Below are 48,429 nucleotides of genomic sequence, written 5' to 3' on the forward strand. Positions count from 1 at the left end.
TGGTCGGGAAGGCGGGATTCGAACCCGCGACCTCAGCGTCCCGAACGCTGCGCGCTAACCAAGCTGCGCTACTTCCCGTGGGGTCCGAGCGTACTCCCGCCGGCACGCGGCCACCGGAGCCGCCCGGTTGGTTCTCTGGACGCAAGGCGCCGGTATGCGGCTCGTGGTGTCCAGAGAACGCCGGGTCGGCGCCGGGCCCCCCGCCCGACGCCGGCGCGGGCTACACCGTCGCCGGCCGGTACGACTCGTCCTGGTAGGTGCCGCCGTCGAGCAGGGCCTGGATCGCCTTGCGCAGCCGGATGGGGTCGAGGGGCTTGACGACCCAGCCGTCGGCGCCCGCCCGCCGGGCCAGGAAGACGTCGGGCCGGCGGTCGAGCAGCATCAGCACGGGGACGTGGGCGATGCGCCCGGCTCCCTCCTCGAGGCGCAGCTCCATGCACGCCGCCATCCCGCCCATGTTGCCGATCTGGAGGTCGACGATCACCAGCTCGGGGTCGTACTCGTGGACGGCCCACAGCACCGAGGAACCGGCGGTGACCTCGTGGACCTCCACGTCGGGTTGGGTGGACAGCACGGCGGCGACCTCGGCGCGGACCCACGCCTCGTCGCTGGCGACCACGACGTCGAGCACGGCCGAAGGGTAACCCGGGGCCGCCGCGGGTAGCATCTTCTCCCACCGCAGAGGCGCGTCCGCAGCCGGCGCAACTCGGCGGCCCTGTCAGGAGGACCACGTTGCTCGAGATCAACACCGAGCAGGCCGACGGATACACCATCGTCCGTCCGGTCGGCGAGTTGGACGCCTTCACGGTCAGCCAGTTCCGTCAAGCGCTTGCCGAGCTGGCGAGCAACCCCCGCCTGCTCATCGACATGTCCGGCGTTCCCTTCGTGGATTCCGCCGGTCTCGGCGCCCTCATCGGCGGCATCCGCCGCGCACGCGAGCTGGGCGGCGAGGTGGCGGTGTCGTGCAACCGTCCGACCCTGACCCGCCTGCTGCGCACCACCGGCTTCGACCGCATCGTCACCGTGGCGGAGACGGTCGAGGAGGCCGCCGCCGCCCTCCAGCAGCCCACCGACGCGTAGGGCCCCGGCATGCCGGCGTCAGCCGGGTGCCGCGAACAGGTGCCGGCCCAGCAGGCGGAGGCCGTCGACGTCGTGCACGTCGTCGTCCAGCATCGGGACCCGCACGACGGGCGCCGGCGCCACCTCGGCGGTGAGGACGGAGACGTGCGCCTCCTCCCTCTCGGCCACCTGCCGGAAGTCGGCCAGGTTGGCGTAGAGGGGTGCCAGGCCGGTCCCGGCCAGCGACGCCGCCCGCAGCCGCAGGGCGTTGGAGCCGCCCTCGACGGTGACCTCGCCGAAGCGGGGGTGGAGGCGGTTGACGACCAGGGCGTCCACGTCGATGCCGGACTCGCCCAGGCGCCGGGCGAAGAAGCGGGCCTCCCCGACGGCGTCGCCCCGGGCCGAGGCGACGAGCAGGAAGGCCGCCGTTTCGCCCGCCAGCAGCTCCTGGACCCTCTGGGCCCGCTCCCGGAAGCCCTGCTCCATGCCCTCGAAGGCTCGGAAGAAGGCCACCGCGTCGGAGACGACCTCGGCACCGACCACCCGGCTCACCGTGCGCAGGAAGGCCGAGGTCGCCACGTTCACCGCCTTGAGGTAGGCCCGGCCCGGGGTGACGAGCAGGCGGAACACCCGGTTGTCGAGGAAGCGGGTGAGGCGGCGGGGGGCGTCGAGGAAGTCCAGCGCGTTGCGGGTGGGCGGGGTGTCGACCACGATCACGTCGAAGCGGCCCTCGTCGTGGAGCTCGTGGAGCTTCTCCATCGCCATGTATTCCTGGGTGCCCGACAGGGCCCCCGCGATGTTGCGGTAGAGCCGGTTGCGGAGGATGCCCTCGGCCTGCTCGGGCGTGGCCGCGTAGCGGTGGACCAGGTCGTCGAACGTCGACTTGGTGTCGAGCATGGCCGCCCACAGCTCGCCCGCCCAGTCGCCCTCCACCCGGCCCGCCCGGTTGGTGAGCTCGGCCAGCCCCAGGGCGTCGGCCAGGCGCTTGGCCGGGTCGATGGTGACGACGCACGCCCGCCGTCCACGCACGGCGGCCTCGACCGCCAGCGCGGCGGCCGTCGTGGTCTTCCCGACGCCGCCGGTGCCGCAGCACACGACGATGGACCGGTCGACCAGGTGGTCGAGGGTGGCGGTCACGACGGCAGCGCCCCCACCGCGTCGGCCAGGGCGTCGGCCAGGCGGTCGACCTCGGCGGGGCCCACGTCGGTCGTGAACAGGAGTGGCAGCCGCAGCTGGGGCAGGGGCAGCGCGGTGGCGAGCCGCTCGACCTGATCGCCCTGGAGCGCCGTGCGGTGGGCCCGGAAGCCGGCCGCCGCCGCCAGCGCCTCCGCCTCTCCCGGGCGGAGGGTGACGCCCGCCTCCGCCGCCGCGGCCGTGGGGTCGGCGTCGAGGCCCTCGAGCGGCGGGTACAGCCCGTTGACCACCACGGGCGCCAGGCTGACGCCGACCCGGTCCTCCAGGGCGTAGGCGGTGTCCACGGCCTCGTTCACCGGGGTCTCCTCGGGGAGGGTGACGAGGAGCACCTGGCAGCGGTCGGCGTCGCCCAGGAGGTCGGCCACGTCCTCCGCCTGCGCCCGGATGGGGCCGACGCTGACGGCGTCCAGCAGCCCCGAGGCGCTGGAGAGGAAGGTGACGGCGTGGCCCGCCGCCGGGGCGTCGACGACGATCACGTCGGCCACGCTCCTGCGCTCCAGCTGCTTGACCTTGCCCAGCACCAGGATGTCCTTGATCCCGGGGACGGCGGTGGCCACCACGTCGATGGCGCCGGTGGCGACCAGCCGCTTGGAGATGCGGGCCATGCCGTGGCCCTCCAGGTACTCGATGAGGGCGTCGTCGGGCGTGAGGGTGCGGGCCCGGACCTCGCCGCCACCGCCGCCCCCCCCGCCCCCGGGAGTCAGCACCACCTCGTCGTAGGTGAGCGGACCGGGGCGGCCGAAGGCGCCGGCCAGGCCGCCGGTGCCGTCGACGTCCACGAGGAGGGTGTCGAGACCGGCGTTCGCCGCCATGCGGGCGAGGGCGGCGCTGACGGTGGTTTTGCCCACGCCGCCCTTCCCGGCGACGATGAACACCCGGGTCTGTCGGCAGAACCCGGCAGCGTCCATCTCGAATGCGCAGACTACCCAGCCCCCTCGGCGCCTCGATCGCCCCCGCCCTCGCCCTCGTCCTCCTCGGCGCGGCCCTGCTGGCGGCCGCCCCGGCCGGCGCCGCCGCCCAGGCCGAGGGCGGCCGCCACGTCGACGTCATCGAGGTGATCGGCCTGGTCGACGCCGTGCAGGTCGACTTCGTGGAGGATGCCCTGCGCCGGGCCGAGGAGGGCGGCGCCGAGGCGCTCGTGATCCAGGTCGACAGCAGCGGCGGCATCGCCGATCGGGACGACCTCGACGCCCTGCTGTTCCGGATGGCCCACTCGACGGTGCCGGTGGCGGTGTGGGTGGGCCCGAGCGGCGGCCAGGCCCTGGGCCAGGGCTTCGAGCTGGTGGAGGCGGCGGGCATCGCCGGGATCGCCTCCAGGGGCCGGCTCGGCCCCCGCGACCGGCCGGTGCCGGCGGCCCGGGCCGCCGAGCGGGGCCTGGTCGAGATCGTCGCTCCCACGCTGGGCGACTTCATCGTCGAGCTGGACGGGCGGGAGGTGGGCGGCACCACGCTGGAGACGGCCAGGGTCGTCCGGGAGGACGGCTCCCAGCCCCGCCGCCAGCCCACCGTCGACGTGCGCTTCGCCAAGCTCGGCCTCATGGCCCGGTTGCTCCACACGGCGGCCAGCCCGTCGGTCGCCTACCTGCTGTTCGCGGCGGGTCTCGGGCTCATCGTGCTCGAGCTGTTCACCGCCGGCATCGGCGTGGCCGCCTTCACCGGCGCCGTCTGCCTGGTGCTCGCCAGCTACGGGCTGGCCGCCCTGCCCAGCCGGCCCTACGCCGTCGCCCTCCTCGCCCTGTCCTTCCTGGCCTACGCCGTCGACGTCCAGGCCGGGACACCCCGGACGTGGACGGCGGTCGGCACCGTGCTGCTCGCCGTCGGGAGCGTGCGGCTGTACGAGGACGGGCTGGCGCCGTCGTGGGTCGTCCTGGTGACGGTGGTGGGCGGCACGGCCCTGCTCATGGTCGCCGGGCTCCCCGCCATGCTGCGGGCCCGCTTCTCCACGCCCACCATCGGGAGGGAGTCCATGGTGGGCGAGACGGGAGCGGCGGTGGCGGCCGTCGACCCCGAGGGGACGGTCGAGGTGCGGGGCGCCACCTGGCGGGCGCGGACCAACCGGGCGACCCCGATCGAGGCCGGCGACGCCGTCCGGGTGGTGGCGATCGACGGGCTGCTGCTGGAGGTGGAACCGGCCGAGGGCGGCGCAAAGGACTACCGCAAGCACTGAAACCGCAGGTCAGGTGATCGCGGGCCCGGAAACTGCCCCTTGTTCGGACGCGGTGAGGGCGGTAGGGTCGCCTGTCCGAAAGGGGGAGCTTCGTGAGCGTACAGGTCGAGGAGCTCTGGCAGGTGAGGGCTTCATGTCGCGGTCCGCAGGCCGCCATCTTCTTCCCGCCGTCCCATTTCGAGCGTAAGGAGGACAAGGAGGCGCGCGAGAGGCGGGCCAAGGCGATCTGCCAGTCCTGCCCGGTCCGCAAACCGTGCCTCGAGTACGCGTTGACCATCAAGGAGCCGCACGGCATCTGGGGCGGGCTCAACGAGATGGAGCGAAAGCCGCTGCTCGGGAAGTAGCGGCATCGCCTTCGCAAGCGGAGCTTGCTCGGCGAGTCTGGTGGTGCTGCGGGTGGCCGGCGGAGCCGGCCACCCTTCGCGCTGAACCCCTTTTGCCGCCGCCGGCTGCGCCGGCGGCGGTGGCGCCCAGCCGGGGTGGCCGCCTCCGGCGGCGGCCGGCGGCCGGGCGCCGGGAAACCCCCCCCGAGCCCCCCGGTGCGCCAGCGTCGGCGGCCCGGGGACGGCCGCCCGGGACGTGTCCGGCGCCGGGGGACGCCGGCCTCCGGCCTCGGGCGACGCCGGGGTCAGAGCTTGGGGAGCCTGGGGCCGGGGATCCTGAGGTCGGCTCGGCGCCTGGTGACGCCGGTCGTGTCGAGGTGGGCGAGCAGCGGGAGCATGAACTTGCGGGTGGTGCCGAGGGCGTCGCGCACCTGGGCGACGGTGACGCCGCCGGGGTGCTCGGCCAGCAGGCGGGCCACGATGCGGGCCGCGTCGTCGAGGGCGGACGGCGCGAACCACACGCCGTCCTGCTGGATCACCAGACCGCGCCGGGCCAGCTCCCGCAGCTCGTCCCGGTCCACGCCGTCGGGGGGCGGCGGCGAGAACGGGGCCGCCTCCAGGGCGGCGACGAAGGGGTGGCCCTGGAGGGGGTCGGCGCCCCGGCCGGCGGCGAGGGCCCGCCCGGCGTCCACGTCGACGCCCTCCAGGGTCTCCAGCACGGCCCGGTCCCGTTCGTCGAGGGTGGCGACGTCGAGGCCCAGGGGGCCGGCGTCGTCCACCGCCTTGCGCACCCGCTCCTCGGCCGCCGCGAGGGCGGGCGGGTCGACCACCCACCGCCCGACCGTCGGCGCCCGGCGCTCGCCCGTCAGCCGTTCGAGCAGCCCCGCCTCCACCCAGCCGCGCTCGGCCACGACCCGGTCCACCGACCGCGACGGGCGGGCCTTGTAGGCGGGCAGCACGGGCGCCACGTCCAGCACCTCGCCGCCGCCGACCGTCTCCCCGCGGCCGCTCTCCCGCAGGACGAGGCGGTCGCCGGGCAGGAGCGGCAGCTCCACCGGCAGGTGGAGCCGCACCGCTCCCGTCGAGCCGGGCGCCAGCTTCTCGCCGCCCAGCACCCGCAGGCGCACGGGGTACTCGCCCGACCCGATGTAGGCCTGGTAGGCGCCCCGGCGGGACACGTCGTGGTCGAGGGCGCCGAGGACGGTGAACGAGCAGTCGAGCACCCGGGTGGGCGCCCAGTGCTCGGGGCGCACGACGGCGTTGCCGCGCTCGGCCTGCTCGTGGTGGACGCCGGCCAGGTTCACGGCCAGGCGCCGGCCCGGGCCGGCCGTCGTGAGCGCCGCCTTGTGGCTCTGGAGGCCCCGCACCCGGGCGCGGCGACCACTGGGGAGCAGCACCACCTCGTCGTCCACGGCCAGGGGCCCGCCGGCCAGCGTGCCGGTCACCACCGTGCCCGAGCCCTTGGCCGCGAACGCCCGGTCGACCCACAGCCGCGGCCGTCCCCGGTCGGCGGCCGTCGGCGTGGTGGCGAGGAGGCCGTCGAGGGCGGCCCGCAGCTCGGCCACGCCGGTGCCGGCCAGGGCGTCCACGTCCACCACGTCGGCGTCCTCCAGGAACGTGCCCTTCACGTGGTCGGCCAGGTCGAGGTGGGCCAGCTCGCGCCACTCGTCGTCGACCAGGCCGACCTTGGTGAGGGCCACGATGCCGCGGTCGATCCCCAGCAGCTCGAGGATCCGCAGGTGCTCCTCGGACTGCGGCTTCCAGCCCTCGGTGGCGGCGACCACGAACAGGCAGGCGTCCACCGCCCCCACGCCGGCCAGCATGTTCTTGAGGAACCGCACGTGGCCGGGCACGTCGACGAAGGCCATCTCGCGGCCGCTGGGCAGCGTGGTCCAGGCGAAGCCCAGGTCGATGGTGAGGCCGCGCGCCTTCTCCTCGGCGAAGCGGTCGGGGTCCATCCCGGTGAGGGTCAGGACCAGGGTGGACTTGCCGTGGTCGACGTGGCCGGCGGTGGCGACGACGTGCACGTCAGCGGGGCAGCGCGGCGAGCGCCTTGGCCAGCACCTGGTCGTCGGCCGGATCGACGGTGCGCAGGTCGAGGATCGTGCGGTCCTCGGCGACGCGGGCGACGACGGGCGGGTCGCCGGCCCGCAGCACGTCGGCGGCCGCCGCGCCCGCCACGGCCACGCCGGCCGACGGGATAGCCAGGCCCGGCACCGACCCGCCGCCGGGCACCGACTCGCACTCCACCACCTCGACGCCGTCGAGGCCGGTGGCCAGCGCCTCGGCCCGCGCCCGCAGGGCGGCCACCGGCACGGTCGCCATGCGCCAGAACGGGATGGCGTCGCCGTCGCGGCGGAGGTAGGCGAGCGCCGTCTCCTGGAGGGCGGACAGGACCAGCCCCCCGGCCCGGAAGGCGCGGGCCAGCGGGTGGCGGGCGCACCGGTCCACCAGGTCGGCGTGGCCGGCGATGACGCCCGCCTGCGGGCCGCCCAGCAGCTTGTCGCCCGAGAAGGTGACGAGGGCGGCGCCGGCGGCGAGGGTCTGGCGGGCGGCCGGTTCGGCGGCGACCCACGGCGGCGGCCCGGCGGCCAGCCACGGCGTGGCCGCGTCGAGCAGGCCCGACCCGATGTCGGCGACCACCGGCACCCCGAGGCCGGACAACGACGCCACCGACACGTCCTCGGTGAACCCCACGATCCGGTAGTTGGACTGGTGGACCTTGAGGATCAACGCCGGGTCGGTGCGCTCCACGGCCTCGGCGTAGTCCCCCCGGCGGGTCCGGTTGGTGGTCCCCACCTCGACCAGGCGGGCGCCCGACTGCTCGAGCACCTCGGGGACGCGGAAGCCGCCGCCGATCTCCACCAGCTCGCCGCGGCTGACGACCACGGCCCGGTCGACGGCCAGCGCCGCCAGCACCAGCACCACGGCGGCCGCCCCGTTGTTGACGACGAGGGCGTCCTCGGCGCCGCAGGCCCGGGCCAGGAGGGCGCCGGCGTGGTGGCGGCGCGACCCCCGTGTCCCGGTGGCCAGGTCGAACTCCAGGTTGGCGTAGCGGGCGTCGGTGCGGTGCGAGACGGGCGCCCGGCCCAGGTTGGTGTGGAGCAGCACGCCGGTGGCGTTGACGACGGGCTGGAGGAGCGCGCGGGCGGTGGCCTCGGCGACGGCGCGGGCCGAGCCGGGGTCGCCGCCGGCGATGGCCCGGCGGGCGGCGTCGACCAGGAGGGGGTGGGGTAGGCCGACGTCGGCGATGTCCCTGGCCAGGGCGTCGACGGACGGTGGTCGCACGCAGCGCAGCCTACGGCTGGCGTCGTGCGAGGATGGTGCGGATGGCCGGTGGTGTGGCACGTGGCGTGGGGCGGGCCGTCGCTCTCTTCCTGGTCTGCGCGCTGGTCGTGCCCGTCGCCGTGGGCGGCACCATCCTGGCCACCTTCTTCTTCGCTCCCCTCCCCGCCGCGCTCCCCGACCCCCGGCCCACGGTGGCCAGCCGGATCAGCCGCGTCTTCGCCATCGACGGGGCCGGCAACCGCATGGAGATCGGCGCCTTCCGCGAGTTCGAGCAGAACACCCCGGTCAAGCCCGAGGACATCCCCCAGGTCCTGAAGGACGCCGTCATCTCGGCCGAGGACAGGAACTTCTACAGGCACGGCGGCATCGATCCGCGGGGCAGCCTGCGGGCCCTGTGGGCCGACATCCGCAAGCAGCGCCTGGAGCAGGGCGGCTCCACCATCACCCAGCAGTACGTCAAGAACGCCTACGTGGGCCAGGAGCGCACCATCATCCGCAAGGTCCGGGAGGCGATCCTCGCCAGCCAGCTCGACCGCCAGGTCGACAAGGACGAGATCCTCTTCCAGTACCTCTCGAACATCTACCTGGGCGAGGGGATCTACGGCGTGGGCGCGGCGTCGGAGAGCTACTTCCGCAAGCCGGTCAGCCAGCTCACGCTCTCCGAGGCGGCCATGATCGCCGGGCTCATCCCCGCCCCCAGCCGGTACGAGCCCCGCGGCAACCCGGCGCTGGCCGACTCCAAGCGCACCCTCGTCCTCGCGACGATGGCGGAGGAGGGCTACATCACGCCGGCCGAGCGGGACGAGGCGGCGGCCCAGAAGGTGTGGCTGGCCGTCCAGGGCCCGCCGCCGGGCCCGGCGACCCTCGTGCACCCGTCGCAGCAGCAGAACACCGTCTTCCCGTTCTTCGTGGACTACGTCCGCCGGTACCTCGAGCTCCGGTACGGGCCGGCCAAGGTGTTCCGGGGCGGCCTCGAGATCACCGTCACCATGGACCCCGAGCTCCAGGCCCACGCCGAGGCCACCGTGGCCGACGCCCTCAGCGGCACCGCCGCCCCGCTGGAGATGTCGATGGTGGCGGTGGAGCCGCCCACCGGCTACGTCAAGGCGCTGGTCGGCGGACGGGACTTCGCCACCTCGCAGGTCAACCTGGCTCTCGGTGGCTGTCCCCGCAAGCCCACCGACGAGAAGATCAGGATCGAGGTGGAGGCCAGCTGCTGGAGCGCCCCGTCGGTCGGTGGCGGCGGCCTGGGGCGCCAGCCCGGGTCGTCGTTCAAGCCCTTCGTGCTGGCCGCCGCCCTGTCCCGCGGCTTCGAGCCGACCAAGGTGTACCCGGCGCCCCGGGTGTTCAACATCCCGGGCTGCCGGGTGACGGCGACCAACAAGTGCACCATCGGCAACGCCGAGGGCGGCGGGGGGGGCAGCGCCACCATCGAGTCGGCCACGGTGCGCTCGATCAACACCGTCTACGCCCAGCTGGTCCGCGACGTCGGCTGCAGGGAGACGGGGGAGATGGCCCGGGCCCTCGGCGTGACGTCCGCCTGGTACAGCCCCACGTTCCACACCTGCAGCGGCACCTACGCCCTGGGCGTCATCGACGTGTCCCCGCTGGAGATGGCGTCGTCGTTCGGCGTGTTCGCCTCCCGGGGCGAGCGGGCGCCGCCCGTGCCCGTGCTGGAGGTGGCCGAGCGCACGATCGACGGCGAGCGCCGGGTCATCGAGGACAACACCCGGCCCCAGCGGGAGCGGGTGCTGGACGAGATCATCGCCGACGCCGTCAACGACATCCTCGACGAGACGATCCCCAACGGCACCGCCCGGGCGGCCGACATCGGCCGGCCGGCGGCGGGCAAGACGGGGACGGGCCAGAACTACACCAACGCCTGGTTCGTGGGCTACACGCCCACCCTGTCGACGTCGGTCTGGATGGGGTACAGCAACGACCAGAAGACGCCGCTGCGGGGCATCAAGGGCGTCGACCGGGTGTTCGGCGGCACCATCCCGGCGCGCACGTGGCAGCGGTTCATGAAGACGGCGCTGGACGACGTGCCCGTCACCAAGTTCTCCGAGGCCCCGCCCATCAAGAACCTGGCCGAGGCCCTCCGCCGCGACGCCCGCGGTGGCTTCGATCCGGGTGACCAGCGCAAGCTGCCCGACCCCGACCCCGGTGGGCAGTGGCTCGTGGAGCCGCCGCCGCCGAAGCCGGCCCCGCCCACGACCCTGCCGCCCGTCCCCGTCCCGGTCCCGGGCGACGCCGACGCCGTGGTCGCCCCCGCGGTCGTCCCCGGTCCGCCAGCTGCCCCCACGACGACGGCAGCGCCGCCCGCCACCACCCCGACGACCCGCCGCTGAGCCCGCTCGGGCGGCAGGCCCCGGCGCCGGGGCGGAGCCGGCCGGAACCGGGGGGCGGGAGCCGCGCCGGGGAAGTGGGCGGAGCGGGCGGAGCGGCGGCACCACGGCTTCTGGCGGCACGAACGGGCGCATACCGCCCCCGTCTGCCGCCGAAACCGGCCCGCCGACCGGTGTGGCCGCGGGCGGTCGTGGCCGGGTGCCGAGCTCTGGCGGCAGGAACGGGCGCATACCGCCCCGATCTGCCGCCGAAACCGGCCCGGGGGCGGGGTCAGCGCCTGGCGCCGGGCCCGCTCACCTCGTCGGGCGACGGGCACTTGAGGACCTTTTCGCAGACCGCGCTGACCAGGGGGGCGAAGAACACGTCCTCGGTGGCGAAGCCGAGGGGCGAGTACGTGCGGGTGGCGACCGCCACCACCTCGCCCTCGGAGTTCACCAGTGGCCCGCCCTGGAAGGCGGGGCCGACCGCCGCGTCGTGCTGGATCCCGGCCCCCGAGACGTCGGCCACGAAGCCCTGGCTGATCGACCCGCCGGCCGCCCCCAGGCCGGAGATGGCGAAGAGGCGCTCGCCCGTCTTCACCGGCGGATCGCCGGCCATCGCCAGCTTGGGCACACTCCCCTTGCCCACGACGAGCAGGGCCAGGTCGCGGTCCTCCTGCCACGTCCACAGCTGGGCGGGCACCTCGGCGTCGCCCTGGCGGACCGTGATCTTGGGCGCCGGCTGGCGGGTGGCGGCCCGGACCGTGGTGTAGGAGGTGACGGCGAGCGTCTGCTCCGAGTCCGACGCCAGGGCGAAGGCGGTCCCGACCGACGGCTGCCCCTGCTCGTCCTGGGTGGTGACGAAGAACAGCGACGCCCGGACCTTCTCGACCAGGGCCTCGAGGGTCCCGCCCTCGGCCTGGATGCGGCGCAGCGGCTCGAGCTCCTTCTCGATCTCGGCCACGGAGTTCTCGCGGAGGGCGTCGATGGTCTCGGTCGCCGTCTTGAAGCGGTTGTCGAAGCCCTCCAGGAAGGTGGCGACCCGCTCCTCGGTCTTGTCACGCTTGTACTCGTAGTAGGAGTAGAAGGCGACCCCGCTGGCGGCGCTGCCGATGGCGAAGGCCAGGATGAGCGTCGCCATCCCGAGCACCGTCCGGGGCCCGAGCATGCCGCGCCATGCGGGTCGGTCGCCGTTCGGACGCGTCCTCATCTGGCCGGAACGCTAGTGCCAGCGGGCCCCCGCAAAGCAGGACCGCCCGCCCCTCGGCGGGGCGGGCGGTCCGGTGGCGGGTGCCGCACCGGGGTGCGGCAGGTGCTCAGGCCGCGGCCATGTCGACGATCGGCTGGTTGAGCCGAATGCCGCCCGTGGACCCGTGGAACTGGGCCCGGAAGGCGAACACGCCGCCGTCCTTGGCGACGAGCCAGTAGCCGTCGCCGTCGGGGTCGGTGGCCATTCCGACCATGGGCTGGTTCAGGGTGATCGCCCCGGTGGAGCCGGCGAAGGTGGCATCGAAGGCGAACACGCCGCCGTCGCTGGCCACCATGAAGTAGCCGCGACCGTCCCGATCGTGGGCTGCACCGACGATGGGCCGGTTGAGCCGGGTGGCGCCCAGCGAGCCCGAGAAAGCGGCGTCGAAGGCGAACACGCCGCCGTCGGAGGCGAAGAGCCAGTACCCCGAGCCGTCCGGGTCGGCGGCCGCCGCCACGATGGGCTGGTTGAGCTTGATGGCGCCGGTGGAGCCCTTGAAGACGGCGCCCGGCCCGAAGGCGAACACGCCGCCGTCGCTGGCGATCAGGTAGTACCCGTTGCCGCCCGGAGCCGCGATCATGTCGACGATCGGCTGGTTGAGGCGGATGGCGCCGGTCGAGCCGAAGAACGGGGCGTCGAAGGCGAACACGCCGCCGTCGCTGGCGACCTCCCAGTACCCCCTCCCGTCGGGGTCTGCGGCCATGCCGACAATGGGCCGGTTGAGGGTGATGTTGCCGGTGGAGCCCGAGAAGGGAGCGTTGAAGGCGAAGATGCCACCGTCCGCCGCGCTCAGCCAGTAGCCACGGGGCTGGGGTCCACCGGGGATCGTCGTCGTCGTGGTCGGACAGTCGCCGTAGCCGTACCCGGTACCGGCGTGGTACCCGAACTGCCCGCACGCCAGGTGGGCGGCGTTGTCGAAGCCGGAACCGATGATCGGACCGCTGACGAGAGCCGAGACGAGCAGGCCGACGGCCAGAAGGCCGCCGACCGCGGACTGGAGCGGGTTCCGCCTGACGATCCGAACCATGAGCCTCCTAAATCGGTGCCGCTATGACAGGACTGCGTGATTCTTCCTGTTTCGCCCTGGGAAGTCAACTGGGACAACCCGACATTCCGGTATCGCTAGGCGCACCGGTGCGGGGACGTCGGCCGCTCAGTCGGTTTTGGGCCTTCGGTCACTACCCGGGGCCAACCGTCCGTTCCTGCTCTTTCGCCGGGCGCCCAAACCGGCCAGAGCGACGAATGCGACCGTTGCGATCGACACCGCGTACGACGCGCGGACGACGGACCAGTGGCCGAAGCGGACGTCCATCGGCGCGGCGCCGACCTCGAACCCCGTGACGCCACCTGCCAGCCGCACGGGCTCGCGGTCGCCCGCCCGCCAGCTGGCGTCGAACTGCTCGCCGAGGACCACCCACCCCGGCTGACCGGCCGACAGGCGGTACCGGACCGGCGACCGGCGCTCCCCGGCGGCCTGGGCAACGGTGCCCGCCGGGAGGGTCGGGACGGCAGGGCTCCGAACCCGCCCGGGGGCCTCGCGACGCACCCGGACGGCGGTGCCCGAGAGGTCGGCGACCTCCGACAGCCCCGCGTACTCCCCCCAGTCCGCCACCCTCACGCCCACCGGGACGCGAGCGGGGGCGACGACCGGGACGGTGCTGCGGTACACGGCGATCTCGTCGCGGTCGAGCACCTTCTCGAGGTCGCGCTGGGCGTCGAGCCACCGGTACTGCTCCCAGTCCGCCGTCTTGGCCACGACGACGAAACGCACCCCGTGTGGCGCCACGAGCTGGCCGAACGAGGTCAAGCTTCGCCCCTGCGAATACAGGAACTCCAGGTACGCCGAGCGTATGGATCGGGACGCCGTGCGGATGCCCGGAAGCTCCACGTTGTCGCCGGCGATGACGTCACGCCGGAACGCGAACGGGGCCGGGTTGGCGACGATGCGTTCGGTAAAGGGAAACGAGAGATATTGGTGCCAGGGAAGGAACAGGATCCGCTCTGCGCCGTCGCCCATGATCCAGTCCGCTTCCGCCCACGACGCCGGGTACCTGCTCACCTCGACGCGACCGCCGAAGCCCCAGAACATGGTCGGCGCCGTGGCCACTGGAAGGACGAGCAGGGCGCCCGTCCACAGGAGCCGCCCGGCCGGGCGGCGGGTGCCGGCGACCAGCGCCTCGGCGCCCAGCCCGAACAGCACGGCGTAGGCGAGGGCCAGCAGGGCGGCGAACTTCTGCGGCTCGCGCGTGACCTCGAAGCCCGGCAGGTTGTCGAAGAGCCAGCGGTAGGCGGCGCCCGCCGGCCCCTGGTCGCCTAGGGCGAAGAGGAGGCCAAGGGCCCCCGACCCGGCGGCCACCGCGACCAGGCGCCTGGTTGGCCCGCCGGTGCGCCAGCCCCGGGCCGCCCCCGTCCCGGCGACCACCACGACGGCGGCCCAGAACAGCGGCCACCCCGGCACGTCGTCCTTCGGCAGCGGGATCTCCTGGCGCCAGAACCCGTGGAGCCCGGCGACGTTGCCGACGAGGGCGACGGGGCCGTCGCCGGTGGTGCGGTAGGCGGCCAGGTCGGCGGCGCCCACCTCCACCGGCGGCGGCCGGCCGATGGCGGGCAGCACCAGGTAGGCGTTGGCGACCACAACCACCGCCGCCAGTCCGGCCAGCCAGGCGGCGGTCCGGCGCGACGGCCGGGTGGCGATCATCACCGCGCAGACGGCGGCCACCAGCCAGGCGAAGTGGGGGGCGAGGGCGACCAGCAGAGTGATCCACAGCACGGGGCGCAGGCGGGCGGCCACCCCGTCTGCCTCCTCGGCGCGCAGCAGCGACCGGACGGCGAGGGGCAAGAGGGAGTAGGCGAGCAGGAAGGCGACGTGCCCGGCGAAGACCCGGTCGAACACGAACGGGTTCACGGCGTACAGCAGCCCGGTGGCGACCCGCCGCGTGCGCGGCCCCTCGACCAGTGCACCAGCCGACAGCCCGGCGCCGAACAGCCCGGCGGCGATCGGGAGCCATCCGAGCACGGAGTGTCCGATCAGCTCGCCGAGCGCCCAGGCGGCCAGCGAGAACGGGAGCGCGGCGGTGAGGCCGCCGTCGAGCCCCCACAGGGTGGGCGGTGGCGGCACGTGGGGCCCCCGGTTCCAGTCGAGGAGGAACAGCCATCCGTCCTGGAGCAAGGGCGCGCAAACGGCCAGCGCCGCCGCGGCCGCCACCGCCACCCGCGCCACCGCCGCCCACTGGGACGTTTCGTCCCCCTCGCCCACCCGGCTAGAGTCGAGCGAATCGGTCATTTGGGGAGTAGTTCGCAGCAGGAGCGGCCGGTGACGGGTCCAATCCGGGCAAGGCTACGGGGCGCCAGCGCGTCATCCCTGGCCGGCGGCGGTGGCCTGGTGCTCTTCGTCACCCTCACCGTGGTCAACGGGTCGAACTTCCTGTTCCACGCCGTGATCAGCCGCCGGCTGGAGCCGGCACTCTACGGCGGGCTCAGCGCCCTGCTCACCATCCTGCTCGTGCTCACCGTGCCGGTGAGCGCCCTCCAGCTGGCCATCACCCGCCGTGTGGCCGCCCGGCGGGAGGCGGGGCAAGGACCGGGCAGCGTGGTGATCGGACCGCTCCTCGGCGACGCCGTGCTGTGGGGAGTGGCCCTGAGCGGGGCGCTGGTGCTCGCCTCGCCGGTGGTGCAGTCGTTCCTCCACCTCCCGACGCTGTCGTCGGCGGTGATGCTCGGCGTTTACGTGCTGCCCGCGGCCATCGCCCTCATTCCCCGGGCCGTCCTGCTCGGCCAGCTACGGTTCCGGCTCGTGGCCGGCGGGCTGCTGGCCGGGGCGGCGACCCGCCTGGTGCTGGGCGTGGTGCTCGTCGAGCGGGGCGCCGGGATCGACGGTGCCATGGCCGCCACCGTCCTCGGCGAGGTGGCGACCGCCGCCGTGCTGCTCCCCGCCCTGCGGGCGGTGTTGAGCGGCCGCGACGACGTCACGCCGCTGCGGGTGCGGTGGGCCGACGCCACCGGTGCCGTGCTGGCCTTCACCGGCTTCTGGGTGCTCACCGGCATCGACACTCTGCTGGCCCGCCACTACTTCCCGCGCGTCGAGTCGGGGCTCTACGCGGCGGCGGCAACAGGGGCCCGCACGGCGATGTTCTTCTCGGCCGCGGTGTCGCTGGTCGCGTTCCCCCGCTTCGCCCAGGGCGGGGGCGGCACCCGGTCCCGGGCCGCCCTGGTGCAAGCCCTCGGCGCGGTGCTGCTCCTCGGCTTCTCAGTGGCGGCGACCAACGTGGTGGCCCCCGACCTCGTCGTCGGCGTGCTGTTCGGCACTGCCTACGAGGGCTCGTCGGCGGTGATCGGGATGCTGGCGCTGTCCTCCGCCACCCTGGGCGTCGTCAACGTGGGCATGTACTACCTGCTGGCCACCGACGGGGTGCGAGCCGCGTCATGGGTGTGGGCCGGGGTGGGGGCGGCCGTCGTCGCCGCCACCGTGGGGGACCTGTCGCCGTCGTCGCTGGCGGCGGTGATGTTGGCCAGCACCGTCGGCGTGGCGTTGCTCATGCTGCGGGCGGTGTTCGCCGCCCGACCCGCCGAGGACCGGTCGGCGGCGCTGGTCAGCGAGGAGCTGTGGACCCTCGCCGAGCCCGAAGTCGACGTCACCGTGGTGGTCCCCTATTTCAACCCCGGGCCCGCCTTGCGACCCAACCTCGAGGGCCTCCTGGCGGTGCTCGAGCGGTGCGGGACGACGTACGAGGTCGTGGCCGTCTCCGACGGTTCGACCGACGGGAGCGAGCGCACGATCCAGGACCTCCGTGGCCCCTGCGTGCGGCTCGTTTCGCTGCCCACCAACCGGGGCAAGGGCGAGGCGCTCCGCATCGGGCTGGCCATGGGCCGCGGCCGCTACGTCGGGTTCATCGACGCCGACGGGGACGTCGACCCGGCCGTGCTCGAGCCCTTCCTCGCCCTGGTGCACACCTACCAGCCCGACGTCGTCCTCGGCAGCAAGCGCCACCCCCTGTCCGACGTGTCGTATCCGCGGCTGCGACGCGTCTACTCGTGGGGCTACCAGCAGATCATCCGGGTGCTCTTCCGGCTCAACATTCGCGACAGCCAGACGGGCGTGAAGCTGATCAGGCGCGAGGTCCTGGCCGGCGCCCTCCCCCGCATGGCAGAGAAGCGATTCGCCTTCGACCTGGAGCTGTTCGTGGTGGCACGCCACCTCGGCTACAGGCGGTTCTTCGAGGCGCCGGTGAGCATCGACCACCAGTTCGAGAGCACGATCTCGTTCCGGTCGGTGCGGGGGATGCTCGTCGACACCCTCGCCATCTTCTACCGGCTGCGCCTGCTCCGGTTCTACGACCGCCCAGGCCGCCGCGAACTCGCCGCCGACACGGCCGCCGCCATCCAGAGCGCCGTGGGCAGCGACCGGCTCTCCGGCGGCGTGTGGGCACCGTCGCCGTGGACGTGAGGCTCAGTCAACCAGCTCGGCGGTGACGAAGAAGCTTCGGGCGAGCACGCCGTCGCCGAGGACGCGCCCGGCGACCTGCTCGACGCGGTCCAGCACGGCCGCCGCCCGCTCGCCGGAGCGCTCGTAGAGCGCATGCGGGAGGCGCGTGCCGGAATCGACGGCCCACGGCAGGAAGCCCGCGTCGGTGAGCATCCGGCGGGTCATCCCGACGGTGGCGAGCGACAGGGGTTGCGAGCGGTACCCGGCGTACCCCCACCGGGCGACCGACCGCCGATTGGCGATCTCCACCACCAGGCGGGCGCCCGGCCGCAGCACACGCCGGAACTCGGCGAGCGCCGCCGGCCAGTCGCCCACGTACTTGAGGACGCGGATGCACACGGCGTCGTCGAACGAGCGGTCGGCGAAGGGCAGCAATGCGCCCACGCGGGCGAGGATGCGTGGTGCGCCGGGAACCCGCCGGTGGGCCCGCTCGAGCATCTGGGGGGTGACGTCGATGCCCACGACCTCGGCGCCCCGTCCGACGAGGGCCTCGGCCACCCGACCCGTCCCCATGCCGGCGTCGAGCACCCGGCGGCCGCACACGTCGCCCAGGCGCCCGGTCACGACCGCCAGTTCGAGCTCGTTGATGGCACGCAGCCCGGTCGACCCGGTGAACACCGCGTCGTAGGTCGGCGCCAGCTGGCCGAAGCGGCCCCGGGCGTCGAAGCGCTCAGCCTGCACCGGCCAGCACCTCCTCGTACAGGGCCGAAGCCACGCGTGCGGCGTTGCCCCAGTTCCAACGCCGGTCGACGGCGCGGACGGCGTCCTCCGATAGGGCCGCCCACCGGGCCGGCTCCAGGGCGGCGACGATCGCCCTCGCCACCGCGCCGGAGTCGCGCGGCGGCACCACGATGGTGCCCCGCCGAGCTTCGACCACCGGCAGCATGCAGCGGACCGCCGACACCACGACCGGGAGCCCGACGCTCATCGCTTCGGTGACCGTCAGAGGCGGGGCCATGGCCGTCGTATGGTCGAACTTGAACGGGAACACGCCGACGGTGGCCATGGCGAACTCCACCCGCAGGTCGACCACGGGCTCGGTCACGATGTCGATGGCATGACGGGCGGTCGACCGGGCAACCAGGTCGGCGAGCTCGGGGAGCTGGGGCGAGGGGAGCAGCATGAGCCGCAGGCGGGCGCCCGGATGCTGGCGCAGAACCTCCGGCATGGCATCGATAAGGGTGTCGGCGCCCCGCGCCGACTCGGCCCGCCCGGCGAAGGCCACCACCGGGCGCTCGAAGGAGGGGGTCGCCCGCAGGTTGTCGACGCCCGGGCCGATCTCGGCCAGACGCACCGGCACGCCGGACGCACGGGAGAGCCGACGCGCCAGGTGGGCGTCGTGGGCGAGCAGCGCTCGGACGGGCCCGCCCGGACCGAGTGCTCGCCTCATCGCCCAGGCGGGCAGGACGCCGTTGACCAGGACGCGGGCCTGCGCAGCGGGCGTGCACCGCAGCTCCGACCAGGACGAGCCGAGCAACTCGTGCCGGCTCGGCGGCGTGGTCCACCCGTACACCGATGCGACCACGGGTGGCCTCAGAACCGGTCCTCGGGCGAAGAGCGGCGTCAGGATGCCGCCGTGGAGATGAACAACGTCGGGCCGGTACCGGTCCACGGCGGCGCGCACGGCGGCGGCGCGGGTGGCGGGGAAGAAGGTCATGGACCCACCCACCTCGAACGTGGCGTCGAAGGCGGGCGCTTCCGTGCGGAGCCGGTTGGTGCACAGCCCGTGCTCGCCGGTGACGCGCCGGGCGAGCTCGGTGGCCGTCCGGGACATCCCCTCGTGCGTGGCGTAGGCGGCCGCGACGTGGAGGACGCGGTTCATGCCAGCGGTTCCCGGCGTACGCGGCTCGCACGGCGACGGCCCGGAAGCTCCTCCGTGGCGATCTTGGGCACGTCAGCGCTCCTCCAGCTGTGGCGGCGTCTCCACGAACCGGGGAAGCCCGTAGCGACGTAGCACGGTGAGAGCGTTCGACCGTCGGGCGATCCTCCGGAAGGCCCGTCGCCTGGCGCCACGGTCCCGGTCGACCGCGCGCCGGCGTTCGAGGCTGGCGGGAACGTTGCGGACGTTCCACCAGATGCCCTTGACGAGCCGGCGCGCCAGCCGCGGGCGCCGAAGCAGCACCGCGGCTGCCGCGGCCACGCCGAGCGTCTTGAGCACGTGAAGCGCGACGAGGGCGGGGAGCCACCCCGTGGGCGCGCACGCGAGGAACATCGTGAGCCCGTTGCGCTCTCGCAGGACCACGCGTGTCTCCGTCGTCGTGACGACGTCGCCCCTTATGTAGCCGCCGGGGATGGAACCGCCGCCCCGGTGCCATCCCGTCCCCGCCGCGCAGATCGAGACCTCGTAGCCGGCGATCAGGGCCCGCCAGCAGAGTTCGGCGTCCTCCATGAACAAGAAGTACCGGGGGTCGAAGCCACCGACGCGTGTGAAGACCGAGGTCGTCGTCGCCAGCGCGCACCCGTGCACGTACAGGGGACTGCCCGGCTCCTGGAGGCCGCGCGGCATCCCGAGGATGTCCACGGTCGCACCGAACTCGCGATCGGACTCGTCGAGGCGAAGGAGTGGCCCGACCACGCCCGGCCGCTCGACGAGCGCTGCGGTCAGGGCCTCCACGCAGCCGTCGTCGAGCACCACGTCGGGGTTCAGGAAGAGCAGGGCGTCCGCCGTCGCATCGAGGGCCCCCTCGTTGGCCGCGGTGCCATATCCGTCGTTAGATCCCCGAGCGATGAAGCGCACCGAGGGGTGGCCCTGCCGTGCGAGCTCAAGGGACCCGTCCTGGGAGTCGTTGTCTACAACGATGATCTCGTGGAGCCCCGGCTGCCGTTCGAGCGACTCGAGGCAGCGAATGAGATCCGACCCCCCGTTGTAGTTGACGACCACGGCCGACATGCTCACGAACGCTGCGTCCTCCATCTCCTCTTCGAGGTCGACGGCATCGGGAAAGTCGAGCGAACGAGCAGGGCGCCCTGGCAGAATCCGCATCGGTCCCCATGGAGGGCTCGTTGGCAGGGAGAGTAGCGCCGCTCCGGGGAACGCCCCTGAGATCCCAATGCACCAGCACGAGGAACGTTCCCGTCCGCCGCACGGCCACCATGGGAACGACGGCAGAGGAGTGAGCGGGTGACGGATCCCAAGGAGGTCGGGTATTATGGCCTCGACCGGTCCGAGCTCTACGACTTCGCCCGGCGGGCTGGCGTTCGCGTCACGGGACCGGCGCTCAACGTTGGGTGCGCTGGAGGTGCGGACGCTCCGCACCTCCGGGGGCTCGGGGCGACCAGGCTCCATGGGGTCGAGCCCGTGGCGAGCGCGGCACGAACCGCCGCCAAACGGTACGACGCGGTCGATTGCTGCCCCGTCGATGCGTGGACGTGGGACCGGACCCGCTACGACCTCATCGTGCTCGCCGACGTCCTCGAGCATCTGGCCGACCCGGGGAGCCTCCTTCGCCGCGCTGGCGAGTGGCTCTCGCCCGAGGGAACGCTGCTCCTCTCGGTGCCGAACGTGCGCCACGTCTCGGTGCTCTGGAGCCTCGTCGTCCGTGGGGACTGGCGCTACCGCGAGGAGGGGATCCTCGACGACACGCACCTGCGCTTCTTCACCTCGAAGAGCTTCCGGCGCCTTCTCGTCGACGCCGGCTACCGGCCCGTCGCCATGGACCGGTTCGGGTTGCACCGGGCGGGGCGGAGCGTCTCACGCGTCGTGCCGAGCGCAGGCGAGCTGCTGCTGTCCCAGATTTTCGCCGTCGCCCGCCCCGCGGCGGCGGTGGTGGTCGGTCCACCCGAGCGGTGAGGATCCTCGTCTACAACTGGAAGGACCTCGCGCATCCTGCGGCGGGGGGAGCCGAGGTCTACGTCGAGACGATTGCTCGGCACTGGGCGGAGTGGGGCCACGATGTGACGCTCTTCTGTGCCCGAGCGCCCGGTCAGGCGGCGGACGAGCGCCTCGAGGGGGTGCGGCATGTCCGCCGAGGCGGTCGCCTCGGCGTGTACCGCGAGGCCCACCGCTACTTCGCGAGCGAAGACCACGAGGTGTTCGACGTCGTTGTGGACGTCGTCAACACGCGGCCGTTCCTCACGCCGGACTTCGTCGGCGCCACGCCCGTCTTGACGCTCGCCTTCCAGGTCGCGCGCGAGGTCTGGTCGTACGAGGTCCCACGGGCCGCCGCCGTCGTCGGCCGGCACTGGCTCGAGCCGAGATGGCTGCGTCGGTACGCCGAGGTACCCACGCTCACCATCTCCGAGTCCAGCCGACGCTCGCTTGAGGAGTACGGGCTGAGGGACGTCTCCGTCGTACCGGTTGGGCTCGAGCTGGCGGCGGTCGTCCCCGAGCCCACGAAGGAGCGGCTTCCCACGGCGGTGTTCGTCGGGCGCCTAGCCCCCAACAAGCGGCCCGACCACGCGTTGCGGGCGTTCTGCGAGGCGCGCCGGAACATGGATGCCGGGCGGATGTGGATCGTCGGCACAGGACCGATGGAGGCGTCGCTGCGCCGGAGGTTCGCCGGCGACGAGGTCACCTTCCACGGGCGGATCGGCGACGCGGAGAAGCTGGACCTCATGGCGCGGGCGCATGCACTCCTCGTCACGTCCGTGCGTGAGGGTTGGGGCCTCGTCGTGACAGAGGCTGCCGCGGTGGGGACTCCGTCGATCGGCTACGACGTTCCCGGATTGCGCGACTCGCTCAGCGCCTCGGGAGGTGTGATCGTCCGGCCCGGCATCGAGGCCCTCGCCCGGGCGGTGGCCGACGTTCTTCCCCGGTGGGGCGCGGGATCTGGACCGACCGTCCGCCCCGGAGGCGTCGCTCCTTGGAGCGAGGTGGCCACCGAGGTGCTGGATCACCTCGAGCGGGCGCGGGGCTCCCGTCGCCGGTGACGGAGGTACGGCAGGGTGCGTGCCGCGCACGAGGGGAGGCTGCGGGCGCCCACTCGCAGGCGTCGCACGGCCCGGCCGATCGCCAACCGACCTCCCACCAGGGCCGCGGCGGCCGACAGGGCGAGCGCCGGCTCGAGCAGGCGGTTCGGCGCGTAGGCGACCGTTAGGGTGACCTGCGGCCCCGGTGCGAGCTGCCAGGCGTTGGCGTACCCGTTGGCCCGGAAGTGCTCGGCCTCGAGCGGCGGGTCGGTGCGGGCGGTCCAGGCCGGGGCGTACGACTCGGTGAGGACGACCGTTCTAGGTGAAGGTGACGCGGGGACCTCGACGGTGTAGGCGGCCGGGCCGTCCCGCCTCCACGTCAACGGCCCCTCCGCGCCGCCGGTGGTCTGGGCGGGAACGACGACCACGTCGAAGGGCGTGGTCGTCCCGACCTGCACGTCGCGGTACTCCACCGTCGTCGGCTCGGCGGCACCGCCGTCGGCGTACAGGAGCAACTGTAGCGACCTCGTGCCGGGCTCGGGGAGAAAGACGTGGTCCAACGACTGCCACTGGTCGCCGCCCTCGAGCGCGGGAAAGGCCGCACACCGGTCCGGTCCGACCTGGTAGAGGCAGATCCGCGCCCGGTGCCCCGCCACCGTCCGGTAGTCCAGCGACACGCGCGTGCGCGCCTCCGGCGCGGCACCGCCGACGGGGAGCGCGATGCAGCCGATGTGCTCACGCGCGCGTAGTCGCACGGCGGGGGGTCGCTCGTCGATCGACGACGCCTCGATGCCGACTTCGGCGAGCGATCGCTCGTCGGCGGCGTTGCAGTCGCCGACAGGGCCGGGTGTGAGCGGTGCGGTCGGGGTGCCTCCGGCGACTCGGACGACGTGGTGGCCCGGCGGCAGGTCGACGCGTCGCGGCTTCGTCGGCGGGATCGTCCATGTGTCGCGCGCCGGGTGGGCCGTGGCGACCACGCCGCGGTACTCGGTGACGGTGGTCATACCGCCCACGGCGTCACCGTCGGCGTAGACGAAGATCTCGAGGCGCCCCTCGGCGGGGTCAGCTACGACCACCTCGTCGAACGCAGTCCACTCCTCAGATGCGCCGAGCGCAGCGACGGGCTCGCAGCGTCCCGTCCGGGTGCGGTAGAGGCACACTCTCGCCGGACGTCCGGACTCGGTGCGGTACTCGAGCCGCACCCGGTACACCGACGTCTCCCCGGTAGGGGGCGGCGGCACCTCCAGCACCGAGCACGCCGCGTGCTCGCGCGCTTGAAGCCGGATCGCCGGAAGATCGCCGGCCAGCACCTCGCCACGGATGCCGACCGCCTCCATGCCGCGACCGTCGCTCGCGTGGCAGTCCCCGACATCGGAGAAGCGCCCCGTCGAGACGGCGGTCGCCGCCGTGTCGAAGACGGAGACGGTGTCATTCGGGCGGACGATCGCATGGGCTCGCCCGCCGTCGAAACGGAGAACCCGCCCGCCAGCGGTCACCGCCCAGTGGTCGCCGGCGGGGAGGTTCAGCAGCTTAGAGGGGACCGCAAGCACGGGGACGCCATCGATCCTCACCGGCGCCGCATCGTGCAGCTCGAGGCCTGTGGGCGGTTCGCCCACCGTTCGAACCTCGATCGACTGGCCGCTCACGAGGCGACGGTCGACCACATGGGGGCCGCCGTGCGAGCTGAATCCCATCGTCCGGTCAGGGGCTTCGAGCACGCCTCCGCGACGGGGTGCGGCGGCCGCCGCACGGGTCACCGTGCCGGGCGGCGAAGCACCGATCAGCGCGCTCACGTCGTCGTCCGCAGACCCGACCGCTGTTGCGGCCAGATGGAACGTCCCCTCGCCGCCGCTCCGCGACCAGACGTCGGCCACGGTGCTGGACAGAGTCAGGTCGAGGTCCGCTACGCGTTCGAGTCCACGGTCGAGCAGCTCGGGGTCCAGCAGGGAGCGGCCCGGGAAGCGCCGGTCGATGTCCTTGCGCACGAGGACGTCCCCCACGCCGAGGGCGTCCAGCAGACGCGGCACCTCGCCGACGTCACCGGCGAGCAGGGCCTGCTCGGTGCGGGCGACGAGTTCGCCGAACGCCGCCGGGTCGCCGAAGTAGGACTCGGAGAGGGGCTGCACGGCAGGCCGCCCGAGGAGATACCGCGGGATCACGTCCGCTCCGTAGTAGCCCCACGTCGTCGGCATCATGTAGAAGTCGTCAAGCGGGAGCACGAGCACCTTGCCCCTCCGTGGCGAGCCATCGAGATGGCGGGCGATGTCCTTCCAGTCCTCGGGAACCGAGACGAGACTGGAGGGGAACGGTCCCCGTGCCGCGGTGACGACCTCGCCCGTCCACAGCGGCGCCGGGTAGGCGAGCGCCGCCCCGACCATCCCGAAAGCGAGAACACGCCCGACGGGTCGCTGGCGGTCGCCCGTCCACGCGCCGTGCAGGGCGAGCGCGCAGAGCGCCACGAAGATGAGGAGCAACATCGGGCCGACCTTCCCGAGCGGCTCCCGGAACAGGTACATCGCCGGAACTCGGTCGTACAGGAAGGCGTTGAGCCCGCCGATCGGCGGATGGAGCCCCTTGCCGACGAAGACGAGCGGCAGGGCGAGCACGATGAGGCTGGTTGCCTGCCGCCTGGTCCGTGGAGCGAGGACGAGGGCCGAAGCGGCGAGAACGGGGAGCGCGAACCGGAGCGCGCCCCACGGCAGCCGGTCCAGACGTTCGGCGTAGGGAAAGAGATCGGGGAGATCCCACGCCCACGTCCCGCTCAGCGTGGCTACGTTGGAAAGGCTGTTCCTCGCGTGCGTCCAGCTCCAGCCGGCGACCGAGGTCTCTGCCGCGATCGAGGAGCGACTCGCGAGCAACGTCACCGAGAACGGCAGGAGCCACCACAGGTTGAGCACGGCCACCCACGGCGTGGCCCGGACGACGAGGCGGCCCGCTCGGTGCAGGGCGGCGCGGCCCCACAGGAGGCCTGAGGCGGCGACGCACAGGAGGACCCACAGCATGGCGGAGGCCAGGAGCGGCGGGTTCAGCGCCAGGTAGGACGCCGTGATCGAGCACACGCCGAGGAGGAACGGTCGCGAGACCCGTTCCCCCGGGGGTGGCTGGTCGGCGGCCCTTGCCTCCCGGAACAGCACGCCGCCCAGCAACGCCATGACCAGCACCGCCCACAGGCTCAGGACGTTCGGAAGCCGCTGGAGGACGAACACGTTAAAGAAAGACAGGAGCCCGGCGGCGGCGGCGACGACGGGCGCAGAGGAGAAGGCGAAGGCGAAGTAGACGACGCACGCCACTCCGGAGGCGGCGACCATCGAGACGAAGAGCCGCTGGGCCGCCTCGGGGCCGAGGCCCAGGGCGTCGCCTAGAGCGAGCATCGCGAGCTCCGGCAGGCGCGCGACGTCGTAGGACGGCCCGCCGGCGGAGCTGAGTTGATGGCCCCATATCGAGAACGCCTCGGCGATCGAGGACCGCCGCTCGAACGGCGGCATGTCCCCCGTTGCCCAGAAGTGCCCAGGCTCGAACCACGACGCGACGACGCCCAGCGTGAGCAAAGACGGTATGCAGTACGCGAGCACCCGGCGTCGCCCGGTCCTAGCCGGCGGCACCTCGGGCGGTGTCGACGACCGCAGCCGCGGGGTGTGCCCGGTCGGAACGAGGATCGAGCCGTTGAGGCGCCGGTGCCTCAACCGGCGCCGGGCGCGGACGCGTGCGGGCGATCGCCGGCTGCGGAGGGTCGAGGCGGTACTGCCTCGGCTCATGGCGAGGAGGATGTCCTTACCGGAGGCGGTTGAAGGGATGGTCGCTGGACGGAACGGGGTGGCGCAGGGGCGGTACGACGCATTCGTCCGGCTCGGTCACTCGCGGAGGTTAGCCTTTCACGCGATGACCCCTCGGCACGCCGCCCGGGACGGACGGCACGGGAGGCGGCGCTGACCGCGATCGGGGTCTCCGTCGTCGTGCCCACCCGGACCTCGATACGGACCATCGAGGCCTGCCTCGCGAGCATCCGGGCGCAGACGGAGGAGGTCGAGATCATCGTCGTGGACAACTCCTCGGACGACGGGACGAGAGAGGCGGCCGAGAGCGTCGCCGACACCGTGATCACGGCGGGGCCCGAACGCAGCGCGCAGCGGAACCTCGGTGCGGCTGCCTCGTCGGGCCGCTACGTGGTCTTCATCGACAGCGACATGGTGCTTGACCCGGAAATCGCCGCCGAGGTCGCCGTCGAGTTCGAGCGTTCCCCCCGTGCCGGCGCGCTGGTCCTCCCCGAGGTTTCGTTCGGGAGCGGCTTTTGGGCGCGGTGCAAGATCCTGGAAAAGGAGCTGTACCTGGGAGACCCCCGCGTGGAGGCGGCGCGGGCGTTCCGCCGTGAGGCCTTTGACCACGCAGGTGGGTACGACACGACGCTGACGGGGCCCGAGGACTGGGACCTCCCCGACCGACTGCGCGCCGCTGGATGGGAGATCGGGCGGATCCGGGCCGTCGTCCGCCACGACGAGGGCCGATTGCGCCTGGCCGAGACCTTCCGCAAGAAGCGCTACTACGGCCGCACGGTGGTGCCATATCTGGCTCGGCACGGTCGCGTCGGAGCGCATAAGGCGGCGAGGACGGCGCTGCTCCGCCGACCGGGGCGCTTCGTCCGCCGGCCGGCGACGTCGTTCGGCCTGCTCGGGCTAAAGGCCGTCGAGCTGGGCGGGTTGGTCGTCGGGATGACGGAGGCCCGGCGCGGCCCGGTTGAGAGAGGCGCCGGCCCCGGACCCGAGGACCCCGGTCCCGCTGGTCCTGCGACTACCGCTTGACGGCCAGGACGCGGATCTCCCGGTAGCGGGGGACGGCCAGTGCCGGCGACGCCAGGTCGCGGACGCGCGGCGCGAGGCGGCCCAGAGCCCGGCTCGCCCCCGGGACCCGCAGGGCGAGCTGGCCGATCGGGAAGCGGATGGGTCCGACCTCCACCGCCCTGCACTCCAGGCCGGCCGCTTCGAGGACGGCCGTCAGCTGGCCGGCGCTGACGTACTCGCGGACGTGGGTAGGGTCGAGCACCCATGATCCGGACTGGTTGCGGTACGGGTACCACGCCCACGGCAGACGCAGCGGGGTCTCCAGGTAGAGAACGCCGCCCGACACCATGGTTCGCGCGATCTCCACGGCCGCGCCGAGGTCGTTGTCTACGTGCTCGATGACGTGGCGGGAGATCGCAAGGGCCACCGAGCCGGGCCGAAGTGGCAGGCGCATCGCGTTGCCCAGCACCACCGCGAAGCCCCTCCGGCGGGCGATGGCGGCCCGGGTGCTCGAGAGCTCCAGCCCCAGCGGCGCCCGTTCGTCCCGCTGGTCCCGCTGGTCCCGCTCGACTGTGAAGAACGCGGCGAGGGTGCCTCCCTCGCCGCAGCCGAGGTCGATCACGGCGCCATCGAGGTGCCGTGACAGGGCAACGGCCCGGCCGAGCAGTTGGGGGATCCGGCTCGTCACCTCGAACTGCGAGTGTGTGGCGGCGTACCGCTCCAGGGAAGCCTGCCGACTCGACGGGGCGGCGGTGACCGGGCGCTGGTGGGCCAAGGGGCCACCTCTCGCGGGCAGGGTGCAGGACGGCCGCCGATGGTAGCCGCCCGACGGCGGCGCCCGGCCCGGTGACGGCGCGGGCGCCGGCGGCGCGCACGGATGCCCGCACCCAACCGGTGGAAGCGCTCGTCGACGCCGGACCGGCGCCCTACCGCGCCAGCGAGCTGGCATCGGCGGCGTCCGTCGCCGTGCCGGTCCTGGTCGCCGTGGTGGTCAGCCAGACGTGGTTCCGGCCCGGACGGTTCATCGCCGGCGGCGACATCCCCCCGTTCGTGCGTGTACCGCTGGCGAACGAGCTCGGGTGGGCGTGGAACCACGCTACGACGGGTGCGGGCTCCACGTCGTTCGACGTCGTCCGCGCGCCGGAGGTGCTGCTGATTCGCGTCGTGACGGCGCTCGGTGGGAGCGAGGTGGTCGCACAGCGCCTGCTCTACGCGCTGCTGCTCGGCCTGGTCGCCTTCGGCGCCGCCCTGTTCACCCGCCGGTTCACCTCGACCTCGCCCGCCGTGGCGTTGGCGGCCGTGTTTTCCGTCCTCAACGCGTTCGTCCTCACGCAGGTCCCCAACCCCTTGGCCCTCGCCGCCCTCGGCCTCATGGGGATCTCGGGCTCGCTCGTCGTCAAGGCCGCCCAGGGCGGCCGCGTGAGCGCCGCCGGGTTCGCGGCCGTCACGGTCGGCTTCTCCTACGTGCTGAGCAACCCACCGCTGTTCGCCGTGGCTGTCGCCTGGTTGGTCGCCCTCGCCGTCCTGGGAACGGCGTTGGGAGGTCCGGGCGGGACCGGCCGGGTCGTACGGCTGTTCCTCTCCGCGCTGCCATGGGCGGTCGCCCTCAATGCCTGGTGGCTCGCCCCTGCGATCTTGACCTTCGTCGGCGGCGGGGCCTCCGAGGTCGGCACTGTGACCGACGTGCGGGCGTGGGCGTGGACGCATGCTCGCTCGAGCATCGGGAACGTCCTCACCCTGAACGCCGGATGGGCATGGGACCACCCTGAGTACACGCCGTACGCAGCGGTCCTCGACCGCCCGCCGTGGGCATGGCTGCGGTACGTGCCGGTGATCGCCGTCTTTGCCGCGCCGCTCGTCGCGAGCGGGGTGGTGCGGCGGGCGTCGGTGGTCCTGCTCTCCATGGTCCTCGGCATCGTCGTGGTGGCAAAGGGCCTGCACCCACCGCTGTCGGAGCTGAACCTGTGGGCCTACGACCATCTTCCTGCGATGTGGCTGCTTCGCGAACCATCGACGAAGGCCGGCGCGCCGCTCGTGCTCGTGTACGCGGCCCTTGTCGCCGTCGCAGCCGCGGGCCTGATCGCAAGGTTGCGCCCGCTGCGAGGTCGTGCCCGCACGGCCGGCGCGGCGGTCGCCGTGGTGGCCGCCGTGGCGCTCGTCGCCTTTCCGCATCCGCTCTGGACGGGAGGCGCCGTCCCGAACGGGGGCGGAGCCGCCCGTTCGAGTCACGTCGCCATCCCGGATGGTTGGCGGGAGGCCGCCTCCTTCCTCGACGCGTCACCGGCACGGGGCAAGGCATTGGTCCTCCCCCTGGCGGACTACTACCAGCGGCAGACCACGTGGGGGTACTACGGCGTCGACGCCATACCAGGATTGCTCGTCCGCCGAACCACGATCCAGCCCCTGCCGGAGAGCTACTTCCGTCCCGACGCGGGGTTCCTCGGCGTGGTCCAGGACGTGGAGCGGGCGCTTCTCGAGCGCCGTACGGAGGCCGTTCTCCCGTTGCTGCGCGCCCTCGGGGTGAGCCACGTCGTCGTCCGCCGCGACGTCGAGCCTCGTGGGGTGCGACGTCCCACGGCCGACCCCGACGCGCTCGCGGAGGCGCTGTCCAGGATGGAGCAGGTGCGGCTCGGGGGCTCGTTCGGCGTCGCCGACGTGTATGAGGTCGCCGGCGTGGGCGCCGAGACCGTGCAGATCCGGGACGGATCTGGGGTTCCGGACCGTGCCGCGGCAACGTCCTGGGCGCGCCACGGCCCGGCGCGTTATGTCGTCGACGTTCGCGCCGACGGGCGTCCGTTCACGCTCGTGCTAGCCGAGACGTTCGACGCCGGTTGGCGGCTCCGGGGACTCCCGCGCGGCGCGTCGGCGTCCCACGTGGAGGTCGACGGCTACGCCAACGGCTGGCACGTGCGCGCCGCGCCGGGCGATCTGCGCCTCGTCGTGGAACACCGCCCATCGCAGGTCGCCCGCCTCACCGTCGTGGCCTCCACGGCGGCTGCCGTGCTGGCCCTGGCGATGGCGGCCATCGGCTCGCCCCGCATGCTCGGGCGCGACCGCGTCGCCGGGCCACATCCGACTCGGCGCCGCGACCGTGAGGAAGCCACGCCGTGAGCGCAGCAACCGACGAGCACGCCCCGTCCGTCTCGTCCGGTCGCCTCTCGGTATCGCTGGTCCTGGCCGCCGCCGGGGTCGCCTCTTCTGTCGCCGGGCGTTCGTCGCCCGTCTGGCTGGTCGGCACCGCGGCGTTCTGGCTGGCGGCCATAGTGGCCTTCGCGTCGACCTGGGCCCCGTGGCTGCTCGGCCGCTGTTTTGTGACTCTCCTGATCACCGCACTGGTGACGTCGGTCGCTGCGACGGTGGCATGGTCACTCGTGCCTGTGGCGATGGTGCTCTGGGTGGCGGTGGCGTGGTCGTCCAAGATGCCCTGGACGTGGCTGCTCGTCGCCGGCGTCGGTACAGTCGGGGCGGCTGCGACGGCGACAGCGGTGGGCCTCCCGGCCTTGGCAGAGGACCTGGCCCTGACCGGCTACGCCCTCGCCTTCATGGGTTGTGGCCTCGCCTTGGCCCCCGGCTCCGACCTCCGAACGCCCACGCGTGCCCGACCGACATCGACCGACGTCGCGGGTGCCCGGACGGACGGGGACTGCGAGTGAAGCAAGCTCCCACGCCCCTCGTGGGGGGATTTCGCTCGGTGTCGCCGCTGGCCGCCAACGGAGCGGCACCGGCGTAGCATCGCGTCGTGGCCCCGGTGCTGTTCGCGCTGTTCCTGGTGGTCCCCTTCGTGGAGCTGTTCGTGATCCTCCAGGTGGGCCAGGCCATCGGTGCTTTGAACACGGTCGCCGCGCTGGTCCTGGTCAGCGTGGTCGGCGCCTGGCTGGTGAAGCGGGAGGGGCTGGGCGTCGTGCGCCGGGTGCAGGAGCGGGTCGCCCGGGGCGCCGTGCCGGGCCGCGAGCTGGTCGACGGGGCGCTGATCCTCTTCGCCGGCGCCCTCCTGCTGACGCCGGGGTTCGTCACCGACCTGGTCGCTATCCTCCTCCTCCTGCCCCCCGTCCGCGCCGCCGTGCGGGCGTCGGCCACCCGCTATCTCCGCCGGCGGGCCGACATCCGGACGTTCGGTCCCGGCCGCCACTTCTGATCGGGATCGGGCCCGGCCCACCGGTGGCATGACGCCGCGCCCGCGCCGCGCGAGGCTCGCGGGCAGGGAAGGAGCCCGCGCCGTCGAACTGTGAGGGCACCTGCATGTCCGAGCGAAACACCGGAAACCGTCCACTTGTCACGCTGCCCGAGGCGGCGGCCTACCTGAACGTCCCCACGGACATCGTGCGGGGGCTCCTCGACGCGCAGTTCCTCGAGGCCACCGACGAGGGCCCGGACGGGCCGCTGCTGGCGCTGGTCGACGTCAAGGCGTTCCTGGCCCGCAACGCCGAGAACGGCGCCGGCAACCTCGTCGTCACCGAGCCCGACAGCGCCGACCCCGAGGCCCTCCTCGCCGCCCTCGACGGCCGCTCCGAGGAGATGGCCCGGCGGGCGTTCGACATCTTCGGTGCCGTGTTCCCCGAGGCCCAGGGCTGGTCGCTGCGCCAGCAGGCCCGGTTCGTGGAGCAGGCCAAGGGCCGGTTCGAGGCCATCCTGGCCGTCACCGGGCAGGGCGCCGAGGTGGACGAGGCCCTCGTCGACGACCTCCAGGACGTCGGCGCCGCCGCCGCCTGGGACGGGTCGCCGCTGCCCCAGCTGCTGGTGGTGCTGCGCATCTCCCGCGACCTCGTCGTGCAGACGGCGGTCGAGCTGGCCGAGGAGCGGGGTGGCCACTGGGGGCTCGCCCTCTCCCTGCTCCTGACCCGGGTCCTGCCGGCCATGGACCGGCTCACCGACGCCCTGGCCCAGGGGTACTGGGCGGCGGTCATCAAGCGCCAGCAGGAGGCCCGGGCCCGGTACGAGCACGTCGTCGAGCACTCGTCCGACGGCATCTACGAGGTCGACCTCGAGGGCCGCCTGAAGTACGCCAACCCGTCGCTGGCCGTGATCCTCGGCGTCCCGCCCGAGCAGCTGGAGGGGGCCGAGCTGTCGTCGGTGATGGCGGCGGAGCCGCCGTCGGCCGCCGCCCTGCCCGAGTCGGCCACCGACGCGCCGGTGCGATCGGAGATCACGATCGTGCGCCCCGACGGCGTCCGCCGCATCCTCGACCGGCGGGTGACCCCCCGGGTTGACGACGGCGAGCTGGTCGGTTACCAGTGCGTGGTGAGCGACGTCACCGCCGCCCACGACGTCGAGAGCGAGAAGAACGAGTTCATGTCCCTGGTCACCAGCGACCTGCGGGGCCCCATGGGCACGATCCTCTCCCTGGCCTCGTCGCTGGAGTCGGCGGGCGACGACGTGACCGCCGAGCGCGTCCGCCGCCTGGGGTCGTCCATCCGCGGGCAGGCGGAGCGGGTGTCGCGGCTGGCCGACGACCTGTCCGACATCAGCCGACTGGAGTCCAACACCTTCCGGCTCAGCCCCAGCCCGGTGGAGCTCGGTCCCCTGGTGGAGACGGCTCTGGCCAGGCTCGGGCACCCCGAAGGGGTCGCCGTCCAGGTGCCGCCCGGGATCCCGGTGGTGGCCGACGCCCGGCGGCTCGAGCAGGTGGTGGCCAACCTGGTCGACAACGCCCTCCAGCACGGCTCGGCGCCCGTGCAGGTGACCGTCGAGTCGGTGGCCGACGGCATGCTGGAGCTGTCGGTGACCGACGCCGGCCCCGGCGTGCCGGCGGGGCTGGTGCCCACGCTGTTCAGCCGGGTGCGGACCCTCGGGCGCGAGAACCGCGACCGTTCCCGGGGGACGGGGCTCGGGCTTTCGCTCGTGCGCAGCCTGGTCGAAGCCATGGGCGGGCGGATCTGGTACGAGACGGCGCCCTCGGGCGGGGCCTCGTTCCGGTTCACCCTCCCCGTGCCCCGCCGCCGCCGCGGGGACGAGCCCGTCACCCTGTAGACGTCGCACCCGGGTTGCCCCCCAGCCGGGCCGGGGTCGGCCCCCGCCCGGTCGCTCGCGGGTGAGCGGTGGGTTGGTGGGTTAGCGGCCCTAGCCTTCGACGGGTGAGAACCCGGACCGACGCGCGACCCGAGCCCGTGGCGCCGGGTGACCCCCTCCTGGTGGCCACCGGCGTGGTGAAGACGTACCGCACGGGAGCCGACGAGGTGGCCGCCCTGAAGGGCGTGGACCTCTCCGTGACCTCCGGTGAGTTCCTCGCCGTCATGGGCCCGTCGGGCTCGGGGAAGACCACCCTGCTGAACTGCCTCTCCGGCCTGGACGACATCGACGAGGGCACCGTCGTGCTCGGCGGGCGCAGCATCCACGGGATGAGCGACGCCGACCGCACCCGCCACCGCGCGTCGAGCATGGGGTTCGTCTTCCAGGCCTTCAACCTGATCCCGGTCTTCACGGCCGCCGAGAACGTCGAGCTGCCGCTCCTCCTGGCCGGGACGGGCGCCCGGGCCGCCCGCCGGGCGGCGGTGGAGACGCTGGAGCGGATCGGCCTCGGGCACCGCCTCGGCCACCGCCCCGGCGAGCTGTCGGGCGGCGAGCAGCAGCGGGTGGCCGTCGCCCGCGCCCTGGCCGGCCGGCCGCTGGTGGTGTGGGCCGACGAGCCCACCGGCAACCTGGACTCGGAGACCGCCGCGTCGGTCCTCGACCTGCTCCGGGAGCTCCACGCCGGGGGGCTCACCCTGATCCTGGTGACCCACGACGCCGCCATCGGGTCGTCGGCCCAGCGGCGCATCGTCGTGCGCGACGGGGTCATCGTGGACGACGAGCGCCGCGACGGGCGGCCCTGATGCCCGCCGTCGCCCTGATCTCGCTGCCGTTCCTGGTGGCGATGGTCGCCCGCCCGGTGTGGCGCCGGCTGGCCATGCGCAACGCCGTGCGCCGGCCCCGGGAGACCATCCTCGTGCTCGTCGGGTCCCTCCTCGGGACGGCCATCATCACCGGGTCGTTCGTGGTCGGCGAGACGCTGGAGGCGTCCATCCGGCGGTCGGCGTTCACCCAGCTGGGCCCCGTCGACGAGGTCGTCCAGGCGCCCGACCAGGCGACGGCCGACCGGGCCCGGGCGGCGGTCGAGGGGCTGGACGGAGCGCCGATCGACGGCGTCGTCCCCGTGCTCACCCTCCAGGCGGCGGCGGTGCGGCCGGGCGCCGACCCCCGGGCCGAGCCCCGCGCCCGGGTGGTGGAGCTGGACTTCGACGCCGGGCGGGCCTTCGGGGGCGACGCCGGCGCCACCGGCATCGAGGGCGCCACCCCGTCGGGCGACCGGGTGGCCATCGGCCGGGACCTCGCCCGCACCCTGGAGGTGGAGCGGGGCGACGCCGTCGAGGTGCTCGCCTACGGGCGCACCCGCTCCTTCACCGTCGAGCGGGTCCTCCCCCGGCTGGGCCTGGCCGGGTTCAAGGTGGGTTTCGGCAGCGAGTCGCCCAACCTGTTCGTCGCCCCCGGCACCATCGCCTCGATGGCGGCCGATCCGCCCCCCGGAGCAGCCCCGCCCGTCCCCCTGGTCCTCGTCTCCAACGCCGGCGGCGTGGAGGACGGCGCGGCGCACACGGCGGCCGTCGAGGCGCGGTTGCACGACGCCTTCGAGGGGCTCCCGGTGTCGGTCGACCCCGTGAAGGACGACCTGCTGGAGGCCGCCGACGAGGCGGGCGCCCAGTTCACCGAGCTGTTCACCGCCATCGGGTTCTTCAGCGTCCTGGCCGGCATCCTGCTGGTCGTCAACATCTTCGTGATGCTCGCCCAGGAGCGTCGGGGCGAGCTCGGGATGCTGCGGGCCGTCGGGCTGCGGCGGTCCGCCATGGTGGCGTCGTTCTCCATGGAGGGGTGGCTCTACGCGCTGGCGTCGGCGGCCGCCGGCACCATCGTGGGCCTCGGGGTGGGGCGGCTCATCGTCCTGGTGGCGGCGGGGATCTTCGCCGACGGCGGCGACTTCTCGCTGGAGCTGCGGTACACGGCGACCTTCGCCAGCATCCAGAGCGGCTTCGTGACGGGCTTCTTCATCTCGCTGGCCACAGTGGTGCTGACCTCGTTCTCCATCGCCCGGCTCAACGTCATCCGGGCCATCCGCGACCTGCCCGAGCCCATCGGCGGGCGCCAGCGGGCCATCGTGCTCGTCCCGGCGGTCGTCGCCCTGGTGGCCGGCGGTGCGCTCACGTTTTCGGGCCTGTCGAACCAGGACGCCTTCGGCGTGCTGGCCGGTCCGGCGCTGGCGGCCCTCGGCATCGTGCCCCTCCTGCGCCGCTTCGTCCCCCGCCGCCCCTTGGTCTCCGTCACCTCGGGCCTGGTCCTGGTGTGGGCCGTCGCCTGCTTCGACGTCGCCAGCGAGGCGTTCGAGAACCCCGAGATCTGGCTGTTCGTGGTGGACGGCGTGATCCTCACCGGCGCCGCCGTGGCCCTGGTCTCGCAGAACCAGGACGTGCTGGGCGCCCTCGTGCGGCGGATCGCCGGCGGGTCGAGCATGGCCCTGCGCATCGGCCTCGCCTACCCGCTGGCCCGGCGGTTCCGCACCGGGATGATCCTCACCATGTACGCCCTGGTGGTCTTCACCCTCACGTCCATCACGCTGTTCAGCCGGGTCTTCTCCTCGCAGATCGACGACTTCACGGCCGACGTGGCCGGCCGGTTCGACCTCAAGGTCCAGTCCAACGCCGCCTCCCCGGTGTCGCCCGAGCAGGTGGCCGCCGTCCCCGGCGTGGCGGGCGTGGCGACGCTCACGACGGCCGTGGCGGAGTTCGCACCCCGAGACGACCCCGACCCGATGGCCTGGCCGGTGGCCGGCTTCACCGAGGACTTCGTGGCCCTGGGCCCGCCCGTGCTCGACGAGAGGCCGCCCGGTGCCGCCACCGACGCCGACGCCTACCGGGCCGTGCTCGCCGACCCCGGCCTCGTCATCGTCGACGAGTTCTTCCTCCAGGACGGCGGCGGCCCGCCCGAGGAGGCGTTCGAGATCGGGGCGACGCTCACCGTGCGGGACCCCTCCTCGGGCCGCAGCCGCACGCTCGAGGTCGGCGCCGTGGCCAAGTCGGGCTTCGCCTTCACGCCGGCGCTCATGTCGGCCGACGCCCTGGCCGAGCTGGCCGGCCCGCTCGCTGCCCCCACGCTGCTCTACGTGGACGCCGAGCCCGGGTTCGACCCGCAGGCGGTGGCCGAGGAGGTCAACGCCACGTTCGTGGCCAACGGCGCCGACGCGGTGTCGTTCCGCAAGGAGGTGGGTGACGGCCTCTCGCAGCAGTCGCAGTTCTTCCGGCTGATGCAGGGGTACCTGGCACTCGGCCTGGTGGTCGGCATCGCCGGCCTCGGCGTGGTGATGGTGCGGGCGGTGTGGGAGCGGCGCCGGCAGGTCGGGGTGCTGCGGGCCCTGGGCTTCCCGTCGGGCGCCGTGCGGCGGGCCTTCGTCGCCGAGTCGATGTTCGTGGCCCTGGAGGGCATCGTCCTGGGCGTCCTCCTCGCCGTGGTGTCGTCGTGGCGCCTGCTCACCAACGGGGCGTTCGGGGAGGGTCTCAGCTTCACCGTCCCGTGGCTCCAGCTGGCTCTCCTCGTCGTCCTCACCGCCGCCGCCTCGGTGGTGGCCACCATCGCCCCGGCGCAGCAGGCGTCGCGGATTCGCCCGGCCGTCGCCCTGCGCCTGGCCGACTGAGCCCGTCGGCGCTCAGGGCCGGGCCCGCCTGCTCCGGCGGCAGGAAGGGGCGCCAATGCGCCCGAACCTGCCGCCGGATCGCCGGGCCGCTCGTTTCGGTCGTCGGCGCTCAGGCGGGCGCCGGGCCGAGGGCCGCCTCGACGCTCTCGAAGAGGCGGGCGGTGCACGACGTCATCTCCACCGGCGGCAGGGCATCGGTGACGATGCGCTCGGCCAGCGCGGCGAACGCCTCCACCACCGGGCCGTGCGCGGCGAGTGAGGCGGGCCGGCCGGTGTCGCCGCCCTCGGCGACCGACGGGTCCAGCGGGATGGTGGCGAGCAGCGGGACGCCGATCTCGGCGGCCAGGCGCTCGCCGCCGCCCGACCCGAACAGGGCGTAGCTCTGCCCGTGCTCGCATCGGAAGGCGCTCATGTTCTCGATGACGCCCGCCACCCGCAGGTACCCCTTGCGGGCCATGTCGGCGGCCCGGGCGGCGACCTTCTGGGCGGCCAGCGCCGGCGTGGTGACGATCAGCACCTCGGTGTGGGGCAGCATGCGTGCGAGCCCCATCTGGACGTCGCTGGTGCCGGGCGGCATGTCGATCAGCAGGTAGTCCAGGTCGCCCCAGCGGACGTCCTCCAGGAACTGCTGGACGGCCCGGTTGAGCATGAACCCCCGCCACATGATCGCCTGGTCCTCGGCGGCGTTGCCGACCGAGCCCATGGACACGACCTTGAGGCGCCCGTCGCCCACCGGCTTCTCCAGGGGGACGATCTTGCGGCCCTCGGCGCCCAGCTGCCCCTCCACGCCCAGCATGCGGGGGATCGAGAACCCGCCGATGTCGGCGTCCAGCACGCCCACGGTGAGGCCCCGGAGCGCGAGCTGCACGGCCAGGTTGGCGGTGATCGACGACTTCCCCACGCCGCCCTTGCCCGACGCCACGGCCGCGATGCGCGTGGTCGGCGGGATGTCGGTCCTCGGGGGGTTCTCCCGCGCCTTCCACCGGGCGCGGGCCATCAGGCTCTTCTTCTGCTCCTCGGTCATCTCGCCGAAGTGGACCCGGACGTCGGAGACGCCGGGGAGCCCGCCCACCCGCAGCTTCACGTCCTTCATCAGCTGGGCCCGCAGCGGGCAGCCGGCGGTGGTGAGCGCCACCGTGACGTCGACCCCGCCGTCCGGCGCGATCTCGATGCGCCGCACCATGCCGAGGTCGACCACGTTGTCGCCCAGCTCGGGGTCGATCACGCCCGCCAGCGCACCCCGCACGGCGTCCTCGGTGGGCGCGGGTACGGAGGGTGCGGGCATCAGGTCGAGTTTACAAGGAACGGGCCTGGTATATTCCAGGCGTGGACCGGCTCCAGCTGTTCAAGGCGCTCGGCGACAACACGCGCTACGCCATCTACCTGGAGCTGGCGCGCGCGAGCGTCCCCCGGTCGACCTCCGACGTCGCCGAGGCGCTGGGGCTGCACCCCAACACGGTACGGCCCCACCTCGAGCGCATGCGGGAAGTGGGCCTCCTCGACGTCGAGGTGGACTCCCGCGGCACGGTGGGCCGGCCCCAGCACCGCTACTCGCTGGCGTCCGACGCGCCGTCGCTCGGCCTGGAGCCACCCACCTTTCCCCTCATGGCCGGCCTGCTGGCCAACGTGGCGGCCGCCTTCGAGCCCGACTCCGAGGCGGTGGCCTCGGTGGGCCGGGAGCACGGGCGCCACGCGGGCGCCGTGCGCGCCGGCGACGGGGGGTGCCTGGCGTCGGTGCGCGGCGAGCTCACCGACCTCGGGTTCGATCCCGTCGAGCAGACCGACGGCGCCGTCACCACCATCGCCTTCACCCACTGCCCGTTCCGCAGCCTGGCCGAGGCCTTCCCCGAGCTGGTCTGCCACCTCCACCGGGGGGTGGTGGAAGGCATGGTCGAGGTGCTCGGCGGTGCCACCGTCGAGCGGTTCGCGACGCTCGCCGACCGCGATCCCTGCCAAGTTGAGCTGGCAACCCGGTAGAATCGTCCCCGTATCCCGAACAAGGAGCATTTGGTGAGCACCACGGAAACTGGCACCGGTACCGGCCTCGTCACCATCACCGACAACGCGGCCAAGAAGGTGGCCGAGCTGCTGGCCATGGAGGGCAACCCCGACCTGGCGCTGCGCATCGCGGTGCGTCCCGGTGGCTGCTCGGGCTACTCCTACGAGATGTTCTTCGACAGCGAGTTCGCCCACGACGACCTGCGCTCCTCCAACGGCCCGGTCAGCGTGGTGGTGGACGCCGAGAGCGCCCAGCTGCTGCGGGGCGCGTCGCTGGACTACAAGGACGGGCTCCAGGGCGCCGGCTTCAGCATCAACAACCCCAACGCCCAGCGCTCCTGCGGCTGCGGCCAGTCCTTCTCCTAGCCGCCCGCTCGACGTCGCCGCCGGCCCGGGCGCCCGCCCGGGCCGTTGCGCGTCACGCCACCAGTCGCTCGAGGGCGGCCCTGGTCTCGACCCGGTCGAAGGCGTTGTCCAGCCGGTCGCGGACGATGCCGTCGGCCCCGGCCAGGAACAGCACCGGCTCGGCCGCCAGGTTGTACGCCTTGACCGTGGGTGCCAGCGTCTTGCCGGTGCGGTCGCTGTAGATCTCCACGTGGAGGAAGCGGACCCGGTCGGCGAACGCCTCGCGCTGGGCCAGCACGGTGTCCAGCACCGGCCCGCAGAACCGTGACTTGCACAGGGCGGGGGTGGAGAACAGCACGGCGAGGGGGCGCCGCTCGCCGAGGGCGGCGTCCAGGCTCACGTCGTGCAGCGGGCAGGGCGGGTCGGCCGTGCAGATCGGGTCCACGCCGAGGGTGTTCGCCGGCGTGGGCGAGGGCGTCGAGATCATCGCCGTGCCCGGGAAGGGCACCTCGACCTCGGCGGGGTCGGACACCGTCACGCCCGCCTCGCTCGTCTCGCCCTTGTAGGTCGCCGCCACCTCGACCGGGCCCGGCTTCTCGAAGCGGTGGCGGACGAGGAGGTAGGGGAGCGGGGTGCCGTCGGTGTGCACGGTCGACTCGACCGGCTCGCCGTCGATGGCGAGCTCGACGGGCCCGTCGATGGCCACCGGCCCGGTCCGCTCGGCCGTGAGCAGGGCGACGGTCAGGCGCTCGTCGATGCCGGAGACGTGGGTGAACGTCGACACGACGAGGCTGAACGTGGCCCTGCCCGCCGGCTCGGTGGAGCGCGTGGAGCCGGTGGTCGCGGCGTTGTCGTTCCCGTCGTCGCCGCAGGCGCCCAGGGCGGCGAGGCCGGCCAGGCCGGCGCCGGCGAGGAGGAACTCACGACGGCTGAGGGGCGGCATGGGGGCAACCTATCGTGGGCCGATGTCGCTCAGGTTCCGGGTCGACGGCCGCGAGGTGGCGGTGGAGGACGACGGCGCCTCGCTGCTGGAGGTCCTGCGTGACCGCCTCGGCCTCCGCAGCCCCAAGGACGGTTGCGCGCCCCAGGGCCAGTGCGGGTGCTGCACCGTGCTGGTCGACGGGCAGGCCCGGGTGGCGTGCGTGACGCCGGCCCGGCGGGTGGCGGGGCGCACGGTGACCACCCTCGACGGCTTCCCGGAGGCCGAGCGGCGGGCGTGGGCGGACGCCTTCACCGCCGCCGGCGGCAGCCAGTGCGGCTTCTGCACGCCGGGCATCGTCGTGCGCCTGGCGGCGCTGAAGGCGTCGGGCGGTGGTGACGTCGACACCGCCCTCCTGGCCCACCTGTGCCGCTGCACCGGGTGGCTGGGGGTGAAGGAGGCCTTCGCCGCCGCCACCCGGCCGGGGGCTGCGCCGGCACCGGCGAGGGACCTCGACGCGGCCCGCCGGCGGGCCGCTCTGGAGGGGGGCGCCGCCCAGGACGTCGGTCCCCACGTCGCCCTCGGCCGGGGCGGGTTCGCCGACGACACGTCGCCGCCGGACGCCCTGGTGGCGGTGCCCGACGGCCGCGGCGGGTGGGCGGTGGGCGAGACGCTCGCCGAGGCCCGGGCCCGGGCCGGCAAGGTGCAGGGGCGGCGCAGCACCCTGGCGCTGTCCCACCCGCTCGAGTGCCCCCCCGGCGACTGGGCGGTGACGCTGCGGACGACGTGGGTGGAGCCCGCCTACCTGGAGCCGGACGCCTCGTGGTGCGAGCCGGGTGGGGAGCCGGCGTCGCCCCTGGCCAACGGCGGGGCGTTCGGCGGCAAGGTGGCGTCCCTGGCCCCGGGCGCGGCCCGGCGGCTGGCCGACCAGCACGGCCGGCCCGTGCGGGTGCTCCTCTCCCGGGAGGACGTGGTGCGCCTCGGCCCCAAGCGGCCGCCGGTGGCCGCCGGTGTGCGCCCCGACGGGTCGGGCGTCGTGCGGGTGGCGCGCACGCCCGGGGTGGCCGAGGCCGTGGCTGCGGTGGCGCCCGGCCTGGTGGTGGAGGAGGTCGACGTCGCCGGCCCGCCCACGTCGGCCGCCGTGCGGGCCGCCGGATGGGCGGAGGCGGCCGTGCTGGCGGCCGCCGTGCGCGGCGACGCCGCCGTGACGGCGCCCTCGGGGGGGCGGGCCGAGGCCGAGGTCGCCGACGGCGGCGGCATCCGGGTCCGGGTGGAGTGCGGCGACCCGCTGGACGAGGTCGTCCTCCGCTCGTACTGCGTGGGCGCCGCCCACATGGCGCTGGGGTGGGTGCGCACCGAGGGCATCGCCGTGGACCCCGCCGGCGTGCCCCGGGACCTCACCATCCGCTCGTTCGGGATCCTGCGGGCGCGGGACATGCCGGGGGTGGAGGTGGAGGTCATCGCGTCGGGCGGCCCGCCGGTGGCGGTGTCCGACGCCGTGTTCGCGGCGGTGGCCGCCGCCGCCTGGAGGGCCGACGGCTACCCGCCCGAGTGGCCCACCCGGCGGTGAACGCCTCCTTGCCGTCGGCGCCCCGGCGGGCAAGGGTGCGGGGATGACCAAGCCCGTCGGCCCCTACTCGCCCGTCGTGAGGACCGGGAGCTGGCTGATCTGCTCCGGCCAGGTCGGCCTGCGCGACGGCGCCCTGGTCGACGGCGGTGTCCGGGAGCAGACGGTCCAGGCCCTCGCCAACCTCCGCCTGCTCCTGGAGGACGAGGGGGCGTCGCTGTCCGACGTCGTGAAGACGACCGTCTTCCTCACCGACATGGGCGACTTCGCCGCCATGAACGAGGAGTACGCGGCCGCCTTCGGCGACCACCGCCCGGCCCGCTCCACCGTCGGGGTGGCCGCCCTCCCCCTGGGGGCCGTGGTCGAGGTCGAGGCGTGGGCCCGCTCGCGCCGCGCCGGCGAGGGGGAGTGAAGCGTGGTCGGCGGCTTGGCGATCGCCGTGGTCGTGGTGGTGGTGCTCCCCGCCCTGTTCCTGGCGGCCGCCGCCCTGGTGTGCGCCGTCCTCGGCGAGTCGTTCAGCGGCCGGGCCGACGACGCCTGAGCCGGTCCGCCGTCCGGCGCCCTCAGAGGCTCCAGCGGGACTGGCCGAAGCGGTAGCCCACCGACCGCACGGTCTGGATCAGCTGCTCGTGCTCGTTGCCGAGCTTGGCCCGCAGCCGCCGGACGTGCACGTCCACCGTGCGAGCGCCGCCGTAGTACTCGTAGCCCCAGACCCGCGACAGCAGGGTCTCCCGGGTGAACACCTTGCCCGGGTGGGTGGCCAGGAACTTCAACAGCTCGTACTCCATGTAGGTGAGGTCGAGCGGCCGGCCCGAGATGCCGGCCTGGTAGGTCTCCAGGTTGAGCACCAGGGGGCCGTACTCCACCAGCTCCGGACGGGTGCCGCGGCCGGTCCGCCAGAACAGGTGCTTGAGGCGCGCCTCCAGCTCGCGCGGCTGGAAGGGCCACAGGGAGAAGTCGTCGAAGAGGTCCTCGCGCAGCTCGAGGTCCGGGAGCTGGGGGCCGGTCACGAGGAGCAGGAGCGGCTCGAGCGGCAGGTCCCGTTTGCGCAGGGCGCGGCAGAGGGCGAAGGCGTCCTCGGGGTCGTCGGCCGCGCAGACGATGGCGCCCGCCCACCCGTCCTCGGGTTCGAGGCGGGTCGCCATGTCGGACGAGGAGACGGCCTTCCAGGGGTAGCCGGCCAGGTCGAGGGCCTGGGCGAGGGCGGGCGGGACCGGGTCGGGGTGGAGGAGGAGCGGTTCCATCTCGTTCGTCAGAGCAGGGGGAGGTAGCGGTCGAGCTCGAACTGGGTGACCTGCGCCTTGTAGTCGGTCCACTCGGCCCACTTGTTGCGGAGGAACCACTCGAAGACGTGCTCGCCCAGGGTCTCGGCCATGAGCTCGGAGCGCTCCATCTCGGTGAGCGCCTCGGCCAGGGAGCCGGGCAGCGACGCGATGTCGTCGGCCAGCCGCTCCTCGGGCGTCATCAGGTAGAGGTTGGCCGCCGCCTCGGGTGGCAGCTCGTACCCCTCCTCCACGCCCTTGAGGCCGGCGGCCAGGACCACGGCGAAGGCGAGGTAGGGGTTGCACGCCGGGTCGGGCGCCCGGTACTCGATGCGGGCCGACTCCTTCTTGCCCCGCTTGGCCACGGGAACGCGCACCAGGGCGGACCGGTTGTTCCGGGCCCACGAGACGTAGACGGGCGCCTCGTAGCCGGCGATCAGGCGCTTGTACGAGTTGACCCACTGGTTGGTGACGGCCGTGATCTCGCGGGCGTGGGTGAGGAGGCCGGCGATGAACTTCTTGCCGACGGCCGACAGCTGGTGCTCGTCGCCCTCGTCGTGGAAGGCGTTGGCGTCGCCCTCGAACAGGGAGAAGTGGGTGTGCATCCCCGACCCCTGGAGGCCGGCCATGGGCTTGGGCATGAAGGTGGCGTGGACCCCGGCCTCCTGGGCGATCTCCTTGACCACCAGGCGCACGGTCATCACGGTGTCGGCCATGGTGAGGGCGTCGGTGTAGCGCAGGTCGATCTCGTGCTGGCTGGGGGCGTCCTCGTGCTGGCTGTACTCGACGGGGATGCCCATGTCCTCCAGGGTCAGCACGGTGCGCCGCCGCAGGTCGCCGGCCAGGTCGGCCACCGTCAGCTCGAAGTACGAGCCCTGGTCGAGGGGCTGGAGGGGACGGGTGTCGGCGTCGCCGGCGAAGTAGAAGTACTCGACCTCGGGGGCGGCGAAGAACGAGAACCCCTTGTCGTGCGCCCGGTTCAGCTGGCGCTTGAGGACCCAGCGGGGGTCGCCCTCGAAGGGCGTGCCGTCGAGGTTGTTGACGTCGCAGAACACCCGGGCCACCGGCGAGTTGGCGTTGCGGGCGGGCAGGAGCTGGAACGTGGTGGCGTCGGGGACGGCGAGCACGTCGCTCTCCTGGACCCGGCTGAACCCGTCGATGGCCGAGCCGTCGAACGTCATCCCCTCATCGAGGGCGCCCTCGAGCTCGGCCGGGGTGATGTTGAACGCCTTGGGGATGCCCAGCACGTCGGTGAACCACAGCTGGATGAAGCGCACGCCGCGCTCCTCCACCGTCCGCATCACGTAGTCCTGCTGGCGCTCCATGTCCGTCCTGCCTTCGTCGTCGGCTTCCAGTCTCGCAGCCGCCGCCCAGGTAGCCGCCCCGTTGACCCGCCGCTTCACAATCTGTTCACATCACGCCCGGGCAGGCGGCGGGCGTTGGTGGCAGGCTGTCGCCGGCCGAGATCGCCGTCGCCCAGGGAGGGACTCGTGGAGCAGCGCAGCGCAGCGGAGGTCGTCCGACTCGCACAGGACGAGGGGATCGAGATCGTCGATTTCCGGTTCTGCGACCTCCCCGGTCTGATGCAGCACTTCTCGGTCCCCGTGAACCAGCTGACCGAGGAGGCGTTCGAGGAGGGCTACGGGTTCGACGGCTCGTCGATCCGGGGCTTCCAGGAGATCCAGGAGTCGGACATGATCCTGCTCCCGGACCCGAACACCGCCGTCGTCGACCCGTTCCGCCAGCACCCCACGCTCAACATCAACTGCTTCGTGCAGGACCCGGTGACGGGGGAGAGCTACAGCCGCGATCCCCGCTACGTCGCCAAGAAGGCCGAGGAGTACCTGGCCAGCACCGGCATCGCCGACACGGCGTACTTCGGGCCCGAGGCCGAGTTCTTCATCTTCAACGACGTGCGGTTCATGCAGGACCAGCGCTCCGCCTTCTACCAGGTGGACTCGGTGGAGGGCATCTGGAACTCGGCCAAGGACGAGGGCCCGAACCTCGGGTTCAAGCCGCGGTACAAGGAGGGCTACTTCCCCGTCCCGCCCATGGACCACTTCCAGGACCTGCGGTCCGAGATGGTCATCGAGATGCAGAAGCTGGGCATCCCGATCGAGGTGCAGCACCACGAGGTCGGCACCGCCGGGCAGGCGGAGATCGACATGCGGTTCGACACCCTGCTGACCATGGCCGACCGCCTCATGCTCTACAAGTACGTCGTCAAGAGCGTGGCCCGGGCCAACGGCCTGTCGGCCACCTTCATGCCCAAGCCGCTGTTCCAGGACAACGGTTCGGGGATGCACACCCACCAGTCCCTGTGGCGGGGCGGGGAGCCCCTGTTCTACGCCGAGACCGGCTACGCCGGACTGTCGGACCTGGGCCGCTGGTACATCGGCGGGCTGCTCAAGCACGCGCCCGCCATCCTCGCCTTCGCCGCCCCCACCACCAACTCGTACAAGCGGCTGGTGCCCGGCTACGAGGCGCCGGTGAACCTCGTCTACAGCCAGCGCAACCGCTCGGCCGCCTGCCGCATCCCGCTGTACTCCAAGAGCCCCAAGGCCAAACGGGTCGAGTTCCGCTGCCCCGACCCGAGCTGCAACCCCTACCTCGCCTTCTCGGCCATGCTCATGGCCGGCCTGGACGGCGTGCAGAACCGCATCGAGCCGCCCGACCCGGTCGACAAGGACCTGTACGACCTGCCGCCCGAGGAGCTGGCCCAGGTGCCCCAGGTCCCGGGCTCGCTGGAGGAGGCCCTGTCCGCCCTGGAGACCGACCAGGACTTCCTGAAGGCGGGGGGCGTGTTCACCGACGACCTCATCGAGACGTGGATCGCCTACAAGCGCCTCAAGGAGATCGACGAGGTCCGCCTCCGGCCCCACCCGTGGGAGTTCATGCTCTACTACGACATCTAGGCCGATAGGTCGCTGAGCAGGGCTTTGTGGGCTCGGTACACGGTCTAGGACGCGACACGAGGGGTCAATAGGGGTATCCAGCGGCCCTCGACGGCGCCCCGTGGCGAGGTCAGCAAGAAACCCCAGCCGGCCCTTGACGACGCCCGTACGATGGGTCGGTGACCGTCCCCGGCCTCGCCGTCAACCCGGATCGCCTGCGCGACATCTGCAGCCGCTACGGGGTGTCGAGGCTCGAGGTTTTCGGCTCGGTCAGTCGTGGCGAGGACACGCCCGACAGTGACATCGACGTGCTCTACGACCTCGCGCCGGAGAGCCGCCTCGGTTGGGACATCGAGAAGCTCGCGGACGAGCTTTCCGAGCTGATCGGCCGGCCGGTCGACCTCGTGTCGCGGAACTCGTTGCACGAGCGACTGCGAGACGAGGTTCTCGCCGAGGCCCGCCCGCTGTATGCGGCGTGAACTGCTCCTGATCGGGGAGATGATCGAGGCCGCGTCACAAGCGCAATTCGCTGGTCGATGGCATCGACCTCGCCACCCTCAGCGCGGACCGTCAGCGCCGAGACGCCTTGCTCTGGAACTTCACCGTCCTCGGCGAGGCGGCAACTCAGCTCGACGACCAGGTGAAGGCGCGGTTCCCGGATCCCGTGGGCGCAACCCGCTCGCCTCCGCAACCGGGTCATCCACGGCTATTGGTCGATCGATCTGCAGATCCTGCACACCACAGCGACGGATCTCCTGCCGCAGTGCCAGTGCCGACTGGCTCGCGCCGAACCGATCTACCGCGGAGATCGGCCGGGTCGACACTCCGAGCAGGCACCGGCCCTGTTCACGTGCTCGGCGGTCCGGCGACCCTGGAGATTGCGGGCGTAGACGTCAAGGCGCTCGGACAGCCTCCCGGGCGACAGCGCCGAGACGTCGAAGTGCGCCTGGCAGTACCTGCACCGCAGGATGGGCCGGCCTGGCACCAGGTAGGCACCCCGACGGTGGCACCAGCCGCAGTGCTCGTACTTCAGCGTGACCGTACCGTTGGCCCGGTCGCGACCGTTGTCTCGCTGCGTCGCAGCAGGGCGACACGGCAAACCGAGGTGGTCCAGGTACCAGGATGCGAATGCCTCGGCATCGAGCGGGCGGGCCCACACGTAGCCCTGCCCTAGTTCGCACCCGAGCTCGCGGAGCAACGACACTTCGCGCTCGTTCTCGATGCCCTCCGCTACCGATCTCATGCCCAGGCTGTGGGCGAGGGCGACGATGGCGCCGACGATGTCTGCGGCGTTGGACCGAGCCAGCATGGCGTTGACGAAGTCGTAGTCGATCTTCAAGGCGGAAATGGGAAGACGGCGCAGGTGCACCAAGGACGACTGGCTGGTCCCGAAGTCGTCGACACGCAATTCGACGCCGAGGGCGGCGACGGCCTGGAGTCGGTCGATCAAGGGGGCGTCGCCCGCGGCAAGAGCCGTCTCCGGGAACTCCAGCACGAGGGCGTCGGGGGCCAAGCCGGCCTGGTCCAGAGCATCCTGGACGCGATCGACCACATCGGTCGCGACGAGTTGGCGGAGCGACACGTTCACCGCCATCGACAGCCCTTCGGCGTCGGGAAGCTCGGCACGCCAAGCGGCGGCCTGCCGACATGCCTGGCCGAGCACGTGCCATCCGAGTGGTTCGATGAGACCGGTCACCTCGGCCTGTGGCAGGAACTCCGCCGGGCCGCGCAGGCCCACCATGGGGTGGTTCCATCGCACGAGCGCCTCTGTCTCCACGACACCGTTGCCCTCGAGGTCGACGACGGGTTGATAGTGGACGACCAGGTCGTCGAGCCGAGGAGTGTCGGCGATGGCGTCGCCCGGAAACACCGTCCCGCCCGCGACGACGGTGCGAAGGATCCCCACCAGCTCGCCCGAGGCGCGTGCGGTGTGCATGAAGCCGCGACAGCCGGAGTGCAGAGCGCGCACGACCGCCCGGCCGCTGGAGTCTCCCGTCAGCAAGACGAACGCCGTCGACGGTGCGAGTTCGCGCATCTCCAGTACCAACGACTGACCGTCGACGTCCGGCGGTGCGTCCTCGACCACCACCACGTCGGGACGGTGGGCCAGCAGGGTCGGCACGACTTCGCCGGCCCCGGCTGGCACCGCCACTGCCGAGAAGCCCTCGATGCCGTCGATGACTCGGCTGACGACGTCGGCGACGAGCTGGCGCGCGTGCACTGCCACCACTCGCCCGCCCCCGGGTTGGCTCATCGCCGCGGTGTGCCGACGCCCGGCTGCCTGCGCTGCGGGTTCGCTGAGCGCATCGAGAGAAACTACCCATAGCCGTCGATATTGTCGATCCGAGGGCACAGCCGAGTCGCTGCGTCGGCGTGGATCACCGCCACCCGAGCGACGGTCCTCTCTCACTCCGAGCGGATGACATCCCTTCGGGTCGCACCACCAGCCGCCCGAAGCGACGGTCGCCGCGACGGAGCAGCGGTGGTCGGGCGATCAGTCCTCCGACCAACGCCCGCCGGCACCACCCCGGGGCCGGCCCCAACCCCAAGGAGAACCTCCAATGTTCAGCATCAGCTCCATCGCCGCCGCCGCCGTCGCCGTCGCCCTCGGTGGCACCGGCACCGCCGCCGTCGTCATGAACTCCCCGCCCGTCGGCGTCGACGCCGGCGCCGAGATCACCGCCAGGGCCCACGCCGACCTGCGGGCGGCCGAGCAGGCCCAGCAGCGGGCCATCGCCCTGTTGTCGGACACCTCGGCCGAGGCCAAGGCCGAGGCCCAGGCCCAGGTCGAGCTGGCCAGCACCCGCCTCGACGAGGCGTCCACGTCCATGAAGGCGGCCGTCGAGACCGGCTCCAAGGCCGCCGTCGACGCCTTCGGCGAGTTCACGAACAAGTCCATCCGCCTGGTGGGCCACCTCGCCACCACGGCCACGGTTACGGCCAACGCGTCGGTCAAGGCCGGCGGCGACATCGTCAAGGCCGTCGACACCCAGATCACCACCGCCCGCGGCGTGGTGGCGACCCAGGGCGACGCCGTGCTGTCGGCGCTGACCCAGGTGCGCACCAACCTGCCCGCC

At 73.2% G+C, this 48,429-nt stretch carries 40 protein-coding genes and 1 tRNA gene; 22 read left to right on the top strand and 19 right to left on the bottom strand.

Annotated elements, in window-relative coordinates; all coding sequences use genetic code 11:
- Together VM242_04900 and VM242_04905 are read right to left on the bottom strand one after the other, a co-directional pair.
- Positions 1–78: transfer RNA gene (locus VM242_04900), tRNA-Pro, on the bottom strand.
- A 142-nt stretch (positions 79–220) separates the two neighbouring features.
- Positions 221–631: a response regulator gene (locus VM242_04905; GenBank protein HVM04490.1), complete on the bottom strand. Its 411-nt coding sequence runs from the start codon at positions 629–631 to the stop codon at positions 221–223.
- 101 nt (positions 632–732) lie between these two features.
- Between VM242_04905 and VM242_04910 the strand changes: the two genes are divergently transcribed.
- Positions 733–1,080: an STAS domain-containing protein gene (locus VM242_04910; protein HVM04491.1), complete on the top strand. Its 348-nt coding sequence runs from the start codon at positions 733–735 to the stop codon at positions 1,078–1,080.
- Between the two features lie 18 nt (positions 1,081–1,098).
- Here the strand turns inward: VM242_04910 and VM242_04915 are convergent, their stop codons facing one another.
- Positions 1,099–2,196, bottom strand: coding sequence for an ArsA-related P-loop ATPase (locus VM242_04915; protein ID HVM04492.1), 1,098 nt, complete (start codon positions 2,194–2,196; stop codon positions 1,099–1,101).
- The gene (locus VM242_04920) at positions 2,193–3,161 is read right to left on the bottom strand and encodes an ArsA-related P-loop ATPase (protein HVM04493.1); all 969 of its coding nucleotides are present in this window, start codon (positions 3,159–3,161) and stop codon (positions 2,193–2,195) included. Before VM242_04920 ends, VM242_04915 begins: the two co-directional genes overlap by 4 nt.
- Positions 3,162–3,166: 5 nt before the next feature.
- On the opposite strand from VM242_04920, the gene VM242_04925 reads away from it, so the two are divergent.
- Both VM242_04925 and VM242_04930 read left to right on the top strand, forming a co-directional pair.
- The gene (locus tag VM242_04925; protein ID HVM04494.1) at positions 3,167–4,420 is read left to right on the top strand and encodes an NfeD family protein; all 1,254 of its coding nucleotides are present in this window, start codon (positions 3,167–3,169) and stop codon (positions 4,418–4,420) included.
- A gap of 92 nt (positions 4,421–4,512) precedes the next feature.
- Positions 4,513–4,764, top strand: coding sequence for a WhiB family transcriptional regulator (locus tag VM242_04930; protein ID HVM04495.1), 252 nt, complete (start codon positions 4,513–4,515; stop codon positions 4,762–4,764).
- 284 nt (positions 4,765–5,048) lie between these two features.
- Here the strand turns inward: VM242_04930 and selB are convergent, their stop codons facing one another.
- Positions 5,049–6,770: a selenocysteine-specific translation elongation factor gene (gene selB / locus VM242_04935; GenBank protein HVM04496.1), complete on the bottom strand. Its 1,722-nt coding sequence runs from the start codon at positions 6,768–6,770 to the stop codon at positions 5,049–5,051.
- A gap of 1 nt (position 6,771) precedes the next feature.
- Complete coding sequence (gene selA / locus VM242_04940) at positions 6,772–8,031, bottom strand: L-seryl-tRNA(Sec) selenium transferase (GenBank protein HVM04497.1); 1,260 nt, start codon at positions 8,029–8,031, stop codon at positions 6,772–6,774.
- 41 nt (positions 8,032–8,072) lie between these two features.
- On the opposite strand from selA, the gene VM242_04945 reads away from it, so the two are divergent.
- Positions 8,073–10,382: a transglycosylase domain-containing protein gene (locus VM242_04945; protein ID HVM04498.1), complete on the top strand. Its 2,310-nt coding sequence runs from the start codon at positions 8,073–8,075 to the stop codon at positions 10,380–10,382.
- Between the two features lie 268 nt (positions 10,383–10,650).
- On the opposite strand, the gene VM242_04950 is transcribed toward VM242_04945, so the two are convergent.
- From VM242_04950 to VM242_04960, 3 genes are all read right to left on the bottom strand, one after another.
- Positions 10,651–11,568 carry a serine protease gene (locus tag VM242_04950; protein ID HVM04499.1) on the bottom strand — a complete coding sequence of 306 codons (918 nt, stop codon included), beginning with the start codon at positions 11,566–11,568 and terminating at the stop codon, positions 10,651–10,653.
- Positions 11,569–11,674: 106 nt separating this feature from the next.
- Positions 11,675–12,634, bottom strand: a complete 960-nt coding sequence (locus VM242_04955) for a hypothetical protein (GenBank protein HVM04500.1) — start codon at positions 12,632–12,634, stop codon at positions 11,675–11,677.
- 126 nt (positions 12,635–12,760) lie between these two features.
- Positions 12,761–14,890, bottom strand: coding sequence for a hypothetical protein (locus tag VM242_04960; GenBank protein HVM04501.1), 2,130 nt, complete (start codon positions 14,888–14,890; stop codon positions 12,761–12,763).
- A gap of 30 nt (positions 14,891–14,920) precedes the next feature.
- On the opposite strand from VM242_04960, the gene VM242_04965 reads away from it, so the two are divergent.
- Positions 14,921–17,050, top strand: a complete 2,130-nt coding sequence (locus tag VM242_04965; protein ID HVM04502.1) for a glycosyltransferase — start codon at positions 14,921–14,923, stop codon at positions 17,048–17,050.
- 3 nt (positions 17,051–17,053) lie between these two features.
- Here VM242_04965 and VM242_04970 read toward each other — a convergent pair whose 3' ends face one another.
- From VM242_04970 to VM242_04980, 3 genes are all read right to left on the bottom strand, one after another.
- Positions 17,054–17,770, bottom strand: coding sequence for a class I SAM-dependent methyltransferase (locus VM242_04970; protein ID HVM04503.1), 717 nt, complete (start codon positions 17,768–17,770; stop codon positions 17,054–17,056).
- Positions 17,760–18,911 carry a glycosyltransferase family 4 protein gene (locus tag VM242_04975; GenBank protein HVM04504.1) on the bottom strand — a complete coding sequence of 384 codons (1,152 nt, stop codon included), beginning with the start codon at positions 18,909–18,911 and terminating at the stop codon, positions 17,760–17,762. The genes VM242_04970 and VM242_04975 overlap by 11 nt, the downstream gene beginning before the upstream one ends.
- A gap of 72 nt (positions 18,912–18,983) precedes the next feature.
- Positions 18,984–20,003 (bottom strand): glycosyltransferase family 2 protein, encoded by a 1,020-nt coding sequence (locus VM242_04980; GenBank protein ID HVM04505.1) that lies wholly within the window; start codon positions 20,001–20,003, stop codon positions 18,984–18,986.
- Positions 20,004–20,210: 207 nt separating this feature from the next.
- Between VM242_04980 and VM242_04985 the strand changes: the two genes are divergently transcribed.
- Both VM242_04985 and VM242_04990 read left to right on the top strand, forming a co-directional pair.
- Positions 20,211–20,879: a class I SAM-dependent methyltransferase gene (locus VM242_04985; protein HVM04506.1), complete on the top strand. Its 669-nt coding sequence runs from the start codon at positions 20,211–20,213 to the stop codon at positions 20,877–20,879.
- Positions 20,876–21,958, top strand: coding sequence for a glycosyltransferase family 4 protein (locus VM242_04990; protein ID HVM04507.1), 1,083 nt, complete (start codon positions 20,876–20,878; stop codon positions 21,956–21,958). Before VM242_04985 ends, VM242_04990 begins: the two co-directional genes overlap by 4 nt.
- Here the strand turns inward: VM242_04990 and VM242_04995 are convergent.
- A complete protein-coding gene (locus VM242_04995) occupies positions 21,922–25,485 on the bottom strand; it encodes a hypothetical protein (GenBank protein HVM04508.1) in 3,564 nt (1,187 codons plus the stop codon). The two genes, VM242_04990 and VM242_04995, sit on opposite strands and share 37 nt — an antisense overlap.
- Positions 25,486–25,890: 405 nt before the next feature.
- Here VM242_04995 and VM242_05000 point away from each other — a divergent pair, with 405 nt between their 5' ends.
- Complete coding sequence (locus tag VM242_05000; GenBank protein HVM04509.1) at positions 25,891–26,733, top strand: glycosyltransferase family A protein; 843 nt, start codon at positions 25,891–25,893, stop codon at positions 26,731–26,733.
- On the opposite strand, the gene VM242_05005 is transcribed toward VM242_05000, so the two are convergent.
- Positions 26,723–27,400, bottom strand: coding sequence for a class I SAM-dependent methyltransferase (locus VM242_05005; protein ID HVM04510.1), 678 nt, complete (start codon positions 27,398–27,400; stop codon positions 26,723–26,725). The two genes, VM242_05000 and VM242_05005, sit on opposite strands and share 11 nt — an antisense overlap.
- 206 nt (positions 27,401–27,606) lie before the next feature.
- Here VM242_05005 and VM242_05010 point away from each other — a divergent pair, with 206 nt between their 5' ends.
- The 6 genes from VM242_05010 (at position 27,607) to VM242_05035 (ending at position 36,367) form a co-directional block, all read left to right on the top strand.
- The gene (locus VM242_05010) at positions 27,607–29,823 is read left to right on the top strand and encodes a hypothetical protein (protein ID HVM04511.1); all 2,217 of its coding nucleotides are present in this window, start codon (positions 27,607–27,609) and stop codon (positions 29,821–29,823) included.
- On the top strand, positions 29,820–30,365 hold the full coding sequence (locus tag VM242_05015) for a hypothetical protein (protein HVM04512.1): 546 nt from the start codon (positions 29,820–29,822) through the stop codon (positions 30,363–30,365). Before VM242_05010 ends, VM242_05015 begins: the two co-directional genes overlap by 4 nt.
- Positions 30,366–30,451: 86 nt before the next feature.
- Entirely contained in the window at positions 30,452–30,847 is a 396-nt protein-coding gene (locus VM242_05020) for an FxsA family protein (GenBank protein HVM04513.1), read from the top strand.
- 104 nt (positions 30,848–30,951) lie between these two features.
- Positions 30,952–32,679, top strand: a complete 1,728-nt coding sequence (locus VM242_05025) for an ATP-binding protein (GenBank protein HVM04514.1) — start codon at positions 30,952–30,954, stop codon at positions 32,677–32,679.
- Between the two features lie 104 nt (positions 32,680–32,783).
- Positions 32,784–33,521 (top strand): ABC transporter ATP-binding protein, encoded by a 738-nt coding sequence (locus tag VM242_05030; protein ID HVM04515.1) that lies wholly within the window; start codon positions 32,784–32,786, stop codon positions 33,519–33,521.
- Positions 33,521–36,367: an FtsX-like permease family protein gene (locus VM242_05035; protein ID HVM04516.1), complete on the top strand. Its 2,847-nt coding sequence runs from the start codon at positions 33,521–33,523 to the stop codon at positions 36,365–36,367. Before VM242_05030 ends, VM242_05035 begins: the two co-directional genes overlap by 1 nt.
- 109 nt (positions 36,368–36,476) lie before the next feature.
- Here the strand turns inward: VM242_05035 and VM242_05040 are convergent, their stop codons facing one another.
- Complete coding sequence (locus VM242_05040; protein HVM04517.1) at positions 36,477–37,652, bottom strand: Mrp/NBP35 family ATP-binding protein; 1,176 nt, start codon at positions 37,650–37,652, stop codon at positions 36,477–36,479.
- Positions 37,653–37,693: 41 nt separating this feature from the next.
- On the opposite strand from VM242_05040, the gene VM242_05045 reads away from it, so the two are divergent.
- Positions 37,694–38,344, top strand: a complete 651-nt coding sequence (locus VM242_05045; GenBank protein HVM04518.1) for a helix-turn-helix domain-containing protein — start codon at positions 37,694–37,696, stop codon at positions 38,342–38,344.
- 33 nt (positions 38,345–38,377) lie between these two features.
- Positions 38,378–38,731: an iron-sulfur cluster insertion protein ErpA gene (gene erpA / locus VM242_05050; protein ID HVM04519.1), complete on the top strand. Its 354-nt coding sequence runs from the start codon at positions 38,378–38,380 to the stop codon at positions 38,729–38,731.
- A 52-nt stretch (positions 38,732–38,783) separates the two neighbouring features.
- Here erpA and VM242_05055 read toward each other — a convergent pair whose 3' ends face one another.
- The gene (locus VM242_05055; GenBank protein HVM04520.1) at positions 38,784–39,653 is read right to left on the bottom strand and encodes a hypothetical protein; all 870 of its coding nucleotides are present in this window, start codon (positions 39,651–39,653) and stop codon (positions 38,784–38,786) included.
- Between the two features lie 22 nt (positions 39,654–39,675).
- Between VM242_05055 and VM242_05060 the strand changes: the two genes are divergently transcribed.
- Genes VM242_05060 through VM242_05070 form a run of 3 tightly spaced genes read left to right on the top strand, consistent with a single transcriptional unit; the run spans position 39,676 to position 41,737 of the window.
- Positions 39,676–41,199 (top strand): 2Fe-2S iron-sulfur cluster-binding protein, encoded by a 1,524-nt coding sequence (locus VM242_05060; GenBank protein HVM04521.1) that lies wholly within the window; start codon positions 39,676–39,678, stop codon positions 41,197–41,199.
- 43 nt (positions 41,200–41,242) lie between these two features.
- Complete coding sequence (locus tag VM242_05065) at positions 41,243–41,608, top strand: Rid family detoxifying hydrolase (protein ID HVM04522.1); 366 nt, start codon at positions 41,243–41,245, stop codon at positions 41,606–41,608.
- A 3-nt stretch (positions 41,609–41,611) separates the two neighbouring features.
- A complete protein-coding gene (locus VM242_05070; protein ID HVM04523.1) occupies positions 41,612–41,737 on the top strand; it encodes a hypothetical protein in 126 nt (41 codons plus the stop codon).
- Positions 41,738–41,759: 22 nt separating this feature from the next.
- On the opposite strand, the gene VM242_05075 is transcribed toward VM242_05070, so the two are convergent.
- Positions 41,760–42,440: a response regulator transcription factor gene (locus tag VM242_05075; GenBank protein HVM04524.1), complete on the bottom strand. Its 681-nt coding sequence runs from the start codon at positions 42,438–42,440 to the stop codon at positions 41,760–41,762.
- Positions 42,441–42,448: 8 nt separating this feature from the next.
- Positions 42,449–43,783 (bottom strand): type I glutamate--ammonia ligase, encoded by a 1,335-nt coding sequence (gene glnA / locus VM242_05080; protein HVM04525.1) that lies wholly within the window; start codon positions 43,781–43,783, stop codon positions 42,449–42,451.
- Between the two features lie 165 nt (positions 43,784–43,948).
- Here glnA (VM242_05080) and glnA (VM242_05085) point away from each other — a divergent pair, with 165 nt between their 5' ends.
- Positions 43,949–45,373, top strand: a complete 1,425-nt coding sequence (gene glnA, locus VM242_05085) for a type I glutamate--ammonia ligase (GenBank protein HVM04526.1) — start codon at positions 43,949–43,951, stop codon at positions 45,371–45,373.
- Between the two features lie 158 nt (positions 45,374–45,531).
- Positions 45,532–45,831 carry a nucleotidyltransferase family protein gene (locus VM242_05090; GenBank protein HVM04527.1) on the top strand — a complete coding sequence of 100 codons (300 nt, stop codon included), beginning with the start codon at positions 45,532–45,534 and terminating at the stop codon, positions 45,829–45,831.
- 317 nt (positions 45,832–46,148) lie between these two features.
- Here the strand turns inward: VM242_05090 and VM242_05095 are convergent, their stop codons facing one another.
- The gene (locus VM242_05095) at positions 46,149–47,579 is read right to left on the bottom strand and encodes an EAL domain-containing protein (protein ID HVM04528.1); all 1,431 of its coding nucleotides are present in this window, start codon (positions 47,577–47,579) and stop codon (positions 46,149–46,151) included.
- 334 nt (positions 47,580–47,913) lie between these two features.
- Here VM242_05095 and VM242_05100 point away from each other — a divergent pair.
- A partial coding sequence (locus VM242_05100; protein ID HVM04529.1) for a hypothetical protein occupies positions 47,914–48,429 on the top strand: 516 nt, incomplete at its 3' end.

It is taken from the genome of Acidimicrobiales bacterium, from assembly GCA_035540975.1.
Taxonomy (GTDB): domain Bacteria; phylum Actinomycetota; class Acidimicrobiia; order Acidimicrobiales.

Bases quoted from the DNA above. Each gene is read 5' to 3' on its own strand.
- VM242_04920 (HVM04493.1), bottom strand. From the start codon at position 3,161: ATGGACGCTGCCGGGTTCTGCCGACAGACCCGGGTGTTCATCGTCGCC.
- VM242_04925 (HVM04494.1), top strand. From the start codon at position 3,167: ATGCGCAGACTACCCAGCCCCCTCGGCGCCTCGATCGCCCCCGCCCTC.
- VM242_04945 (HVM04498.1), top strand. From the start codon at position 8,073: ATGGCCGGTGGTGTGGCACGTGGCGTGGGGCGGGCCGTCGCTCTCTTC.
- VM242_04950 (HVM04499.1), bottom strand. From the start codon at position 11,568: ATGAGGACGCGTCCGAACGGCGACCGACCCGCATGGCGCGGCATGCTC.
- VM242_04955 (HVM04500.1), bottom strand. From the start codon at position 12,634: ATGGTTCGGATCGTCAGGCGGAACCCGCTCCAGTCCGCGGTCGGCGGC.
- VM242_04960 (HVM04501.1), bottom strand. From the start codon at position 14,890: ATGACCGATTCGCTCGACTCTAGCCGGGTGGGCGAGGGGGACGAAACG.
- VM242_04975 (HVM04504.1), bottom strand. From the start codon at position 18,911: ATGAACCGCGTCCTCCACGTCGCGGCCGCCTACGCCACGCACGAGGGG.
- VM242_04980 (HVM04505.1), bottom strand. From the start codon at position 20,003: ATGGAGGACGCAGCGTTCGTGAGCATGTCGGCCGTGGTCGTCAACTAC.
- VM242_05025 (HVM04514.1), top strand. From the start codon at position 30,952: ATGTCCGAGCGAAACACCGGAAACCGTCCACTTGTCACGCTGCCCGAG.
- VM242_05035 (HVM04516.1), top strand. From the start codon at position 33,521: ATGCCCGCCGTCGCCCTGATCTCGCTGCCGTTCCTGGTGGCGATGGTC.
- VM242_05040 (HVM04517.1), bottom strand. From the start codon at position 37,652: ATGCCCGCACCCTCCGTACCCGCGCCCACCGAGGACGCCGTGCGGGGT.
- VM242_05055 (HVM04520.1), bottom strand. From the start codon at position 39,653: ATGCCGCCCCTCAGCCGTCGTGAGTTCCTCCTCGCCGGCGCCGGCCTG.
- VM242_05060 (HVM04521.1), top strand. From the start codon at position 39,676: ATGTCGCTCAGGTTCCGGGTCGACGGCCGCGAGGTGGCGGTGGAGGAC.
- VM242_05065 (HVM04522.1), top strand. From the start codon at position 41,243: ATGACCAAGCCCGTCGGCCCCTACTCGCCCGTCGTGAGGACCGGGAGC.
- VM242_05075 (HVM04524.1), bottom strand. From the start codon at position 42,440: ATGGAACCGCTCCTCCTCCACCCCGACCCGGTCCCGCCCGCCCTCGCC.
- glnA (HVM04525.1), bottom strand. From the start codon at position 43,783: ATGGAGCGCCAGCAGGACTACGTGATGCGGACGGTGGAGGAGCGCGGC.